The 57,671-nt window shown below is 44.4% G+C and carries 41 protein-coding genes and 1 pseudogene (2 of these 42 cut by a window edge); 29 read left to right on the top strand and 13 right to left on the bottom strand.

The genetic code is table 11. From position 1 onward, the window contains the following. The 4 genes from deoD to OCW38_RS20680 form a co-directional block, all read left to right on the top strand. Positions 1–383: the 3' portion of a purine-nucleoside phosphorylase gene (deoD, locus tag OCW38_RS20665; protein WP_010431568.1), read on the top strand. It extends 328 nt beyond the left edge of the window; the window shows 383 of its 711 coding nt (coding positions 329–711); its start codon lies off the left edge, out of view; it ends in the stop codon at positions 381–383. Between the two features lie 117 nt (positions 384–500). Then, a complete protein-coding gene (locus tag OCW38_RS20670) occupies positions 501–1,970 on the top strand; it encodes a hypothetical protein (RefSeq protein ID WP_010431571.1) in 1,470 nt (489 codons plus the stop codon). Positions 1,971–2,156: 186 nt separating this feature from the next. After that, positions 2,157–3,626, top strand: coding sequence for a hypothetical protein (locus tag OCW38_RS20675; RefSeq protein ID WP_016767394.1), 1,470 nt, complete (start codon positions 2,157–2,159; stop codon positions 3,624–3,626). Further along, complete coding sequence (locus tag OCW38_RS20680) at positions 3,626–5,206, top strand: GGDEF domain-containing protein (RefSeq protein WP_010431576.1); 1,581 nt, start codon at positions 3,626–3,628, stop codon at positions 5,204–5,206. Before OCW38_RS20675 ends, OCW38_RS20680 begins: the two co-directional genes overlap by 1 nt. A gap of 11 nt (positions 5,207–5,217) precedes the next feature. Here the strand turns inward: OCW38_RS20680 and OCW38_RS20685 are convergent, their stop codons facing one another. Continuing rightward, positions 5,218–6,126, bottom strand: coding sequence for a DMT family transporter (locus OCW38_RS20685; protein WP_010431578.1), 909 nt, complete (start codon positions 6,124–6,126; stop codon positions 5,218–5,220). Between the two features lie 313 nt (positions 6,127–6,439). Here OCW38_RS20685 and OCW38_RS20690 point away from each other — a divergent pair, with 313 nt between their 5' ends. From OCW38_RS20690 to OCW38_RS20715, 6 genes are all read left to right on the top strand, one after another. After that, complete coding sequence (locus OCW38_RS20690; protein ID WP_010431581.1) at positions 6,440–6,835, top strand: DUF3302 domain-containing protein; 396 nt, start codon at positions 6,440–6,442, stop codon at positions 6,833–6,835. Further along, positions 6,835–7,965 carry an HlyD family secretion protein gene (locus tag OCW38_RS20695; RefSeq protein ID WP_016767392.1) on the top strand — a complete coding sequence of 377 codons (1,131 nt, stop codon included), beginning with the start codon at positions 6,835–6,837 and terminating at the stop codon, positions 7,963–7,965. Before OCW38_RS20690 ends, OCW38_RS20695 begins: the two co-directional genes overlap by 1 nt. 302 nt (positions 7,966–8,267) lie before the next feature. Further along, positions 8,268–8,816: an ECF-type riboflavin transporter substrate-binding protein gene (locus tag OCW38_RS20700; protein WP_010431596.1), complete on the top strand. Its 549-nt coding sequence runs from the start codon at positions 8,268–8,270 to the stop codon at positions 8,814–8,816. A 6-nt stretch (positions 8,817–8,822) separates the two neighbouring features. Next, entirely contained in the window at positions 8,823–10,517 is a 1,695-nt protein-coding gene (locus OCW38_RS20705; protein ID WP_010431598.1) for an ABC transporter ATP-binding protein, read from the top strand. Beyond that, entirely contained in the window at positions 10,514–11,353 is an 840-nt protein-coding gene (locus OCW38_RS20710; protein ID WP_016793217.1) for an energy-coupling factor transporter transmembrane component T family protein, read from the top strand. Before OCW38_RS20705 ends, OCW38_RS20710 begins: the two co-directional genes overlap by 4 nt. Before the next feature lie 217 nt (positions 11,354–11,570). Then, entirely contained in the window at positions 11,571–12,047 is a 477-nt protein-coding gene (locus OCW38_RS20715) for a TetR/AcrR family transcriptional regulator (RefSeq protein WP_010431603.1), read from the top strand. 57 nt (positions 12,048–12,104) lie between these two features. Here OCW38_RS20715 and glgB read toward each other — a convergent pair whose 3' ends face one another. The 3 genes from glgB to OCW38_RS20730 all read right to left on the bottom strand — a co-directional run bounded on the left by glgB (position 12,105) and on the right by OCW38_RS20730 (position 19,269). Next, positions 12,105–14,285, bottom strand: a complete 2,181-nt coding sequence (gene glgB / locus OCW38_RS20720; protein WP_016784322.1) for a 1,4-alpha-glucan branching protein GlgB — start codon at positions 14,283–14,285, stop codon at positions 12,105–12,107. A 175-nt stretch (positions 14,286–14,460) separates the two neighbouring features. After that, the gene (gene malQ, locus OCW38_RS20725; RefSeq protein ID WP_016767391.1) at positions 14,461–16,641 is read right to left on the bottom strand and encodes a 4-alpha-glucanotransferase; all 2,181 of its coding nucleotides are present in this window, start codon (positions 16,639–16,641) and stop codon (positions 14,461–14,463) included. A gap of 174 nt (positions 16,642–16,815) precedes the next feature. Then, entirely contained in the window at positions 16,816–19,269 is a 2,454-nt protein-coding gene (locus OCW38_RS20730; RefSeq protein WP_010431613.1) for a glycogen/starch/alpha-glucan phosphorylase, read from the bottom strand. Between the two features lie 569 nt (positions 19,270–19,838). Between OCW38_RS20730 and malT the strand changes: the two genes are divergently transcribed. The 7 genes and pseudogenes from malT (at position 19,839) to sstT (ending at position 27,648) form a co-directional block, all read left to right on the top strand. Next, positions 19,839–22,547: an HTH-type transcriptional regulator MalT gene (malT, locus tag OCW38_RS20735; protein ID WP_010431616.1), complete on the top strand. Its 2,709-nt coding sequence runs from the start codon at positions 19,839–19,841 to the stop codon at positions 22,545–22,547. Between the two features lie 574 nt (positions 22,548–23,121). Next, positions 23,122–24,042, top strand: a complete 921-nt coding sequence (locus tag OCW38_RS20740; RefSeq protein WP_010431618.1) for a DUF368 domain-containing protein — start codon at positions 23,122–23,124, stop codon at positions 24,040–24,042. A 204-nt stretch (positions 24,043–24,246) separates the two neighbouring features. Continuing rightward, the gene (locus OCW38_RS20745) at positions 24,247–24,687 is read left to right on the top strand and encodes a hypothetical protein (RefSeq protein ID WP_065612766.1); all 441 of its coding nucleotides are present in this window, start codon (positions 24,247–24,249) and stop codon (positions 24,685–24,687) included. Then, complete coding sequence (locus OCW38_RS20750) at positions 24,684–25,280, top strand: SCO family protein (RefSeq protein WP_010431623.1); 597 nt, start codon at positions 24,684–24,686, stop codon at positions 25,278–25,280. Before OCW38_RS20745 ends, OCW38_RS20750 begins: the two co-directional genes overlap by 4 nt. Before the next feature lie 87 nt (positions 25,281–25,367). Next, complete coding sequence (locus tag OCW38_RS20755) at positions 25,368–25,826, top strand: copper chaperone PCu(A)C (protein ID WP_010431625.1); 459 nt, start codon at positions 25,368–25,370, stop codon at positions 25,824–25,826. 101 nt (positions 25,827–25,927) lie between these two features. After that, positions 25,928–26,052: pseudogene (locus OCW38_RS23015) on the top strand (ribosome small subunit-dependent GTPase A); the annotation flags it as partial. 381 nt (positions 26,053–26,433) lie between these two features. Continuing rightward, positions 26,434–27,648, top strand: coding sequence for a serine/threonine transporter SstT (sstT, locus tag OCW38_RS20760; protein WP_010431627.1), 1,215 nt, complete (start codon positions 26,434–26,436; stop codon positions 27,646–27,648). Positions 27,649–27,853: 205 nt separating this feature from the next. Here sstT and OCW38_RS20765 read toward each other — a convergent pair whose 3' ends face one another. The 3 genes from OCW38_RS20765 to OCW38_RS20775 form a co-directional block, all read right to left on the bottom strand. Beyond that, complete coding sequence (locus OCW38_RS20765; protein WP_016784328.1) at positions 27,854–29,104, bottom strand: tetratricopeptide repeat protein; 1,251 nt, start codon at positions 29,102–29,104, stop codon at positions 27,854–27,856. Positions 29,105–29,423: 319 nt separating this feature from the next. Then, positions 29,424–30,026 (bottom strand): response regulator transcription factor, encoded by a 603-nt coding sequence (locus tag OCW38_RS20770; protein ID WP_016784329.1) that lies wholly within the window; start codon positions 30,024–30,026, stop codon positions 29,424–29,426. A gap of 11 nt (positions 30,027–30,037) precedes the next feature. Continuing rightward, complete coding sequence (locus tag OCW38_RS20775; protein ID WP_016787346.1) at positions 30,038–31,909, bottom strand: sensor histidine kinase; 1,872 nt, start codon at positions 31,907–31,909, stop codon at positions 30,038–30,040. Positions 31,910–32,130: 221 nt separating this feature from the next. Between OCW38_RS20775 and dsrO the strand changes: the two genes are divergently transcribed. From dsrO to OCW38_RS20800, 5 genes are all read left to right on the top strand, one after another. Then, positions 32,131–32,967: a sulfate reduction electron transfer complex DsrMKJOP subunit DsrO gene (gene dsrO / locus OCW38_RS20780; RefSeq protein WP_016767385.1), complete on the top strand. Its 837-nt coding sequence runs from the start codon at positions 32,131–32,133 to the stop codon at positions 32,965–32,967. Further along, positions 32,964–34,112, top strand: a complete 1,149-nt coding sequence (nrfD, locus tag OCW38_RS20785) for an NrfD/PsrC family molybdoenzyme membrane anchor subunit (protein ID WP_016795950.1) — start codon at positions 32,964–32,966, stop codon at positions 34,110–34,112. Before dsrO ends, nrfD begins: the two co-directional genes overlap by 4 nt. A 14-nt stretch (positions 34,113–34,126) precedes the next feature. Next, positions 34,127–37,219: a tetrathionate reductase subunit A gene (locus tag OCW38_RS20790; RefSeq protein WP_102370902.1), complete on the top strand. Its 3,093-nt coding sequence runs from the start codon at positions 34,127–34,129 to the stop codon at positions 37,217–37,219. Between the two features lie 413 nt (positions 37,220–37,632). Next, on the top strand, positions 37,633–38,274 hold the full coding sequence (locus OCW38_RS20795; protein WP_010431654.1) for a c-type cytochrome: 642 nt from the start codon (positions 37,633–37,635) through the stop codon (positions 38,272–38,274). 9 nt (positions 38,275–38,283) lie between these two features. Then, the gene (locus OCW38_RS20800) at positions 38,284–39,345 is read left to right on the top strand and encodes a c-type cytochrome (protein WP_102370904.1); all 1,062 of its coding nucleotides are present in this window, start codon (positions 38,284–38,286) and stop codon (positions 39,343–39,345) included. A 178-nt stretch (positions 39,346–39,523) separates the two neighbouring features. On the opposite strand, the gene OCW38_RS20805 is transcribed toward OCW38_RS20800, so the two are convergent. Both OCW38_RS20805 and OCW38_RS20810 read right to left on the bottom strand, forming a co-directional pair. Further along, entirely contained in the window at positions 39,524–40,453 is a 930-nt protein-coding gene (locus tag OCW38_RS20805; RefSeq protein WP_065612763.1) for a LysR family transcriptional regulator, read from the bottom strand. 26 nt (positions 40,454–40,479) lie between these two features. Next, complete coding sequence (locus OCW38_RS20810) at positions 40,480–40,920, bottom strand: Lrp/AsnC family transcriptional regulator (protein WP_010431662.1); 441 nt, start codon at positions 40,918–40,920, stop codon at positions 40,480–40,482. A 141-nt stretch (positions 40,921–41,061) separates the two neighbouring features. Between OCW38_RS20810 and OCW38_RS20815 the strand changes: the two genes are divergently transcribed. Further along, positions 41,062–41,646 (top strand): LysE family translocator, encoded by a 585-nt coding sequence (locus OCW38_RS20815; RefSeq protein ID WP_010431665.1) that lies wholly within the window; start codon positions 41,062–41,064, stop codon positions 41,644–41,646. 56 nt (positions 41,647–41,702) lie between these two features. Here OCW38_RS20815 and OCW38_RS20820 read toward each other — a convergent pair whose 3' ends face one another. Next, on the bottom strand, positions 41,703–42,092 hold the full coding sequence (locus tag OCW38_RS20820; protein WP_010431668.1) for a DUF1294 domain-containing protein: 390 nt from the start codon (positions 42,090–42,092) through the stop codon (positions 41,703–41,705). Between the two features lie 180 nt (positions 42,093–42,272). On the opposite strand from OCW38_RS20820, the gene OCW38_RS20825 reads away from it, so the two are divergent. Both OCW38_RS20825 and pulA read left to right on the top strand, forming a co-directional pair. After that, positions 42,273–44,045 (top strand): alpha-amylase family protein, encoded by a 1,773-nt coding sequence (locus OCW38_RS20825; RefSeq protein ID WP_016767379.1) that lies wholly within the window; start codon positions 42,273–42,275, stop codon positions 44,043–44,045. 403 nt (positions 44,046–44,448) lie between these two features. After that, on the top strand, positions 44,449–48,096 hold the full coding sequence (gene pulA, locus OCW38_RS20830) for a pullulanase-type alpha-1,6-glucosidase (RefSeq protein WP_261896529.1): 3,648 nt from the start codon (positions 44,449–44,451) through the stop codon (positions 48,094–48,096). Positions 48,097–48,686: 590 nt separating this feature from the next. Here the strand turns inward: pulA and OCW38_RS20835 are convergent. Then, a complete protein-coding gene (locus OCW38_RS20835; protein WP_010431676.1) occupies positions 48,687–49,514 on the bottom strand; it encodes a MalM family protein in 828 nt (275 codons plus the stop codon). A 162-nt stretch (positions 49,515–49,676) separates the two neighbouring features. Then, positions 49,677–50,885, bottom strand: coding sequence for a maltoporin LamB (gene lamB / locus OCW38_RS20840; protein WP_010431678.1), 1,209 nt, complete (start codon positions 50,883–50,885; stop codon positions 49,677–49,679). Positions 50,886–51,319: 434 nt separating this feature from the next. Here lamB and glgX point away from each other — a divergent pair, with 434 nt between their 5' ends. The 3 genes from glgX (at position 51,320) to OCW38_RS20855 (ending at position 56,152) form a co-directional block, all read left to right on the top strand. Next, a complete protein-coding gene (gene glgX, locus OCW38_RS20845; protein WP_016786361.1) occupies positions 51,320–53,314 on the top strand; it encodes a glycogen debranching protein GlgX in 1,995 nt (664 codons plus the stop codon). 230 nt (positions 53,315–53,544) lie between these two features. Beyond that, complete coding sequence (locus OCW38_RS20850; RefSeq protein WP_010431693.1) at positions 53,545–55,287, top strand: sensor domain-containing diguanylate cyclase; 1,743 nt, start codon at positions 53,545–53,547, stop codon at positions 55,285–55,287. 142 nt (positions 55,288–55,429) lie between these two features. Next, positions 55,430–56,152 carry a tRNA (adenine(22)-N(1))-methyltransferase gene (locus tag OCW38_RS20855; RefSeq protein WP_010431701.1) on the top strand — a complete coding sequence of 241 codons (723 nt, stop codon included), beginning with the start codon at positions 55,430–55,432 and terminating at the stop codon, positions 56,150–56,152. A 110-nt stretch (positions 56,153–56,262) separates the two neighbouring features. Here the strand turns inward: OCW38_RS20855 and OCW38_RS20860 are convergent, their stop codons facing one another. Further along, on the bottom strand, positions 56,263–57,207 hold the full coding sequence (locus tag OCW38_RS20860) for an acyltransferase (RefSeq protein WP_010431709.1): 945 nt from the start codon (positions 57,205–57,207) through the stop codon (positions 56,263–56,265). A gap of 332 nt (positions 57,208–57,539) precedes the next feature. Between OCW38_RS20860 and OCW38_RS20865 the strand changes: the two genes are divergently transcribed. Next, positions 57,540–57,671, top strand: partial view of a ferredoxin--NADP reductase gene (locus OCW38_RS20865; protein WP_010431711.1) — the 5' end (the start) only. It continues 678 nt past the right edge of the window; only the first 132 of its 810 coding nucleotides appear in the window; the start codon lies at positions 57,540–57,542; its stop codon lies off the right edge, out of view.

The following is a 57,671-nucleotide window of genomic DNA, read 5'->3' on the forward strand; positions in this document are numbered from 1 at the left end:
CTTCAACTGACTCAAAAGTAAACCGTATTCGTTTCAACAACCACGACTTCGCTGCTATCGCTGATTTCGGTCTGCTAGAAGAAGCAGTAAAACAAGCGCGTTCACAAGAAGTTCCAGTTAAAGTTGGTAACGTATTCTCTGCTGACCTTTTCTACACTCCAGAAGCTGACCTTTTCGAAAAAATGGAAAAACTAGGCATCCTTGGTGTTGATATGGAAGCGGCTGGTATCTACGGTGTTGCTGCAGACTTAGGAGCTAAAGCCCTAACAATTCTTACAGTATCTGATCACATCATCCGTGGTGAGAAACTAAGTTCAGAAGATCGTCAAAAATCATTCAACGACATGATGACCGTTGCTCTTGAAACAGCAATCAACATCTAATTAAAAGAAAATAGCTATCTCTTTTACACTAGCTAGTTTTTGACAATACATAGATTGAAACGCAATACCTCGCAGCCAAGTTCGCTTGGCTGCCTAAATAACCCCGAGGGGGCGATCGTGTCCAACGACAAGCTGCCAAAAGATGCGGATGGATTACAACTCAACTTTTGTAAAACATTGGCGTGTGACAACTTTGGCTTGAGCGATGCAAAACGATATGTTTTGCAACATGCGAATCCTAAGCGTCCAGCGATGGTTTGTCGTGAGTGTGGAGCTTTCCCCCCCTTACTTAACAATCGTGAAGTGTTAAGCGAACTTCATCGCCTAAGACAACTTCACAGCGATGGCCTTCCTGCTTGTCGTAATGATGATTGCGAGAACTTTGGCCTATCGGTTCATACCCATAAACATCTTTACCATGCCTTTGGCTATAGTGGTGACAGGCAACGCTATCGATGCAAAGACTGCCAATCAACCTTCGTTGATAAGTGGTCTGGATCCAATAAAAAACTTCAGTTTCAAGAGAACCTCATGGGCTTATTGTTCATGGGTTATTCCGTACGTGAGATCTGCAGAAAATTAGAGATCAACCCAAAGACTTTCTATGATCATGTTGACCATATCGCGAGTCGTTGTCGTCGTAAGTTGGCAATGATCGATGCACGATGGGTTAATCATGCAAAAAATTACCAATTTGCTTCGCATTATCAGCGACTACAGCCGCAAAGTAATAATGGTGTCCTTTGGATAGCAACGGGCGAGGCACATTCTGGTTATATCCTTTGTCAGCACGTCAATTACTCTCAGAACGAAGAACCGTCTGGGAATGTCGATCATAACCCTTACGACGACGTTGCACGCTTTGTATCAAAGGAGCATTCGTCAGAAGCGAATCTAGAGCTTCCCCAGCCATCAGATAAGCTAAAAGAGCGTATTGAACAAAAGTACCAAGTGATTCTTGCCAGAGGTAACGTTGAAGACCCAATGGGGAACCTCACCGCATTCAGCTACCCTTCTAAAGGCGCGCTAGTTCGACCACCCTATACCTCTTATGCTCATTTCTTGCATGTGCTTGATATGTGTGACGAAAACAAACACGTCGCTATTTATATGCCACAAGATCCATTACTAAGATCTGCCGCTCTCAGCGTTTGTTTGCCGCGCATTCAGAGTCAAAATATTGACCTGATGTATGTTGAAGAAGATTCAGGCTGGCAAGACGATCAAAGTTTTGAAAAAATCGATATCGTCCATATGAGTTGGTGGCGTGATCGCTGGGCTATCGCAAATCAAGGTGACAACCAGAAAGGCATATGCTACCTAACAGGTAATAATCCAGAGCCAAAACAGTGGTTTAACACTGCTTCAATTCAGCAAACTAAGTTTTATCAGCAGCGGTTTCAACTGCTATTTGATAGCTTTATCAATGAACCTAGACGTAAGCTTCGTCCTGGGGGCATCCTTCCATTGCTCGATATATTCAGAGCTTGGCACAATCTGTGCTACCAAGATAAGCAGGGCCTTACAGCCGCACAGCGCTTAGGTGTCGCGGAGCAGCCATTAACCCTAAAGCAACTACTTTCATAGCAGCGAAGCATATAGATATTTATTCGGGAACTCATTGATTTTAAAGCAACAACATGAGGTAACACCCATAATTGGAAAAGATAGATGTTTCTTTGACGCTCTAGGAAAGATAATTGGTGCTTATCCTAAATCACACTCTTATAATGATTGTGTTATCAATATGCTCGATAATTATGGATCTAAGCCTTGGACAAAAATCAGTACCTTCTTGAAACAGAATTAGAACAACTCAAAACTCGCGTCGATTCTGAACCGTTAGTGATCCTTGAGATTACTCAACAATGTCTCGTCAGGTCAGAACAAGTTTTGTTTGAAGAGGGGGCGATCCAGTCATTAATGTTGATGGCCAGATGTTGCTGGAACCTAATGGACTACCAAAAAGGTTTAAAATACATCAAGGAAGCCTACAAGCGACAAAGCCGATTAGACACCGATCTTTTTCTCCCTGAAATTCTCCACCTGCACGCACTCCAATTCTGGGGGCAAGCCAAGTATTACTCTGCCCAACAATTCTGGATCAACGCCTTAGAACAATCTGCGCTAGTTGATGAGGTAGAGATACAAATCGAATGCCTCATTGGTCTTGGCAACATTTGGCGAATGACCCACGAATACAAGCTAGCGCGCTCTACACACCAACTTGCCGTAAAAGTTGCAAACAACAGTCGTATCGGTTGGTTAGAAGGCAAAGCAAGAATATTGCTCGCGTGGGATTACTACTTACTCAATAACTATGTTGAAATGCTGTCGGTACTCGATGGTGCGGAAGAAGCCTTAAAAGATCATAAAGATAATACCTGGCATGCCGAGGTGTGGGATTTCAGAGGTCTTGCGCTTCTTGGTTTAGAGCGTTTAGATGATGCAGAAAAGGCAACAGCCAAAGCGCACAGCCTAGCTGTTGAGCATAACCTCGTATGGATGAAAGCGCATTCCTATATCAGTCGAGCTCGATTAGAGCTTCTGAGAAAAAGGCCCGAACATGCCGCTGAATTGCTTAAACTCGCTGAACAATCTGCAAACGAATTCGATAACGGTGAACTACTCAGTCAAATTTGTTATCAACAATCGTTAGTCGCTGAAGAAAACCAAGATTTTAACGCAGCTTTAATCGCCTTTAAAAAATACCGCCAATATTCTATCGGTATGCTTCGAGAGCAAACCAACCGCGTTGGCCTAGATAAAGCACGCAATTCAAAGCGCCAACTTGAACAGCGAGCAAGAAAATTGATTAACCGTATCCGTGGCCAACATGAATACGACCCTGAAAAGCACCTCTCTCATGTCGTTTCCGAAACCTTTTGGTGGGAACAACTGGTGCTCTTTAAAACAGAGCTCAAACGTTCAAACCACAGCATTATTATGTTTCAGCACATCGATACCGATTACTTAGATGTCTGCACCGAGATTGCTCATACCTTGTGTAATCAGAATGACTTCATTTCAAGACTGAGTTCAGAGCGAGTCGCTCTTATGCTTTCTGAAAAAGGGGAAGCTGCAGAGAAAACTTTCCAAACTCTCAGCACCATGCTTGAAATTTATCCGTGGCATAGAAAAGGACTAAAAGGTTCGAAGCCAACCGTCAGCCTCAATGACATATTGACGTTCCCGTTCACTCTTGAACAACTAGAAGAAGACGATGCCGAGGTGCTAAATTGATGGAAACTCTATTAAGCAAGATCACCGATGCCGGTTTAGATCCTTCATCGGTCTCAGGTGAAGAAGCGATCATCTTCTGGAACCATATTCGCCAACACGTTTCGACAACCAAAACGGAGCAAGCGCACTGTTATATCATCAGTTCTGAATATCGCGCTGAATTACAACAAAATCAAACCAGTATCGAAGAATTAAGGCATGCACTAAACCTTCTGCACTTGCCTGTTGATATCGAAGACATTCTTACGGTAAAAACCAGCTTAAGTGACCGCTTGGTTGAAATTGGCGATTATACCTCAGCATTGAATGAATTCGTGAGCTCATCGTCAATCGCCGTTGAACACGGTTACATTGATGAATACGTCATGGCTATTTTGGGTATGGGCAACCTCTGTGATGCCTACGGAGATCACAGTAGAGCCCTTCGCTACTACCAGAAAATCAACAGTATTGACCATGCCATAAGTAGTCGCTCACTTCGACTCAAGTTTAAGCTTCATATGGTGGCAAGTTTGCTGTTGCTTAATCGTATTACTGCGGCCAGTGATTTGCTTAACGAGTGTGATGAACTCAGTATTCTCGTCAGCGACAAACAACTCACAGCTCAAATACTGCTTTACCAAGCAAAAGTGCTTCGCGCTAAGAAGAAACATCACGACGCACTGCGTTGTCTGACTAAGATTCAGTATCCAGTCAATAATACTCAAGCAAATTGGCTTGCTACGATGACTCGCTTAGAGACGGCATATTGTTTAAGTGCTATTGGTAAACAAGAATACGCAAGCATGATCTTATCGAGCACAGACAAACGTGTGAATGAATACTCATCCCCCGTTCTCGCAAAGCGCTTCTACGACTCCTTGAGTGATGTGTGTATGAACCAAGGCCGCTTTCAAGAAGCATTGAACTATGAGAAAAAGGGCTACCGCATTGAAACGGATCTCATGAAACAGATCCCTATCAGCGAACTGGGCTCGAGCCAACTACGTCGTCTTTCGCGATTTGAACTACAACTGAAGCTAATTCTCTCTGAACAAGAAAATCGTGAGTTGAAAGAAACCACCGAACAGCACAAAAACGCAGTGGCTCAACTACAACAAGATGTTTTCACCGACCCACTGACAGGTTTACACAACCGTCGTTGGCTAGACGTAAAACTCAAAGACTTGCTCCTACACGAGACACCTTTCGCATTGATGGTTGTCGATATTGACCACTTTAAATCAATCAATGACGAACTCAGTCACTTAGTGGGTGATAAAGCGATTGTTAGCGTTTCTCAAGAGCTGCGTTCTTACTTTAAATTTAGAGGAGCTTCATGTGTTAGGTTTGGTGGAGAAGAATTCTTAGTTATCCTTGAAAACACTAACCTTGATAAAGCGGAAATGCACTCTGAGAATTATCGAGAACGTATTTTCCAATTCGGCTGGCATGAGATCTTAGGAGAGCGCGGTCTAACCGTAAGTATTGGTATCACAATACACCGCGAGGGAGAGAATACTCAACGTACCTTCTACCGAGCAGACAAAGCCTTGTACCGAGCTAAAGCTAACGGTCGTAATCAAACTTGTACCGAATAATTTAAGCCAAACTACTGATAGAAAAAAAGAGAGATTCCACCTAACGCAGCAAGTGTCCCGATGACACTTTGCTTCGAGATCTTTTCCCCTTTGAGCACATAGATCACCAAAATAAAGACAGGGCTGGTCGCTATTAATGTTTGTGCAATTGCTGGGTTGGCATTTTTCAACGCAACCTGCTGAAGCCACAGCGCCAAAAATGTTCCGACAAATATTGCCCCTAAAAGCCACAGCTTGTCGAATTTGGTCATCTCCCATAAATCTTTTTTCATAGACGAGTAAGGCTTACTCTCAACAAAAGGGATAATCAGCATCACGACAAACACACCTATCGTGAGGCGAATCAGCGCTCCTAACAATGGGGGAATATCACCAGCCACCAAAGCATAATGGGAAATCACTACTCCAGAAGCCTGACAAACACTCGCCACAAGCCCAAATCCAATACCACTCCATTGTGCTTTGTTTTTAGAATCGGCCTCCCCATTCACAGACTGAGACGGCTGAAAAACGACAAATGTCACGGCTAAAGTCGTGATAACAACACCGAGCCAACTTTGCAACGTCAATGCAGCACCTAAAAACATTAATGCCAATACACCAGAAAGAGGTGGAGCCAAAGATTCAAGCAACAAGGTTTTATTCGCGCCAATTCTTTTTAATGCCGCAAAATACGCGCTATCTCCAATCGCGATGCCAATGACACCAGAAATGGCCAGTATCCAAAAGTGATTCGCACTCATTTCAAACTCTGGCATTGGAATAAGGGGCATCACAAGTAACATCATGCCAGAAGCCACGACGCCTTTAACAATATTCAACTGCATCGCAGAGAAGCGATGACCGAACTGTCCGTAAATCCATGTCGCACACGCCCACACAATAGCCGCACCTATCGCGGCAAGTTCACCTATATACATCCGTATTTATCCTCAGTGATATGTATGCCATTTCAACCTAGCCTGCATGATTTCTGTTACGATGATTCGGCTAATTACGGTTTGTCATTCTGAAAATTTCATATTAACACCCACTTTTTGGCGTTAATCGAACCTAAAATTAGCCACCGACTCACCTTGCCTCTAACTGGATTTTATAAAAACCAATAACTATTATGCTCACATTAGAAGCGAACACACATTATTTTCAACTCGATAAATCATTTTTATAACAATTACTTGGATGATAGCGTAGTATATTTATAACTAATATCTAACATTACAAGGATCTGTTATGTTTTTAGACTACTTTGCGCTCGGCCTACTTATTTTCGTAGCATTAGTAATCTTTTACGGCATCATCGTTATTCACGATATTCCCTACGAAATAGCAAAAGAACGCAATCACCCTCATCAAGATGCTATTCACGTCTCAGGCTGGGTTAGCCTATTCACCTTACATGCTATTTGGCCCTTCCTTTGGATCTGGGCAACGCTATGGCGTAAAGATCGTGGCTGGGGCTTCGCTAAATTAGAAGAAGAACAACACGACATTCATCATCGTGTTGATATTTTGATCGACCAGGTTAGCACGCTTCAGGAAGAAATTGCTCAACTCAAACAGGCAAATTCCGTAGAAGTGAATACAGACAAAGTTCAAAACAACGATCAAGATCAGGAGGTTAAGTAATGGATTTACTGCTGATAATGACCTACGCGGCACTTTGTATCACTATTTTCAAAGTGTTTAATATCCCGCTAAACAAATGGACTGTACCTACCGCCGTTCTTGGTGGTGTTATCATCATAGGTACATTGATCCTATTGATGAACTACAACCACCCTTTTACTCAAATTGGTAACCAAGTTTACTCAACAACGCCGGTTGTTTCTGGTGTAAGAGGTAAAGTTATAGAAGTGCCTGTAGAGGCAAATAAACCTCTTAAGCAAGGGGATATTCTTTTCAAGATCGACCCTATTCCATTTGAAGCTGAAGTCGCACGATTAGAGGCGAAAGTAAAAGAGGCGAGCCAAGGCGCTCTCGGTATGGAATCGGAAGTAACCGAAGCCGAAGCCGCAAGAATCAAAGCCATCGCAGAGCGAGATAAAGCCCAACGTGAATTCTCTCGTTATAAACGTGGTTATGACAGTGGCGCCTTTACTGAGCAACAATTAGACACTCGCAGACAAGCTTACAAAGCATCGGAAGCCGCCGTGAAAGTGGCAGATGCAAATCTAGAACAAGCAAAAATCGCCTTGGACTCTGAAATTGGTGGCGAGAATACCGCGGTTTTGAGTTTATTGGCCGAATTGCGTAAAGCTCAGTTCGATCTAGAGCAAACCGTGGTACGAGCACCGACCGATGGTTACGTAACTCAACTTGCTCTGCGCCCTGGTGTAATGGCTGTGCCACTTCCACTAGCACCCGTTATGACTTTTGTTCACACCGAAGAACAGTTCTATACTGCAGCATTCAGACAAAACTCCTTACAACGCCTACAACCTGGTTACGAAGCAGAATTTTTGTTTAGAGCGCTACCAGGGGAAGTATTCAAAGGGCGCATTGATGAGGTGATTCCAGCTATCGGTGAGAGCCAATTCCAAGCTAGAGGCGCGCTTCTAGGTACTGATGCATTGCGTACCAGTGGTCGTGTGTTTGTTAAATTAAGCATCACCGATGATCTATCGGAATACCATTTACCTATGGGTACCGCGGTTGAAGTTGCCGTTTATTCTGACAGTTTCACTCATGTATCTATTATGCGTAAAGTGCTTATTCGTATGAAAAGTTGGCAAAATTATCTATACCTTGACCACTAAACTGTAGTGGAACAAAGAGAAAACTACTTAACACATTGTTAATATGAATGAAAAAGCCAGATCTGTTCTGGCTTTTTTGTTGCTTGATTAACCATAAAGTTGTGCTTTTTACGCCACATTAGCCTACTAAGGTGGAATTTTAGACATCTAGACACTTATCTTCCCTTATGGAAGGGTTCTACTGTATAATGCGCGCCTTATTTTTTATATTTGCCCAAAAAATGTTCTCATTGAGACGCATATTACTAATGGCGAATATTCGTTCTTTATCATGCTTTATCTTTCTGTATTCGAGGTTATCTATGAACTTTTCAGCTAAAACAGTCGTCGTTATTGCCATTGGCGCGGCGCTGTACGGCATTGGTGGTTTACCTATGTTTGGTGTCCCAGTGTTTGCGAACACGACATTGAAACCAGCAATGGCCGTCCTTGCACTGTTTTCGGTTCTATTTGGCCCTATTGTTGGCTTCTTGGTTGGTTTTATTGGCCACTGGGTTACCGACTTATTTGCAGGTTGGGGCGTATGGCTAACTTGGGTATTAGGCTCAGGTATCGTAGGTATGGTTATCGGTCTTTTCCCAATAATAACCAAAAATCGCCTTCAGCAAGGCGAGCTTCCAATGAAAGATTTTGTATTGTTCGTGATACTTGCCCTTGCAGGTAACGTTGTAGGCTATGGCTGCTCTGCGTTCCTAGACACCATCCTATACGCTGAACCGTTTACTAAAGTCTTCACTCAACTGTCTATCATCGCAGCGGGTAACACAGTTCTGATCGCTGTTGTGGGCTTCCTGATCCTAAAATCAGTCGCTAAACGCAACAAACAAAGCCGCAACCTGACTGAGGCATAAGCGATAATGACTATAGCATTTTCGAACTTCTCTTTTAGATATGAGTCGCTGGACAAACCGACGCTAAAAAATATCAATCTAAGGATAGAGAAAGGAGAGAAAATCGTCATTATTGGGCCAAGTGGTAGTGGTAAATCTACCCTAGGTCAGTGTCTCAATGGCTTGATACCTCATGCAATCAAAGGTGAGGTAACCGGCTCTTTAGAGATAAACGGCAAGAATATCTCTGAGTTTTCGATGCACGATTATACCGAGCAAGTCGGCACGGTATTACAAGATACTGACAGCCAGTTTGTAGGTTTGAGTATCGGTGAAGACATCGCTTTCGCACTCGAAAACCAGTTGATGTCGAACATTGACATGTACCCGTTAGTTAAGTCGACTGCAAAAATGGTCGATCTAGCGGACATGCTTGAACGTTCACCTCATGACCTTTCAGGTGGTCAAAAACAGCGAGTGTCCTTAGCGGGCATCTTAGTTGATGACGTTGATATATTGCTGTTCGATGAACCTCTAGCAAGCCTTGACCCGAAAACAGGTAAGGCAACGATTGAGATCATTGATCAGCTGCATAAAGAAACCAACAAGACCATCGTGATTATCGAGCACCGCCTTGAGGATGTCCTGCATCGCGATATCGATCGCGTGATCTTAATGGAACGTGGTGAAATCGTCGCTGACACGACACCCGATGAAATCTTAGCTTCTGAATTACTTGATACACACGGTATTCGTGAACCGCTTTACTTGTCGGCGCTTAAGGCGGCGAAAGCCCCACTAACCTGCGAAGATAAGCTGTCAAACCTCAAAGCTTTAGACTACAAAAGGTTCCGCCCTGCTGTTCAAGCTTGGTTTGCTGAGCGCCCTGCCCCAGTAGCAGATAAGCAATATCCACCTTTACTTGAAGTTCATGGTCTGACTTATTCTTACGACGGCGAGAAAAACGCACTCGAAGATGTGAGCTTCAAGATTGGCAAAGGTGAGTTTGTTTCGATTCTAGGCAAAAACGGTTCGGGTAAATCTACCATAACCAAACTCATCATGGGTGTGATCGATGCCGATTCAGGCTCTTCCTATCTAAATGGTGAAGACCTATCTGAACTTTCTATCTTTGAAAGAAGCCAGAAAGTCGGTGTCGTGATGCAGAACCCAAATCATATGATCTCGCATCATATGATTTTTGATGAGATTGCTTTTGGTCTTCGTAACCGCAACATTGCAGAAGAACTGATCACAGAAAAAGTAGAGCATGTTCTTGAGTTGTGTGGGCTGAGTAAGTTCCGCCATTGGCCGATCGAAGCACTAAGCTACGGCCAGAAAAAACGTGTAACCATCGCTTCTATCTTAGTGTTGGAACCTGAACTTCTCATCTTGGATGAACCAACAGCTGGCCAAGATTACCGAAACTACACGTCAATGTTAGCGTTCATCCAAAAACTCAACCGCGACCTAGGTATCACCGTTGTGATCATTTCACACGACATGCACCTCGTTTTAGAATACACCACGCGTTCAATTGTGATTGCAGACAGCAGACTCATCGCTAATGCGGCGATGACAGAAGTATTTAGCCAACCATCACTTCTAGAACGCGCAAATCTTTGTACCACCAGCATTTATGAACTCGCGACCATGATGAAAATCGACGATACTAATGCGTTCATGCAATACTTCATCGACTACGAGAGAAGTGCTCAATGAACGCATCAAAAGTAAAATTCGGCATCAATTACATTGATACAAAATCACCGCTTCACGCACTCAACGGCATCACCAAATTTGCACTCTTCTTGGCTTGGGTAACCGTGGTGTTAACTACGTTTGACCTAAGATTGATTACGCTGCTTATTGTGACTGGTTTATACCTGTTGAAGCTTACCAATGTCCCTGTACGCGTGTATAAGCCTTTGTTATTGGGTACGGCGAGTGTATTAAGCCTAAATGCTTTATTCATGTACCTCCTTGCGCCACAGCAAGGTACTGAGCTTATCGGTAGCGAGAACATATTGTTAACGCTACCTGGCAACTACTCGTTAAGCCAAGAGACCCTGTTTTACTTAGTCACGGTAACGCTTAAATACATGAGCATGTTCCCGGTTGCGTTGATATTCGTATTTACTACGCATCCAACTGAATTTGCTGCCAGCCTCAACCGTATCGGTGTTCCTTACAAAATAGCTTATGCGGTGAGCTTAACGCTACGTTACTTGCCAGAAGTTAAGAAAGATTTCGTCAATATCATGCACGCCCAACAGGCTCGTGGTGTAGAGCTTTCGAAGAAAGCGCCCCTAATTACTCGAATCAAAAATGTAGCTAAGGTCCTAGGCCCGCTTATTTTCTCTAGCTTGGACCGCGCAGACGAGATATCTAATGCAATGACGTTGCGAGGTTTTGGTCGACACAAAGCGCGTACTTGGTATAGCTATGCACCTTTGAAACGTGTCGATTTTGTTTGTTTAGCCGTTATCGCATTAGTCGTAATACTCGCCATCACAAAGCGAGTACTTGAAGAGCAGCTGTTCTGGTACCCTTTCTAGCCTTGCAAAGTCATAAGATAACACTGTTAAAAAATCAAAGGCCACTTAGTTAAGTGGCCTTTTTTCACACTAAACAGTAGTTTATGTATAAATTATCGATTAATTATATCTTTTTATGCGTAATTTTTTGTTTTTTAAGGTCTATTACGGAATATTTTGTTAACATCCTCAATCCGTAATTTCTATACAGAATGTCACACCTAATGTGGGATTTATAATGGCTCGAATAACTCAATTACAGAAACTAGAAAATCAAAAAAACTACGATGAAATCGTATTGAACCTTTTTCTGGCTGAAGGACATGAAGCTCTAACTTATGCAAGGATTGCTCAGGAAATTGGCATTAGTTTAACAACGCTTCAGGGCTATTATCCATCGACACGTGCTATCCGAACAGTGCTTCACAAGCACATGTTATCGATTGTTATAGAAAACCTAGACTTCGCTTCGGAAGAGGTCTTTCTTCAATCATGGCAAAATGCTTTAGACAATGAACAATTCCGATACGTTATCAAACTGATGTTTTTTCATGCCTCACAGGTCAAAAGTCCCGAAGCATTCAATGTCAGTTCAGATGGTCTGTTTCGCGAAAAAATGCTGAATAGCTTCGGGACCGACTCTGCTCGCATCCTTGAAACGGTAATAGGACGTTCAATGTTCTACCTAACTAACCTTGGAACACCATCAAATTAGTTTCGAAGCAATAAAAATGGGAGCTTAAAGCTCCCATTTTTTTATTTTAACAATCGGTTAATTCAGTTTATAAAAAACCGTCGATAACGGTGGTAGGCGTAGCTCAATCGATGTGTCTAGCCCTTCGCTTTCTACTGATTCAATCTCAGCGACTTTCTTCACTTCAAAACCGCTACCTGCGTAATCAACCGAGTCTGTATTCAACAATAGTGAATACTTCCCTTTTGCTGGAACACCTAATCGGAAATGCTCGTGAGGGACTGGTGTAAAGTTAGAAACTACCAATACACGCTCACCTGACTCACTGATACGCTCATGCGCAAGAATGCTCGCTTCTGCAGAATCTTGTAGACGCCATTCAAAGCCTTTCGGGTCAAAATCAAGGTCATGCATTGCAGCTTCAGAGCGGTATAGGTTATTCAGGTCTCTGGTTAAGCGCTGAACACCTTGATGACGATCGTAATCCAGCAAGAACCATTGCAGTTGATCATCGTGGTTCCATTCAGCCGTCTGACCAAATTCAGCACCCATGAAATTCAACTTCTTACCTGGCTGTGCATACATGTAACCCATATAAGCACGTAAGTTGGCTGTTTGTTGCCATTCATCACCAGGCATCTTGTTGTGGATAGACCCCTTACCGTAAACCACCTCATCGTGTGACAAAGATAATACATAATTTTCACTGTGTGCGTAGACCAGCGGGAAAGTAATCGTATCGTGGTGATATTTACGGTTAATCGGGTCCTCTTGGATGTAAGATAAACTGTCGTGCATCCAGCCCATATTCCACTTAAAGCCGAAGCCTAAGCCGCCCATAAAGGTCGGTGCCGAAACACCAGGGAAAGCAGTCGATTCTTCAGCAATCGTCATCGCATTCGGGAAGTGTTTATAAACTTCTTCGTTCATCCACTTAAGGGTAGCAATGGCGTCATAGTTTTCGTTGCCGCCATCTGCGTTCGGAATCCATTGGTCATGGCTACGCGAATAATCGAGATACAGCATCGAAGCAACCGCATCAACACGGATGCCATCGATATGGAATTGTTCGAACCAGTACAAAGCGTTTGCTACCAAGAAACGACGAACATGCTCTTTGCCTAAATCATAAATGTACGAGTTCCAGTCTTGATGCCAACCACGACGTGGATCTGGATCGTGGAACAATGGCGTACCATCGAAGTTTGCTAGGCCGTGATCATCACTTGGGAAGTGAGCAGGAACCCAATCTAGTACCACACCTAAGCCAGCTTGGTGACATTGGTCGACAAAGTATTTGAAATCATCAGGAGATCCAAAACGACTAGTCGGTGCAAATAGACCAACAGGTTGATAACCCCAAGAACCGTAGAATGGGTGCTCTGAAACTGGCATTAGCTCAACGTGTGTGTAGCCAAGATCCGTCAAGTATGGAATTAGCTCTGCCGCAAGCTCGCGATAATTTAAGAACTCTCCTTCGGCGTTACGCTTCCAAGAACCTGCATGCAGTTCATAGAACGAAAGTGCTTCTTTGCGCTTTTGCGTAACAGGGCGATTCTGCCATTGACTATCTTGCCACTCGTAACGAGCGTGGTCGTAAGTCACTGATGAGAACGATGGGTATTGCTCTGAGTAGAAGCCCCATGGGTCAGCTTTATGTGGTAAGCCTTCACCATTTGGCCCTTTTAATTCAAACTTGTATTGAGCGCCTTCTTCCAGTTCAGGAATGAATAGGCCCCACATACCGTAATCTAGGCGTTGCATTGGGTGGCGACGACCATCCCAAGCGTTGAAGTTACCCACCAAACTTGCCGCCGTTGCATGCGGTGCATACACCAAGAAACGCGTACCTGAAATCGTCTGTTCATCACGCTCTAGCGTAATAAACTGAGCCCCCATGTGATGATACATATCTTTAGGTGTATGAAGATCTTCATAACTCGCGTACAGATCGTGGTACTGGTATGGATCATCGATGATCTGCTCTACCCCAGCCCAATCAACCGCAAGTTTATAGTGAGTGAAACGTAGGTCTCTTTTTTGCTTAAGGATGAAGCCACTTTCACCCTCTCGCGCTAACTCAATACGAGGTTCCTTTCCAACGATCAACTCTACTTTATCTGCCCCTGGAATCCATACTCTTAATGCACCTTGATCTGAAGGTAAGTACGGCCCTAAAAACGCAAACGGGTCAGTGAAACAAGCCTGTGATAGTTGGGTATATATTTGTTTTTGCTTTGAAATCGAACTTAGTTCCAAAACGTTTCTCCCTAACCAAACATCCAAAAAATATAATACAAAAATGCCCGCTATTAGTGCGGGCAATATAACGACAATTTATTCTACCAGATGAGCATTCATTATTGAGTGACCGAGGTTGTAGTTTCGTACGCCGTAAGCAAAAAACCACTTATTTTCAAGTCACTCAACGTCATTACTTACCTGCTTTTTCTCGAACGTCTGTCAGCTTAGAAGCGATACGATTGACGCCTTCATGAGCGAAAATTTCGTCCAAGTTCATGGATAGTTTACGACGCCAGTTCGGGTATTCATCTACAGTGCCAGGGATGTTTACTGGCTTGTCCATCTCTAACCAATCTTCCAACTGAACACTCAATAATGTTGAACCACCAGCTGCAACGTGTAGTTGAAGTGCTTCAGCAAGATAAGAGTCCATCGGTACTTGGCTTGCATCACGACCAACACCTTCAGGTAAGAAGCCATGCCATGCCACTGAATCTAAGATACCTTGTTTGCACTCCAGACGGTCATCGAACAAGGTTTCTAGCTGTTCTGCATCTGGGTATAAACCAATCTCTTGACCCATTTTCAAGTCATCACAGTGCCAGAAGCCGCGAAGCGTTGGCATATCGTGAGTACACAATGCTGCCATCGATTGTGGTGCGTAGTGTTTCGGTGAAATGAAACCACCATCGTCTTCCGATGTTTCGAAGAAGAACACTTTGTAAGAATGTACGCCCGCATCCGCTAGGATATCAACGATTTCGTCTGGCACGGTGCCTAAATCTTCACCGATAACGCTGCATTGGTAACGGTGAGATTCAAGCGCCAGAATCGAAAGCATATCTTGCACTGGGTAGTAGATGTACGCGCCTTGGGTTGCGTTCTCACCTTTTGGAATCCACCATAAACGCAGCAGACCTAAAACGTGATCAATACGAAGTGCACCACAATGTTTCATGTTGGCACGAAGCAATTTAATGTACGCGTCGTAGCTGGTTTCTTGAAGTACTTCAGGGTTCAGCGGTGGTAAACCCCAGTTTTGACCTAAAGGACCAAGAACATCCGGTGGAGCACCGATACTCGCATCCATCACTAGGTTGCCTTCATCTGCCCACGTTTCGCTACCTGAATCCGCAACGCCTACCGCTAAGTCACGGTACAGGCCAACAGCCATCCCCTTCTCTTCTGCAAGAGACTGGGCATCGTTGATTTGGCAATCCGCTAACCATTGCAGGTACATGTACAGATGAACGTTTTCTAGGTTCTCTTTGATGTATTTCTGTGTTGCTGGGCTTTCGAATGTGCGGTATTTCTCAGGGAATACAGGCCAGCCCCACATACCTGAATCTTCAGCATGTAACTCACCATGCAGAGCATCAAACGCCGCTTGATGCATCAGGCTTTCACCGCCTTCTTCAACAAACGCTAAGAACGCTTGTGCACGATCGCTGTTTTTATCTAAATGACGAGTCTTAAATTCTGCGAATAACAGAGGCAAGATGCTCATCTTAAGCTCGGACACTTCAGTGTAATTCACCCAGTGTGCTTCACGAGCTTTCTGTAGGCGCTGTTGGAATTCAGCACTGCCTACCGTTTGTTGTGCTTCAGCACTTAACGCGAATTCAGGTACTGAGCTCACATCAATGTATAATATGTTCAACCAACGACGTGAGGACGGGCTGTATGGGCTCGCGCCTTCTGGGTTCGCTGGGAATAATGAGTGGATTGGGTTTAGACCAACAAAATCACCACCGCGAGACGCGATATCGGCAACAAGTTGTTTTAGATCGCCAAAATCACCAATGCCCCAGTTGTGCTGAGTTCTGAGAGTGTAGAGTTGAACGCTTGGTCCCCAAAGCTTTTTGCCTTGCTCGATTAGTGATTGCTTGAAACACGCTTTTGGCGTAATGATTAATGTCATCTCGTAAGGCTTCTTACGGCGCTTACGGCTCACAATTAGCTTGTGGTAACCCCATGCCAAATCACTTGGCAATGCAAACACTAAAGGGCCACCCTCTGCACGCTCATCACGAACGACTTGAGATTGAAGATAGCCTTCAAGTACCTCTCCTTGCTCGGTTTCTAAGCGCCAGCTGAACTCACTTTCACGAGCACTTACACCTAGATTAAGCGCCACTTCTACTGGCTCACCGTCACGCAAGACAAGAACTGGGTCTAGTACATCTTTTTTGTGTTTTCTTTCTGCTGATTTTAGCAGTGCATCATCGCTGCTTGTATCGTAGCCCAATGAAGCCAATAGAGACGTAATCGTCTCGTCTGATACTTGTGCTTCATCGCCCCACGCACTAACGTAACTGTCGGCAATATTTGCCATTTCTGCGACTTGTTTTAATACGGTCTGTTCTTTCATCGCTCTCTCCGAAAACGTTCTAACGCTTTCAATTTTGTAGGGTTGTTATTTAATCTGTTGTTCATCAATCAGCTTGTGAACGATTCAGTTTATAAGCCGTTAATTTGAAACTACTGGCTTGTGCACAAGTCAATTGAGCCAAGGCAGAAACTGCCTTGGCTGCTTTTGGGTTTATTAACGGTTAACCGCTTCAAGTTTCCAAATATTATTCACGTAGTCGCGGATTGAGCGGTCTGATGTGAACTTACCAACCAATGCTGTGTTAAGAATTGCTTTCTTAGCCCAACCGGCTTGGTCTTTGTACTGCTTGCCCATGTCTTCATGTGCTTTCACATAAGATGCGAAGTCAGCAAGACATAGGTATGGGTCACCACCGTCTAGCAGGCTATCAAACGTTGCACGCAGGAGGCCTGGTTGACCTGGAGAGAACTCATCGCCTGTCAGTAGGTCTAGAGAAGCTTTCAGTAGTGGGTCAGCATTGTAGTAGTCGTAAGGGTTATAACCTTGAGCTTGCAACGCCACAACACCATCAACGTCTAGGCCGAAGATGTAGATATTTTCATCGCCAACTTCTTCACGAATCTCAACGTTTGCACCATCCATCGTACCGATAGTTAGAGCACCGTTTAGAGCCATCTTCATGTTGCCCGTACCTGATGCTTCTTTACCAGCTAATGAAATTTGCTGAGAAACGTCTGCTGCTGGAATGATGATTTCAGCCATGCTCACTCGGTAGTCAGGGATGAATACCACTTTCAACTTGTTGCCGATACGAGGATCGTTGTTAATCTTCTCTGCAATCTTGTTAACCGCAAAGATGATTTCTTTGGCTAGGTGATAACCTGGAGCTGCTTTCGCTGCGAAGAAACATACACGTGGCTCACACTCGAAACCAGGTTCGTTTAGAATACGGTGGTACAGAGATAGAATGTGTAGCAAGTCTAGGTGCTGACGCTTGTATTCGTGTAGACGCTTGATTTGCACGTCGAAGATAGCGTTAGTATCTAGCTCGATACCCATGTTTTCTTGAACCCAATCAGCAAGACGCTGTTTGTTTTCTTTCTTAACAGCCATGAATTCTTTTTGGAATTTCGCGTCTGTTGCAAACTTAGCGATGCCTTCTAGCTGCTCAAGTTTTGCAGGCCACTCAGTACCGATCTTACCTGTGATTAACGTAGATAGACCTGGGTTACAGAACTTCAACCAACGACGTGGCGTGATGCCGTTCGTTACGTTAGTCAATTTGCCAGGGAAGATTTCGTTGAACTCAGGGAACAAGTCTTTCTTAACCAGTTGTGAGTGAAGTGCAGCTACACCGTTTACTTTGTAAGAACCAATCACACATAGGTTTGCCATGCGAACCATACGGTGGAAACCTTCTTGAATGATAGAAAGCTTCGCTTGTTTCTCACCATCACCAGGCCACATCTTGCGAACTTCTTGCATGAAGCGGTGGTTAATTTCAAAAATAATTTCCATGTGACGTGGAAGAAGACGATTGATCAAAGATTCAGACCAAGTCTCTAGTGCTTCTGGAAGCAGTGTGTGGTTCGTGTACGCGAACGTGTGAGCACTGATTTCCCAAGCTTGGTCCCAAGTTAAACCTTTCTCATCGATCAGGATGCGCATCAATTCAGGGATAGCGATAGTTGGGTGCGTATCGTTCAGTTGAATCGTTTCTTGTTTAGGAAGGTCTTCTAGAGAGAAACCTGCTGCTTCGTGACGACGTAGAATATCGCGAACAGACGCTGCTGAGTGGAAGTACTGCTGCATTAGACGCAGAGTCTTACCTTTCTCGTGGTTGTCATTCGGGTAAAGTACTTTAGTGATGTTACCTGCATCGATTAGCGAGTGTTGCGCTTCGAAGTAGTCACCGTTGTTAAAGCTTGCTAGTGAGAATGGTGCAATTGCCTGACATTCCCAAAGACGCAGCGGGTAAACCGTGTTTGACTCGTAACCTACGATAGGTAGATCCCAAGGCATTGCTTTTACTTCCATACCCGGAACCCAAGTACGAACTTCTTTACCGTCGATGTATTCAACTTCTACATGACCGTAAAAACCAATGTGTTGTGCTAGTTCTGGACGAGCCACTTCCCATGGGTAACCTTCAACACCACGCCATGCGTCAGGTGCTTCTTGTTGACGACCGTCTTGGAAAGACTGTTTGAATAGACCATATTCGTAGTGAAGACCGTAGCCTACTGTTGGGTATTCTTGAGCGGCACAAGAATCCATGAAACAAGCAGCTAGACGACCAAGGCCACCATTACCTAGTGATGGATCGCGTTCTTCTTCTAGAAGATCCGTTAGGTTTTGACCTAGCTCTTCCATTGCATGAGTGATCTGTTCGTACAGACCCATGCTGATCAGGTTATTACCGGTTAAACGACCAATCAAAAACTCTAGTGAAAGGTAGTTAACGCTCTTCGCGTTCTTAATTTTTTCGTCATTTTCAGTTTCTAACAGATCAAATGTTGTGAGTTCTGCTAGCGCACGCCCCATTGCTAGGTACCATGCGCGGCTATCTGCGTTTTCAATCGTTGTTGCGTAGGTTGCAGATAAATGCTTCTTAACGCTTTCTTGGAACGACACTTTATCGAAAGTTTTTTGCTGAGTTGGTTTCATTTCAGAAATCTCGCTTTTAATAGTTCTAATTCATCTGTGACATATCGTGCATGGTCACCATTAACTAAACATCCTCCCGCCCGTACGACTAACTAGGAGTAGATGAGAGGGCGTAGGGGGCGTACCGACATGGGGTTAGTGATCTGACTCTCATGTTCTGACTTAGAACAAAAACTTGGAGTGACTGAGATCACAAGGTCCCGTTCGATAACTTAACTTCAATTGATGTGACTTTTATTTAACCCATTTGAAGTTATTGCCAAATCTGATATTTAGATCACGAAAAAATTTCTCTCGTCTCATCTTTTACATAAAATCTTGTACAGGGGAGGACAAGGTCACATTAAAAAAACGCCCCACTAAGTGAGATATGTCACAAATAAAGGGCGTAGAACATCAAAAACCTGCAGGAGTGCAAGGTTTCTGAGGAGGATCATAGTCGGTATCGTTTGGCATCACGTACTATGACTGAAGACTTAAGTAATCAGGCGAATGTCATTGGACATGTACTCAACGATAGATTGAGATAATCCATAGCATAAGCCACGGAATAGGTGAAAAACTTAAACATGTGGATCCCTTCGAAACTGACTCGTCCCGGCCGCCTACATAACGCAATCTTGCGACCGAGAGTTCTCGATCTGCTACAACATGCAGATTGCTATAAGCTAGTATTGTTTCGCTCTCCAGCGGGATACGGCAAAACCACCATGGCTGCGCAGTGGCTGGTAGATAAACCCAATGTAGGTTGGTACAGCATCGATGATAGTGACAACGATGCATTCCGGTTCATCAACTACCTCCTACAATCACTCAATAAAGCGACTCAAAATGCCTGTCCTAACGCCCAAAAATTGGCAGAAAAACGACAGTTTTCATCACTGCATTCTTTATTAAGTGAAGTGTTTGCTGAGATGTCTGAATTCCATCACGAATGTTTCCTGGTGCTGGATGACTATCACTTGGTTAATAATGATGACATTCATGAAGCGATGCGCTTTTTCCTCAAACACATGCCCGACAATTTAACGCTTGTGGTAACCAGTCGTGGTACACCACCACTTGGCACAGCAAACCTGCGCGTTCGTGACTTAATGATCGAATTAGGTAATGACTCGCTGGCGTTTGATACCGAAGAAACCACACGCTTTTTCAATCAACGTGTTGCCGATGGCATTGATGACACAACGGCAGACAGTATTTGTAGCTATGTAGAAGGTTGGCCTTCTGCACTGCAACTTATCGCGCTTCAAGCACAACACCAAAAACGCACACTTGCCCAATCAGCCGAGTCGTTCTCTCACTTTAACCATGCCCACCTTTGGGACTATTTGGTTGAAGAAGTGTTCGATCTATTAGACAAAGAAACTCGACACTTCTTAATGCAATGTTCTGTGCTTGATCACTTCAATGACGAATTAGTCTGCGCACTGACACAACGTGAAGACGCACTCGGAATGATTGAATCACTCAACCGTTTTGGCTTATTCATCTACCCGCTTGAGGGCGAAAAAAACTGGTACCGCTTCCATAATCTGTTTGGTGAATTTCTAGCACACGAACGTCAGGCGCGAATTCCTCAGCAAGAAGCTGAATTGCATCGAAGTGCCGCTAAAGCGTGGATCAAACAGAAAACGCCTCACCAAGCACTACGACATGCACAACGTGCTGAAGACCCGGACCTGATCATTCAAATTCTTACAGAGCACGGCTGGCCGATGTTCAACCAAGGTGAGTTGTCTTCGTTAGAAATGGCGATCAAGCAACTGACCACCGATCAGCTTTACAGCGAGCCTAAGCTATCAATGCTGCGCGCGTGGCTTGCACAAAGCCAGCACCGCTATGATCAAGTGGGTACTTTGTTGGAAGAGGCTGAAACTCAATATCAAGATCGAAACATCGAGCTCGATACTCAACAACAAGGCCAATACAATGCCTTGCGCGCCCAAGTCGCCATCAACAGTAATGAACCTGAAAAAGCATTAGAACTTGCTGAACTTTCGTTGAGTCAGTTAAACACAACAGTTTATCGTAGCCGCATTGTAGCAACCTCGGTTGTTGGTGAAGTGAATCACGTAATGGGCAACCTCAGTCGTGCGTTACCAATGATGCAACAAACAGAGAAACTCGCGCGCCAATATCAGGTTTACCATCAAGCCTTGTGGGCCATTCTGCAACAGAGTGAAATTTTGATTGCTCAAGGCTACGTTCAAGCGGCGTTCGAACTGCAAGACAGTGCGTTCAAATTGATCGAAGAGCATCAATTACAATACGTACCTCTACATGAGTTTCTATTGCGTGTACGTGCCCAGATATTCTGGTGTTGGAACCGATTAGATGAAGCAGAAGAGTGTTGCTACAAAGGTTTAGATATTCTTGGTCACCATTCACCAAGTAAGCACCTGCACAGCTATTCAATGCTGGCTCGTATTTCACTGAGCCGTGGAGAGATTGATAAAGCATCAAAGTTTATCGACCAAATTCAACACCTATTACGCCAATCCACCTACCATGTAGACTGGACGGCGAACGCTTCTCTTTCTCTGATCCTATTTTGGCAAGTAAAAGGCGATAAAGAAGCCATTCGTGATTGGTTAAATGTGGCGGTTCGACCTGAATCAGCGAGTAACCACTTCTGTCAGCTTCAATGGAGAAACATTGTTCGCGCTCATATCATCCTTGAGCAATACGAAGACGCAGAAGAAGCATTGGCATTCTTGAAGAGTGAAGCTCAACGCTCTCACCTTGTGACGGATACCAACCGAAACTTAATCGTGGAAGCGGTACTGCGCACCCAAATTAACGACGAAGACAGTGCTCGCGTACTTCTTGAAGAAGCCTTACACATGACTAACCAAACCGGTATGGTTGGTAACTTCTTAGTAGACGGTGGCACAATTGGTCATATCTTAGATAAGTTGAGCAACAAGCCGGGCTTAGGTGATTTAGAACGTCATCGTGCGCAGCAGATTATGAAAGATATCTCGACGACTCAGCGTAGCCGATCGGTTCACTTCGATGAAGACTTTGTTGAGAATTTGGTTAATCACCCTAATATCCCGGAGCTTGTGCGTACTAGCCCACTCACTCAACGTGAATGGCAGGTGCTTGGCCTGATCTATTCTGGATTCAGTAATGAACAGATCGCTCAAGAGCTCGATGTAGCAGGGACCACCATCAAAACACACATTCGAAATCTTTATCAAAAGCTCAATATTGCCAACCGTAAAGAAGCAATCAGTACTGCCGAGAACTTGCTGCAGTTAATGGGGTATTAAAGCGGATTCGAGATTCGAGATTCGAGATTCGAGATTCGAGATAAAGCATAAGCTAGTCACCCATAGTGGCTGGCTTTTTTTTCTTTGCATGAAGGAAATAGCAGGAAGAAATCACAGATAACCAAACGACAGATAAAAAAATAGCCAACCGCAATAATCGCGATTGGCTCTATATATTTGTGAACAAATCAATAGGTTCACTAACAACGTCAGTTGGCTAGGTGACCCTCGGCTTAAGAAGGGTCAAGTACTACAATGCAGTTAGCGTGCCAACTTTAAAAAGACGTTTTATAAGCCCTGCATCGCATAAAAACTGCTAATTCATCATGCGAATTGCAAAGTGCACTTGCATAATGCAACTAAGATGCAATATTGATAAGAGATCAGTTTCATCATTAAGCACTAGTGATAAAACACTAAGTGGTTGTATTCTAAATATTAGGCACATGTTCACTTCAACTTATTGCCTTACAATTTAAAAGGGGATAAAAGCCCTTTCATTGATGGCATATTCATACTTTTTTTACACTAAAGTTTGTATACTGCACAAAATCATCCTCAACTCTATGAAGCAATGAATTACTTAAGTACTTTTTTCAAAGGCATGGCAATGGGCGCAGCCGACGTTGTTCCTGGTGTGTCTGGCGGAACCATCGCATTCATCACAGGTATCTACGATACCTTGCTAGAAAGCATTCGAAGAATTAACCCTAGCGTGCTTGGCTTATGGAAACGTGAAGGCTTCAAGGCTGCGTTTAGCCATATCAATGGGTTTTTCCTAATTTCACTGTTCGCGGGCGTGTTCACCAGCATTGCAACATTCGCGAAACTCATCTCTTGGTTATTGGTTACACATCCAATCCCTTTATGGTCTTTCTTCTTTGGCCTTATCTTGGTATCTGTTTTCCATATTCTTAAACAAGTAGAGAAACGCGATGTAATTCGCTTCGTATTTTTACTGCTCGGTATTGCCTTCGCTTATAGTATTACCGTGCTTAAGCCACTGCAGATGGAACCTACTAGTATCAATGTTCTCATTGCGGGTGCGATTGCGATCTGTGCGATGATCCTACCAGGTATCTCAGGTAGCTTTATCCTGCTATTGATTGGGATGTATGGCCCAGTACTTGGCGCGGTCAAAGAGTTTCAAATTGATGTGCTTGCCCTATTTTTAGGTGGCTGTGTGATCGGTCTACTGACTTTCTCACACATTCTCTCTTGGTTATTGCGCTCATTCCGCGATTTCACGTTAGTATTCTTAACTGGCTTGATGATTGGTACGCTACCAAAGATCTGGCCTTGGAAAGAGACCATCAGCTGGCGTACAAACTCCAAAGGTGAGCAAGTTCCTTTGATTCAGGAAAATCTATCGCCTTTCGATTTCGAAGCGGTCACTTCTCAACCATCTCAACTGGTTATGGCGATTGTGATGATGCTTGTTGCCATTGCATTGGTTCTCGGGTTGGAAAAGTTTGCAGAGTGCAATGCTGACTAATCATTCAGCGAACCTTTGTTTAGCATGACAAACCGATGAGTGTAAGAAATACTAAACTCAACGACCCTCTTATATAGACAAAAGCGAAGCCTGTGGCTTCGCTTTTTTACTTCTACCATACGCACAAAATTGCTTTTTGATACAAGCACGTATTGACGGGTATGATAACATCGCCGCTCTTATAAAATTAAATGAGAACACGACATGCACCCGGCATTAAAGGTGGCAGCTATTGGAGTCGCTCTCGTGGCAGGCTTTTATGGACCACAAGCGATCCAGCAATTTAAAACAACCATGGAACACACCTCAGCTGACGTTAACTTAGACGACTATTGCATGCTTTCAACAGCGTCGTGTAAGCAACAGGAGATTTCTATGTCTCTTGATAGCGAGACCGCCCAACCACTGGTTCCTACTAAAATGAAAGTAGTTTGGGAAGGAGCGGCATCTGAAACATTAATGTTGTCACTCACGGGCTTAGAAATGGACATGGGTTCAGCACGTTTTCAGTTAAAAAATATTGGTAATAATATCTACGAAGGGGATGTGATTTTACCTGTGTGCACCATGGATAAAATGACTTGGCTTGGCGAACTCACCGATGGTGTTGAAACCGTAAACCCTGCAATAAGGATGGCAAGATGAGTAAGAATTGGTCGTTAGCATTAGTGGTAGCGTTTGTACTTGGTTTTGGTGTCAAAAGCTATCTTGATGGGCAAAACGAAGCTCAAGAACAACACGCAGCAAAGCAAGAGTTTTCAATGACCACGCTTTTCGGTAAAGATAACCAGCCAACGGAAATCTTTGACCAAACCGATGACAGAATTCGCATCGTTTACTTCGGTTTCACTCGTTGCCCAGATGTCTGCCCGACTTCTTTAGCGATGCTAGCCGGTGCACTTAACCAAGTCTCTGACGAAGCAAAAGCCAAAATTCGGCCGATGTTTGTTTCACTTGATCCTGAACGTGATGCTGCAGAAGCATCGTACGAATACGCACAATACTTCCACCCAATGATGGAAGGGCTAAGTGGTCCATTGGATGTGACAACAACGCTTGCACACAATTACGGTGTTATTTTTAGAAAAACAAAGCTGGAAGGTTCAGAGTTGGAATACACCCTAGACCACAGCTCATATTTTTATTTTTTAAAGCCCGATGGCACACTGATTACCAAAGTGCCGCATACGTTAACGCCAGCGCCAATTGTTGAGGCCATCAACAAATTGACGCAATAAAACGTAAAAACAAAGAACTTAATGAATAAAGTTCGATCAAAAAAGTCAGGTCCCAGACCAAAGAACATAAAAAATAAGGACAACAACATGAAGTTAAAAGCACTCGCTCTAGCAGGCTTATTGCTCACTCCTCTTGCTCACGCTAATAGCGATATTATGGTTCATGATGCGTACGCTCGTGCAACACCGCCTTCAGCAGTGAACAGCGCGGTATTCACGACTCTGATGAACCACAGCGATAAAGATCGCGCTATTGTTTCTGCAGCAACACCAGCAGCAGGAAAGGTAGAGCTTCATGATGTTATCGTTGATGGCGACGTAATGAAGATGCGCCAAGTTCAAGAGATCACAATCCCTGCGAATGGGGAAGCGATACTGAAACCAGGTAGCCTACACATCATGTTGTTCGACCTAAAAAGCAGCTTAAAAGAAGGTGATCAAATCGAGATGACATTAACCTTCGCCAACGGTGAAACACAAACCTTCGATGCACCAGTGAAGAAAGTGATGAGCGGCATGAAAAAGATGAACCACGACCATCATTAATCGCATTCACAATTGATGGAATAATTTAAGCCACGATGACTTTTTGCCATCGTGGCTTTTTTAAACTGAGCTCGCTTTTTGATCTCGCCAAAAATCAATAGTTGTTGAAGGAACAAGCTAGAAATGGCGCTTCGTTAGCCGAACAACGCGCTAATAGAAATCCGCTTTCTAAGATATATAAACTGTACAATCAGAGAGCCGCAACCTTAAGAAAGCCTCCGATTAAGCCTTTTAGGTTAACGACTATAAGACGACTTAGCCCTACCCTGTTAATCAGGTGGGGCTTTTTTATTTCAATTTGGTATCTGTATAACTATTTCTGAATACAATGATTTTGCCAATAACAGTTTACATACCCCAACAACCAGAATATTGCCCCTTACAAACATAAACATGTAGACTTATAGACCAACATTAACACTTTTATTTAACATTTAGCTCCAAAAACGCCACTGGACGCAAACAATCACCCTAAAAGTAAACTATTCCTAGACACTCTCTTAGATCTCGCTAATATTACCGCCCATTCCACTAGTGTATAGTTGGATTTGGTACAACTTTATAAAAAGATACATCACTATAATAATTTAACAATTGCAGGTATTTTATGCAAAACAACAACATACTCGCCCGCATCGCTCGTGGGAATCTAGTCCTACAGATCCTTGCTGGTATTGTTTTCGGTGTCGTTCTCGCCATGGTTTCTCCTTCAGCAGCTCAAGACGCAGGCCTACTCGGTAGTCTGTTTGTTGGTGCTCTGAAAGCTGTTGCCCCAATTTTAGTATTCATTCTTGTTGCAGCTTCTATCGCAAACCAAAAGAAAGGTCAGCATACTCATATGCGTCCAATCATTGTGCTTTACCTGATTGGTACTTTCTCTGCAGCCTTAACGGCAGTCGTTCTAAGCTTCATGTTCCCAACCACTTTGACACTGGTTGCTGGCGCTGAAGGTGCGAACCCTCCACAAGGTATTGCTGAAGTTCTTCATACTCTTCTATTCAAGCTTGTAGATAACCCAGTAAGCGCGCTAATGAACGCAAACTACATTGGTATTCTAGCTTGGGCAATCGGCCTTGGTCTTGCTCTGCACCACGCATCTGCAACAACTAAAGCGGTTTTCGAAGACCTAAGCCACAGTGTTTCGCACATTGTTCGCTTCATTATCCGTCTTGCACCATTCGGTATCTTTGGCCTTGTTTCGACTACTTTCGCAACAACGGGTTTCGATGCTCTAGCAAGCTACGGTCAATTGCTAGCTGTTCTACTAAGCTCAATGCTGATTATTGCGCTTGTGGTTAACCCACTACTTGTATTTATCAAGACAAAGCAGAACCCATACCCACTTGTACTTCAATGTATCCGTGAATCAGGCGTAACAGCATTCTTCACTCGTTCAAGTGCTGCAAACATTCCAGTTAACATGAACCTTTGTAAGAAGCTAAACCTAGATGAAGATACTTACTCTGTATCTATCCCTCTAGGCGCAACGATCAACATGGCAGGTGCTGCAATCACTATCACTGTGTTAACACTTGCAGCTGTGCACACTATGGGTATCGAGATTGATATCTTCACAGCAATCCTACTAAGCCTAGTTGCTGCGATTTCAGCGTGTGGTGCATCGGGTGTTGCTGGCGGTTCACTACTGCTTATCCCGCTAGCATGTGGCCTATTCGGTATTTCGAACGATGTAGCGATGCAGGTTGTAGCGGTTGGTTTCATTATTGGTGTGATTCAAGATTCTGCTGAAACAGCACTTAACAGCTCAACAGACGTTGTGTTCACTGCTGCTGTATGTAAAGCAGAGCAAAACAAAGCGTAATAAGCTCTAAGCTCTAAGCTCTAAGCTCTAAGCTCTAAGCTCTAAAGTAAATAGCACATAAACAAAAAGGGAAGCAGATGCTTCCCTTTTTTTGTTGTTCTTATCTTCCAGATTATCGTTAAAGCTTTAGCTAGTTGACCATTTTTATCACTCAATCTACACCTATCTTGTCGATGACTTCTTGAACAGATGCACTAGAGCTTGCTTAGTGGTTATTCTTCCAACTAGGCTCGACTGCAGACTGACTAAAGTCCAAAGAACCACTGTTAACGCTTGATGGCTTATCTGATGATGGCTGATTCACGTTAAGTTCTTGTTCTGTCATCGCACCATTATGGTTGGCTGTCGCCTGTTGTCCGTAATCCATATTAGAAACATGCTCACTCGAAGCCTCTGTCTTTGGGTGACCACTCTCTACACCTAACTCATCAATATCTTCATCTGAAGCTTCTTTTACTTTCTTAGGGATAGGCACATTACGCTTGTAGAGCTTATTGAGCGCTTTGACGATTGAATGCTTAGTTATCGCCTCTTGCGTTAGCTTGGTCATTATCGGCTTAGTCAGAGCCTGTAGACCCACGACCGCATCCACACCAAGATCGCCCCCAACTTTGTCTCGTAATTGTTTCGCATCTGAGTAGCCAAAGTGTGCTGATAAAAACAGCCAGATATAAGCAATTGCACTGCCATGTTCACCATGGTCTATCCAAGCTTCGCCGGCTCTAAACATGGCTTCTGCGCTGTTTTTTTCAGCTGCGGTTTCAAACCAGTACACAGCCTCACCATGATTAGGTTCTATACCAACGCCGTTCAAATAACATGTACCCAGTTTGATCTTGCCATCTAAACTGTTTTTTTCTGCTGCCTTGCGATACCACTCAACGGCACTTTCTGCTGAATAGTCTGAATTTTCTTTATCCAAACACCAGTCGCCCATAAACAGCATTGCTTCGGTATTTCCACCTGCAGCTGACTCTTCGATGTAAGTGTAACCTTTAGGGATATTCTTATCCGTACCGCGACCAAACACGAGCGCTTTACCCATCTCAAATTTCGCAACCAAATCATTATCCAGTGCGGATATCGCAAGCTGCCAAAAATTGGCTTTTTCTCTTAAAATCAGGTCTTCTTTGCGCTTCATACTGAGTCGCACAACGCCATACATACCGTTGATATTATCTAAATGAGCCGCTTTGTCATACCAATACAAAGCTTCTTTAATATTGTTACGTTCAGCCTCTTTCGCTAAATACAGAATCGATGGCGTATGGCCTGTTTCAGCCTTAAAGTGGCGTTCTTTTTGTTCTTGTATTCGAGCCTTTTCAATCGCCTTTCGGTAAGCAACTGCTCGCGCTTTTCGTTCTTGCTCTAACCGTTGCTTTCTTAGCGATAAAGAAATCAGCCAAACGGCCACAAGTATTAACGAAAGAGCCGTCGCACCAATTGCGATTCCCATTGTACTCATAAAATATATTAACCTAACTCGGCTGATACAAATCTCTATATCGAGGTATCATCAACCATAGTGAATGTTTCGAATTATAGGGAAAAGCGTCGTTATTGACACGTTCCGCCCCAAAATGAACTTAGTTCAGTATCTCAGGAATACATAGCGATAAAAAGCCTGCAGAGACCTATCGTTATGCGCTCCCCAAATGGTGTGATCTTGCTTCAATATAGAGTGATATTGAAGAACCGAGTATCAGAAAAATCTGTAAAACGGTAGCAAGCTTGGTGTATTTCTCTTCGTAGCTTCACATACTGTCGTCACATCGTTAGTTCAGCTTTCCATAAACGTAAGCAAGCTCGGCAACTGTTTTCGCAGAGAATTTCTTCATCAAACTCGCTCGATGTACTTCCACCGTTCTCACTGCAATACAAAGTTCATCGGCAATTTTCTGGTTGCGCTTGCCATCAATGATCTGCTTGAGGATGTCTACTTCGCGCTCGGTTAACGAAGCATAAGCTTGGCGGTACACATTCATATGTAAGTGCTTTTCAGAAGCCTCCAAACCTTGTTTGATTGCCTCAGCTAACTCATTGCCTTTCACTGGCTTTTGGAAGAAATTCACCGCGCCGGCTTGTAAAGCTTCTACCGCCATTGGCACGTCGCCATGCCCTGTCAAATAGATCACCGACAGTGGGCTCTGCGCTTTCATCATTAATTCGTGAACTTGTTGTCCTCTCATTTCAGGCATTCGACTGTCTAACACCACGCACCCCGGCGCACTCAAATCCACTGAATCCAGAAAATTCAGACCATCTTCATAAGCTAACACCGTAAAATCATGCTCTTCCAATAGGAACACCAATGAGTCTCTCATCGATTCATCGTCATCAACCACATAAACCGGCAACATTTGATGAAGTTCAGACATAACAAGATTCCTTATGAATCATTTGAAAGAGAAAAAGGTAACGTCACTGAGACGTGACAGCCATGAGGAGTCAATGATTTGATGGCCATTTGGCCGCTGTGGTCTTCAATCACGTCTTGGCAAATCGCAAGCCCTAAACCCAAGCCGTTTTCTTTGCTACTCACAAAGGCTTGAGTGACTTGTTGTTCGGTGAAATCTAAACCCGTGCCGTTATCGATAACCGACAGCATCATTTTATCCGGTTGATACTCGGTAATCACTTTAATTGTTGGTGGCTCGCTGTTTTTGTTATCAATATCAGACGTAGCGCTTTGTTCACGATGCATCTGTGCATTACATGCGTCGGTCGCATTGTTGATCAGGTTTACAATCACTTGTTGTAGCCCCACCGAATCAACATACAGCTCAATAGGCTTACCTACGGCATGACGTTCAACGGTTATCTTGTGTTTCTGTAATCGAAATTGCAGCAATTCGATGGTGTCGGTGAGTAACTGTTCGATGTCAGTCTGGGACTTCTCAGACGAGCGTTTCTTTATCATGTTTCTTAGACGTTGAATGATCGCATCAGCCCTATCCACTTGCGACTGAATCTTCTCGAACACAGGTTCAATATCGGTCAATGGTTTGTTCTTCGAAATCCGTAACAAACCGCCTTCGCTGTAGTTACGAATGGCCGCCAAAGGTTGGTTGATCTCATGTGCGAGGCTGCTCCCCAACTCGCCCACGACTGCAATGCGTTGAGAGTGCTCGAGTTGCTCACTCTTACTTTTTAGCTTGTGCAACATGGCTTCCAACTGCTTTTTACTTCGACTGAATTTGTACTCCAACCAGAAGTGGTAAGCATTCAGTAACACCACAAGAATGAAGAACGCCCATGCCCATTGCTGATTGTACTTAAGCCAGATTAACGCCTCTTTCCACCAAGGTTGTTGTAGTGGGTGCATATCGAGTTGTTGATAAAGCTTGTCTATCGAAAGCAGACTTGTCGGTGATGTCCAACCCGATGCATTCGCTGCAATCGCGGGCGCACTGCTTTTGGGCATCGCAAATAGTACCTGACTCATCTGTTTGGCCAGAGTCGAAGAAGCCCGCTCTGTTTTGGCAAACGACCAGTTGGGGTACAACGGCGTAGACACTTGGCATCGGAATCCTTCTGGAGCTTGATTCTCGATAATTCGATATTGTCCCGCCACCAGCAAACCTTCACTGATCATGTTCTCAACTAAACAGCTTGGTACGACAGCCGCTTCAATGTGCCCTTCACGCAGTTGATACAAACTGGCGTCAATCGGAAAACCTAAAAATTGGGTGTTAGAGAAAAAATGGTTGGGATTAAGCCCTTGTTGCATCACTTGGTAACGCATTGTTAAATAGCCACCGAATGCATTTTCAGATACCGCCGCAATCGGCTTACCGCTCAATTGTTCTAGCGAGATATAAGGTGACATTCTTCTCACCACCAAGGCCGAACCAATACTTTGCGTATTGCTGGCTCCCGACTGTTCAAAGTTATGACTGGTCATGGTGGCCATCCAAGAGAGCGCATACTGGCGTCCTAAGCGAACCGCCTGACCGGGGTTGGTGATAACAAAGTCGACCTCAACACCTTTTACCGCGTCGGCCATCTCTTCCAAGTTGAAAGGCTTGAGAACAAAGTGTTTTCCGGGAATGCGCTCCGACAACCAATCCATTGTCGGCTGCCAACGCTGTTGAGCGGAAAGCTTGCCTCGAATAGCCAATACACCGACCTCAATAACCTGTTCCGACTCAACAGTGCCTGTCGTTGTAATCTCTTGCTCCGTTTGAGCGGCTAAACACATTCCTGCGGTTAAGCTCAACCAACAAAGGCTAACGATTGATATTAGGTTTCGGACTGTCACTAAAATCTCTTTCTCCACACTGACGGCATATCCACACTCAAATAACGCATTGATGACACGTTAAATAGAGCCTTGATACAAAGCATAACAGCTAGATTAGTAAAACCACATTTGTTCTAGATCAATTTTGATCTGGGTATGTGGAAATCCACAATACCCCGTGTACGGTCAAAAACTGACAATGAGCTCAACAGAAAGAATACCCATTTATAGGTACCACTATGGACTCATTGAAAAGACGGTTTCTCAGCCAATTCGGTAAAGTTTCCGCCGGTGCTGCGCTCATTCCCATTGCCGGAATCAACACCGCAGTCGCGAGCACAGCCATTCGCAATAACAACCAACCTGACCGCAAAGGCGAAATAGGTAAACGCTACGCGATGGCGATTGATTTACGTAAATGTGTTGGTTGTCAGGCATGTACTGTTGGCTGTAGCGTTGAAAACCAAGCGCCGATTGGCCAGTTCAGAACCACTGTAAAACAGTATGAAGTCTCCCTTGATGATGGTTCGACAGCTCAACAAAACGTGAAATCTTTCATGTTGCCTCGCCTTTGTAATCACTGTGACAACGCTCCCTGCATCAAGGTTTGTCCTGTTCAAGCGACCTTCCAACGTGAAGACGGCATTGTAATGGTCGACAACGAACGTTGTGTAGCTTGTGCTTACTGTGTTCAAGCTTGTCCTTACGACGCTCGATTCATCAATAACGACACCCTTACCGCAGACAAATGTACCTTCTGTGCGCACCGCCTTGAAGACGGCTTGCTGCCCGCTTGTGTCGAAACCTGTGTTGGTGGGGCGCGTGTCATTGGTGACCTCAAAGACCCAAACAGCGAGATCAACCGCCTGCTTAATGAAAATCGAGACGACATCAAGGTGCTCAAGCCAGAGCAGAATACCAACCCCCATGTTTTCTATATCGGCATGAACGAGCGTTTCGTTAGCCACATTGAAGGCCAACCTGCGATTTATGATCCAGCCGCCATCGATAACTCATCCTTTAGCAAACAAGACTCGGCAATCGCAGCACTAGGAAAACAAGGAGAGACAGCATGAATATCACTGAGGTGTTAGTTCCCGCTCAAGAGATCGCTTGGCTACCGTGGGCGGTTCAATATTTCTTCTACATTGGTTCAGCTTACGCGGCAGCTATTCTGTTTTTGATTGCACTGATCTTCAAAAACTCGACCAGTCATCAATTTCGTTCTGCCCTTGTGCTTGTGATGGCCATCGGCGCAATTGTTGGCCCACTGGCACTAACCGGTGACTTACACCAACCTGGCCGTGCGTGGCACTTCTACGCTCACATCACACCTTGGTCATGGATGTCATTAGGCTCTCTGTTTCTTCCTCTGTTCTCTGGTCTGGCTGTCGCGACAGCTTGGGTTTACCTGCGTGATGACATCGCACAGCTTAAAGAGAGTGAAAACCCGCTTCTAAAGCGTTTGTCTTGGCTAACACTAGGGCAATGGCAGGTTTCAGCAAAACTGATGATTGCACTCGCTGCTGCGACCGCTATTTCTGGCTTAAGCATCGCGCTTTACACAGGCGCCGAGATTGCAATTTTGGCGAGCCGCCCGCTTTGGCATCAACCGGCTTCACCGCTGCTTTGGTTCACGACCGCATTCTTTGCTGCAACGGGTTTAACGCTGTTGATTTGGGCTCTGCTGCCTTCAAACAAGCCAAGCTTAAAACCGACAGACCTCGCTCTAGTACAAAGAACCATTACCTTAACAGGTGGCCTTGCCATCATTCTTACCTCGATTTGGGCATCTAACCATGGTCACTTCAACCTGTATGAGAACGACGCTTGGGGCATCAATTTAGGCATCATGACTACCAGCATTTTGCTATGCATGATCTTAGTTTTGCCACTGCAACGTCTATCTCAAAGCAAGCTAGGAATTGTCTGCATAGCGCTAGCGACCATCGTTTCAGCATGGGCGGTGCGTTGGGTCACCATGATGGAAGTTCAAACCATTCCACGTTTTGATGTAGGCCCATTCCCTTATGAACTGCCTATGGGTAGCGCTGGGTTACTTGGCATTATTGGTATGTGTGGCCTTTGGTTAGCGCTTGCGCTGTTCGCTTCTGAAATCGTGTCTACTGGATCGACAAGAACAACTGGCTCTTCACAAAAGACAAAATCTAAGTCAAACCAAAACACACCGTCACCACTTAACCGCTCACATAGCTTGTAGTCTGAGGAATCATCATGGATAACAAACGTCGTCAATTTTTGAAAACAGGCCTTGCTGCCGGTGGTGTTGGAGCTTTTGCTGCAGGTTATGCGACAACCACAAAACACATGGTTCACGGTGCTATTGATGGCACCGCAGGTAAGAAAACCAATCACATCCATCACGGTAATTCGTTAGAGACAGAATACCGTGTCGATGAACAAGGTAAAATCACACCGAATCCAAACCAACGCGTTGCACCATCAATGTGTTTTGGCTGCTGGACATTGTGTGGCTTGCGTGTACGTATCGATAATCGCAATGACGAGATCTTGCGTATCTCAGGCAATCCGTACCATCCGCTATCAAGCGACCAACAGATCCCATTCAAAACACCGGTAAAAGACGCCTACATTGGCTTGTCTGGTGAGTCAGGCATCAATAACCGCTCGACAGCCTGCGCCCGTGGTAATGGCATGTTAGAGATTCAAAATAGCCCTTACCGAATCACTCAACCGCTCAAACGTGTCGGTAAACGTGGTGAAGGCAAGTGGGAACCGATCAGCTACGAACAACTCATCTCTGAGATCACCGAGGGTGGTGACTTATTCGGTGAAGGTGAAGTTGAGGGCTTGCGATCGATTCGCGACATCGAAACACCACTTGATCCGAACAACCCTGAATACGGTCCTAAAGCCAACCAGTTACTAGTGACTAATGCCGGTAATGAAGGTCGTGATGACATCTTGAAGCGCTTTGCGTTTAACAGCTACGGAACACGCAACTTTGGTCACCACGGCTCTTACTGTGGTTACGCATTCCGCGCAGGTTCTGGCGCGATCATGAATGATTTAGACAAGTTCTCGCACTTAAAACCCGACTTCAACAACGCAGAGTTCATTCTTTTCATCGGTATGTCTCCAGCTCAAGCGGGTAACCCGTTCAAGCGTCAAGCAAGACAACTGGCTGAAGCTCGTACTAATGGAAAACTGAGCTACACCATTGTGACTCCAAGCCTTCCAGCAGGATCATCAAGCCTTGCGGCGGGCGATCGTAACAACTGGCTACCGATCAAACCTGGCACTGATTCAGCATTAGTCCTGGGCATGATCCAATGGATCATCGAAAACCAGCGCTACAATCACGATTTCTTGTCTCGCCCAAGCGCAAAAGCGATGCAAAAAGCAGGCACCACGCATTGGTGTAATGCTTCACACCTTGTGATCAGTGACGAAACACACCCACAAAATGGACGTATGCTTCGCGCATCGGATGTGGGTTTGCTAGAAACAGGCGAACCAATGTCTGATGATGATGGATTTATCGCACTAGATGTGACAACGTCACTGATGTCATCGCATATTCAGGTGAATGAAGCGACTCTGTTCGTCGATCAAGACGTCGAAATCGATGGTCAAACCGTTCGTGTTAAGTCTTCTCTACAAAGATTGAAGGAAGAAGCCTTCAAATACGACCTTGCTTATTACAGTGAGCAGTGTGAAATCCCGCAAAACCAAATTATTGCGCTGGCGAAACGCTTTACCAGCTACGGAACAAAAGCAGTCGTCGATACCCACGGTGGCAACATGCACACCAATGGCTTCTACAACTCGTTCTCTATTCTGATGCTGAACGCGCTGATCGGTAACATCAATGCTAAAGGCGGGGCGATGGCGAAAGCGGGTGGCTACCCAACTTCTGTTGCAGGCCCACGTTACGATTTTACTAAGTTCAAAGGTAAGACTAAGCCTCAAGGTGTGTTCTTATCTCGCAGCAAATTCCCGTACCACAAGACCAGCGAATACAAACGTCGTGTTGCCGCAGGTGAATCACCTTACCCAACACGCGCGCCGTGGTACCCAATCTCAGCGCCGCTTTTAACCGAGCATTTATCAGCTGCCATTGATGGCTACCCCTACCGCGCAAAAGCGTGGATTAACCACATGGCGAATCCACTTTATGGCGTTCCAGGCTTAGATAACTTACTAGGCGAAAAGCTTAAAGATCCTAAACAGCTTGGCTTGATCGTGTCTATCGATGCCTTCATCAATGAGACCACAGCGTTATCGGATTACCTCGTGCCAGACACAGTGACCTACGAAAGTTGGGGCATGGCAACTCCATGGCATGGCGTTGCGACCAAAGCGATCACCGCTCGTTGGCCGATAGTTGAGCCTAAAACCTCACGCACTCAAGACGGACGCGCCATCAACTTAGAGAACTTCTTTATTGATCTGGCAAAAACGCTTGATCTCGGTGGCTTCGGTGAAAATGCAATCAAAGACAGCCAAGGCAACTGGCACGGTATCCACAGTGCGGAAGACTTCTACCTGCGCTCTGCGGCTAACTTAGCATTTGCCAAAGGCGGCGTGCCGAATGTGGATGCAGAAGACATTGTTTGGTCTGGCCTTGAGCGCCTTGTACCTGTGATGAACAAAACGCTTAAGCCTGAAGAGATGCTAAAAGTGGCGTATATCTTTGCGCGTGGCGGTCGTTTTGAAGACGCAACCAATGCCTACACCAATGAAACCATGAAGTACAAATGGACCAAACCATTGGCTATTTGGAATGAAAAGCTTGGTACCTCTCGCAACACCATCAGTGGCGAGCAGTACATGGGTTGCCCGACATGGTATCCACAAAAGCTGGCAGATGGCACGCCATTAGCAGAGCAGTTCCCAGCAAAAGAGTGGCCATTTACTCTGACCAACTTTAAATCCAATATTCACAGTGCGGTATCTAACCTATCACCACGCTTAGAGTCGATCAAAGGCGTGAACCCGGTTTACATTCACCCACAAGACGCCTCTTCTGTAGGCATCAAAACCGGTGACGTATTTGCTATTGAAACACCGAGCTCAACCACACATGCGTTGGCGATGGTGATTGATGGCATCAAACCGGGCACATTAGGCTTTGAACATGGCTTTGGCCATAAAGAGCTCGGTGAACGTGCACACTGGATTGGAGACACACAACAACCAGTAAAAATGAAGTCAAACGATGGCGTTAACATCAATGATATTGGTTTAATTGATCCGACGAGAGAAGGCAAAGGTGTGATGCTGGATTGGGTTGTAGGCGCAGCAGCAAGACAAGCACTTCCGGCTAAGATCTACAAAGTCTAATCAGTGATCCAATACCTATCCCTATTCATTCCTGAATAGCAACGCAGCAGAGCAACTTCGTCATTTGAGGTTGCTCTTCTTTTCTAACCTATTCAACGCCAAACCATCAACCCTTCACATCACTTCCCTACATGTTTCTTACCTAGCCCCTTCAAGCGTCTATGCTTATACAATCGGTACCATAAAAGAGCCTTAACAAGCAGTTACACCGAGGCGAACATGGCAGTTCCCTTGCACTTCGTTAACGGCAGTTGGATTCGCCTATCGAAATTCACACCAATACCATTATGGTGATTAAGGTTATTAATGTGAGACTTACCTCAAGTTCCAAGTGAATTAATGTGGAAATCCACAATAGCGCGAACATCCAATTATGTCGAAAATGCGTGCATTACAACCAATAGCGACGCCTCATGATTAAGCTGAACATAAAAACTCAAACTCTAACGCTTTGCATCGCTGCTCTGGGAAGCCTTTCTTTATCCGGTTTTGCACAAGCAGCGCCTAATCCAATGCCAGAAGCCGCAGAAACCTGTAGCGGTTGCCACCAAGCCGACGGGAAAGGCATGCCTAACATCGCCCCTATGCTTGCAGGGCTCAATGCCGACTACCTCGAACATCAACTGGTCTTATTCTCAAGTGGCGAGCGTCAAAGCGCGATCATGAAAGGGATGGCGGATGGTGTATCTGATCCTGCGATTCGTCGTGAAGTTGCCGAGTACTTCGCTTCGCTTCCTTCTTATGAATTCAGCGATTTAGAACAGCGCGGCTCACAAGCTGATATTGATAACCCTTATCGTAAACTGGTATTCCAAGGCGATTGGGACCGCAACATTCCAGCTTGTGCAACCTGTCATGGGCCAAGTGGTATGGGCGTAGACAAATTCCCACGCTTAGCCAGTCAACACGCCGACTACATTCAAACTCAGCTCAACGCTTGGAAAAACGGCACTCGCAAGGGTGATGATTTGAACATGATGGGCAATATCGCGGACAAGTTGACCGACGATGAGATCAAAAACCTGTCTTACTACTTCGCATCTTTCCGATACTAAAGGGCTCGCATGAAAACATTACTCTTAATTACCGCAACCCTTGCTTCTGGAATCGCTTACGCCGAAGGTGAGTTACCCGATCGCCAAACCGAACTGCCAGCTGTTGAGAAACCACAAGATAACAAGTATCTGGTGCCACGAGACTTGGTCGATATTCCTGCAGGGGAGTTTGGCGACAAAGTTAAACTGGGTTATTCACTGTTTGTCGATTCACAACAGATGCGCGGTACGTTCGTCGGCAATGAACAAAACTGTGTCAACTGCCACATGCAAGCGGGCATGAAGGCGAATGCAGCACCTCTATGGGGAGCGTATATGGCCTACCCTGCTTACCGTAAGAAAAACGACAAGGTAAACAGCTACGCAGAACGTATCCAAGGCTGTTTCACTTATTCAATGAATGGCCTGCCACCAGCAGTAGACTCAAAAGAGATGGTCGCGCTCACGGCTTATTCATACTGGCTAGCGATGGGCGGCATCTTAGACAAGAACGGCATGCAAGACACGCCGGTTCCTGAGATCAGCGATGCCGATTTACAAGTCGGAGGAAAAGCAGATAGCTTCCCTCTTCCTGAAGAACTGCTAAGCAAATACCCAATCGATGACCGCAGCAAGTTGGCAGGTCGTGGCTACCCTAAGATTGATAACCCTGAACAAGAACCGTCGATAGCGCGTGGTGAAAAGGTTTACCAAACCAGCTGCCAAACCTGTCATGGTCAAAATGGCGAAGGCATTAAAGGGGCGGATGGCCGATCATACCTACCACCTCTTTGGGGCGAGAATTCGTTCAACTGGGGCGCAGGTATGCACCGAGTGAACACCGCCGCGTACTTCATCTACGAAAACATGCCGCTTGGAAAAAGCCAACAGCTCTCAATTCAGGATGCATGGGATGTGGCAGCGTTTGTAAACAGCCATGAACGCCCACAAGACCCACGATACAAGGGTGATGTTGCAGGCAATGCTAAGCGTTACCACAACCACCAAGGTTACTACGGTAAAGAAGTCGACGGTCATGTTCTGGGTTCAAAAGCGTACCCAAGTGGCAAGGAAGCGATTCACGAGCACTAATCTCGAATCAAGTGACACTCTTTTCGAGAGCAAGAGACAGTTTTTCGATAACAAGAACCGCTCACGCCTGCTATGGCTAAGCTTTACATTGTAAATCAGTTGTAGTTGGAAGAATAAAAAGGAGCCAGATCGTGTGACGACCTGGCTCCTTTTTTAGTTTGTACTATTAGATAAACAACTAACCTTGCTGCATCTTCTCCCAAATGGTCGGAGAGCCAATATAGTCTTGAACCGTAGTAATGAACTCTTTGACCAGTTTGGTCTGCTTACGGTGCGGATAGACAGCGTAGATAGCGGTATCGATTGTAGAAATCGGGTAATCCGGAAGCAACGTAACCAAGCCAAGTTCTTTCATTGAGGCATACAGGTTTGATTGGTCAAGGAAGCCATAGCCTAAGCCATCTTTTACACAAGACACCATGGTGCGAACATCGCTCACCTTATAGTTGCCACGAATCGTTAGGCTCTGGAAAGTATTTCCTCCCGGCTCTTCACTGATACGCAGATGATCAACCGTCATATCGCCATTGGTATAAATCACAGCGGGTAACGCGAGTAGATCTTGTGGCGTCTTCGGTTCACCGTGCTCTTTCACAAAGTCGTTAGACGCGACCAACATAAAATTACTGTCGGCAATCTTCTTGGCAATCAAGTTGGATTCAACGAGCTTACTGAAGCGAAATGCGATATCAAACTGTCCTGCGATAATGTTGGCAATTTTGTCGTCCAGTGACAGTACGATCTGAACATCCGGGTACTTTCTCATGAACTGAGTGATGATAGGTTGCAGGTATTGCTGACCAAAATAGATCGGTGACGTAATTCGCAGCACGCCTTTGGGTTCAGACTGGTACGAATCTGCAATACCTTGGATCTGATTGATGGTGTCTTTCAACACATAAGTTTGTGCGAGAATATCTTCCCCTGCTGACGTCAGCGAGAACGAGCGCGTGGAACGGTTGAGCAGCTGAACACCTAGGTCTTGCTCAAGCTTTTTTATTTGTTTTGAGAGTGATGAGTTGTCCATATCATGCAAGGTTGCCGCTTTGGTAAACGACCCTTGTTGAACCACATCTAAGAACAATAACAACTGATTAGTACTGGGCACTGCGCCTCTCCTGAAATAAAACTCGACTAGCGTTCATCTTTGGGGGTATCCATCACAACCATGGTCGTAATGGATTGAACCTGAGCGCATTCCCCAAGCACATCGGCATGAAACTTCTTATAGCCCGGCAAATCTTTGGTTTCTACTCTCAGCAAATATTCGTTAGCGCCGGTAATGTTGTGGCATTCCACCACTTCTTTTTCCATGCTGACATGCTGTTCAAATTCTAGCTGAGCCGATTTGCTGTGGCTCGATAAACCAATCGAAACATAAGCAATAAAGCCGACACCCATCAGGCCATTATCCAGAACCGCGCGGTAACCTTGAATGATACCTTTACGTTCGAGATCTTGTACTCGCCTTAGGGTCGCTGAAGCTGACAGGCCAATTCGTTCTGAAAGCTCGATGTTGGAGATTCTGCCGTCCAATTTAAGCTCTTGCAATATCCTTTCGTCAAATCTATCCATAGGTACTTATTATTGTGCATTTAGTGATAATAGAGGAAATAAAAGCACATAATTGCCTCACTTTCCACCTACTATGTTTCTCAACACGTGAAAGTCATGACCGGTCAGTCACTTCGTTCATTTTATTGCTGGAGAACCATTATGCCTTTAGAACAACTTAGCGCACTTGCCTTGTTTGCGTTTGTCTCGACGTTCACGCCGGGTCCAAATAACATCATGCTCATGACATCAGGTGCCAATGTTGGCTTTGCCCGTACTATTCCGCACATGCTTGGGATAGCTCTGGGATTTGCAGCCATGTTGTTGTTGGTTGGCTTCGGCTTAATGGGCATTTTCAACGCTTACCCTGTCTCTCACCAGATACTGAAATACCTAAGCCTGACTTACCTTGTGTACCTAGCAATTAAGATTGCATTGAGCGGCAAAGCAAAAAGCACCGAGGCTTATAAGCCCATGACCTTCATTGGCGCGGCAAGTTTTCAGTGGGTAAACCCGAAAGGTTGGTCAATGGCACTGACTGCGATTTCAGTGTACAGCAGTGGCAGTTCATGGTGGGAGCTTGCGATCATCGCGGCGATCTTTACGCTAGCCAACTTACCATCGGTGACCTTCTGGACGGCAGCAGGCAAACAGCTACAGCACTGGCTAACAACGCCGGTACGCATCAAAAGCTTTAATTACGGCATGGCGGGCTTACTGTTAGCCTCGACGATTCCGATGCTCTAATCAAATAACGTCCTATATTGTGATGGTTAGTACACGAGTACTAGCCATCATTGCCGTTAAAGATACCCAATAATCTCACTTAACCAACGACCAAATAACGCCTGCCCGCTCGGTGTTAACGTCCACACAAACGCTGCTACATTCATTGACACAGTCAGCCAATAAATCGCTCTGAACGGTTGTTTTTGCGTTTTATGACGCAGCTTATCTTGAGCGATTAACGCCCCTAGCCAACCACCAGCAACAGACAAAATGTGCAGGGTTTTCTCAGGCACACGCCAATTACCATTGATCGCTGCTCTCTTGTCCTTTGCGTATACAAAAAACGTCACCACACCGATAACTAAATACCACGCCAACAGCGCTTTCGAACTTTCTACAAACAACACAGACACCACCACCAACACCATATAGGTGATAGCGATTTGAATAGATGAAGACAACATCAACTCCTTTTGGGTAACAGCTCATATACTGTAGCAATTACGCCCTATAGATTTTGATAAGGATGAGCCGTTATTTACCACGATTGGTATAAATAAAACAGCAATTAGGTCAGCCTCCCAATTAAGAGAAAAGCCCTTCCATCCCTACATAACATGATGGAAGTTAAAGGAATTTTAAATATGTACAACCAAAAGTACGCCATCTACCAAGTTTTTACGCGTTTATTCGGCAATAAAAACACCCAGCATGTTCCATGGGGCACAATCGAGCAAAATGGCGTCGGCAAGTTCAATGACTTTACCGACAAAGCGCTATCGGAAATCCGCAAACTCGGCATTACGCATATTTGGTATACCGGAGTGCCACATCACGCCGTCATCAATGATTACAAACACATCGGGATTTCAGACAATCACCCGAGCGTAGTAAAGGGACGCGCAGGCTCACCTTATGCAGTCAAAGACTATTACTCAGTGAACCCAGACCTCGCTGAGAACCCTGAACGCCGTGTAGAAGAATTTGAGTCACTAATCAAAAGGAGCCACAACAACGGTTTAAAAGTGATCCTCGATATCGTACCGAATCACGTTGCGCGTCATTATCAAGGCTTAAATAACCCAGAGGGAGTCAGTGACTTTGGCGCTCAAGATGACACAACACTCGAATATCACCGAAATAACAACTTTTATTACATTCCCAACAGCTCCTTTGAACTGCCAGATATAGCTCCTGCCTTTACCCCGCTTGGTGGTGAACAGCACCCTAACCTACGCTCTCCGTTTATCGAAACGCCCGCCAAATGGACAGGTAACGGCTCTCGCTTAGACAAGCCCAATTTCGATGATTGGTATGAAACGGTGAAAATCAATTACGGCGTGCGCCCTGACGGCTCAAAAGATTTCCCTGAACTGCCAAGTGACTATGCTCAGAGAAATTACATGGATCATTTCCGCTTCTGGGAATCTGTTGATGTACCTAGCTCTTGGGTTAAATTCCGAGACATCGCCTTGTTCTGGTTAGAAAAAGGCGTTGATGGGTTTCGCTACGATATGGCAGAGATGGTGCCCGTCGAGTTCTGGAGTTACCTCAACTCATCGATAAAGATGGAAAACCAAGATGCCTTTTTAATGGCAGAGGTTTATCAGCCGGACTTGTACCGCGACTATATTCACCTAGGAAAAATGGACTACCTGTACGATAAAGTTGACCTTTATGACGGTCTAAAAGACATCATGCAAGGCAAGGCTTCAACGGCAATCATCCCCGATATCCAACATCAGATGATGGATATTGAACATCACATGCTGCATTTCTTGGATAACCATGATGAGCAACGCATCGCTTCCCCAGAGTTTGTTGGCAATCCACATATCGCAAAGCCTGCAATGCTCGTCAGCGCATTATTAAGCAGTTCACCGACCATGATCTATTTTGGACAAGAAGTTGGCGAACCGGGAGCGGAAGATGCAGGCTTTGGACAACCCTCACGTACCTCTATATTCGATTACATCAGAGTCCCACAACATCAAAAATGGATGAATCACGGTGCATTCGATGGCGGATTATTAAACGACAACGAAAAGCAACTACGTCACTTCTATCAGAAGGTCATGAACTTTTCCCTTGAGCACTCTTCAATAACTGGTGATTATCAAGACTTACACCAGAGTAACAACTTGAATGATTCCGTTTACGCATTCCTGCGCTATGACAACCAAGAGCTCACCATTGTTGCCGCAAACTTCAGCCAGGACGCCACTGAGAGTATTCACTTGAAGATTCCAAACGATGTTGTCCTAAAGCTCAAAATAACTGATGGTAATTACTTGCTAGATGAACATATTGAAGGCGTTCAACGGCAAAAATTCACCATTGAAAAGGGCATTGGTACTTTTAATATCGAATTAAAGCCGCTCGCATCTTTGGTTTGGGTATTATCGTTAGATGAATAACCTATCTATCAATATTAGTTTCCAAGCAACTATTACCTTTCTCGTTGATAATTAACTTAATTTCCGAGTTAAATTAACAGACTCTCAATTCGATACCTTCCTCACATTAATAAGGATGAGCTCTCATCCTTATTATCTACTCCTAGCATCTACGCCTTAGGTTATTAATATCGAATATATGAGCTATTGATCCAATTAATTTTACTTAAACTAAATACAAAGCGTGATACTGACACTAGGTTTCGTATTTTTACATATTAAAAATAACTTTACATATAGCCATCACAAATAGTTGGCCATCATTCGGACTAGGATATTCATCTTCATAAAAAGTGAAATATGGATATTAAACGTGAACAATATAAATATTAATAAAAACGCGACTCTACAAAGTACCTTTAACATGACCAAAAAGAGGAGCTTCAAACGCTCTACTTTGGCTAAAGCGATTTTACCTCTCTTCACGGCAACTTTGATCGCAGGTTGTGGCAGTGATAATGATAGCGACAACGGTACAGAGGCTGGCAACAGTGGCTTGTACAAAGCGGGCGAAAACGAGGTTGTTATTTATTACAAACGTGATGTTGCAGCCGCGAGTACTTCTGGCTCAACCTACGACGGCTGGGGCCTTCATCTGTGGAACGGCGAAGGCTGTACCAGCACTGACCTCGTTGCCATGGGTCTCAGTGAAACTGGAACCGATTGGAACAGCCCTTACGAATACGAGGGTATCAGCGATACCTATGGTGCTTACTACGTGTTGAGAGTGAATCCGGACGCATCTGACCCGCACAAGTGTATGAACTTCATCCTACATAATGGCGATGAGAAAGCATTTGGTAGCGCCAATTCTAAAGTCGAGCTAGATAAACTTGGTGAATCCCAAGGCGTATTCGGTTTCCATGGCAGCAGTGAATTGTATTATGACCCGATTTCAGATCGCCCCGTCAATATCGATGGCCAAAAAGCGCATTGGTTGGACGCAGAGACCATCGCCTGGGAAGCCGCTGGTAACGCCGATTCTGTGAAACTGTTCTACGCACTCGATAACAGCATCACGATGAACGACGACAAAGAGATCGTGGGCGGCACTGCAATTGAACTAAGCAAAGATGGGGAATTGTCTTCTGAATTGAAAGAGCGTTTCCGCCACCTTGCAAGCTTACCTGCCCTTGCTATCGACGTTGACGACAACACATTACGCACCATCTTAAAATCTCAGATAATTTTTGTTGCCTATAATGCCAATGGCGATGTTATCTCTTCAACTGAGGTTCAAAAGCCAGGTGTGCTTGATGCGGTATTTGCTAGCGAAGATGCTGGTAATGCAATGGGTGAAGAACTAGGCGCGATTGTTGAAGGCAGTGCGGCTACCTTCAAACTTTGGGCACCAACAGCGCAAGATGTAGAACTCGTCCTATACAGCGAAGATCTGCAAAATTCACAAGTGTTCCCAATGACGGAGAGCACTGAGACAGGTATTTGGGCGACTGATGCTGTGTCTAATGCAGTCAACAGTTACTACCGTTACCAAGTGAAGGTCTACCATCCAACCACAGGTAACATTGAAACTCGCCTAGTAACCGACCCTTACTCACTCAGTTTGTCAAAAAACTCTGCATACTCTCAAGTTATCGACCTTAATGATGCGGCATTAATGCCTGAAGGCTGGGTTGGATATAAACGTCCTACTGTAAAGAAAGACGAAGACCACGTGCTTTACGAATCACACCTTCGAGACTTTAGCTTCAGCGACACTCTAGGTAAAAAAGAATGGAACGGCAAATACCTAGCGCTCACAGAAGCAGATCGTGAATCGGTTAAACACCTTCAAGAATTGAAAGATGCGGGCTTAACGACACTACATATCTTACCCGCATTCGATATCGCTACCGTCGATGAAGATGAAGCGAGCCGTGTCGATATTACGGACACCGTTGGTAAGCTATGTGATGTAAAACCTGCTGCCGCCTTGTGTGGAAACGAAGACGAAAATAAGGTCATCGAGGATGTACTCGATGGTTATGACCCTTCTACAGGCGATGCCCAAGCGCTAATGAACGACCTGCGCATGCTCGACAGTTTCAACTGGGGCTACGACCCATTCCATTATACGGTTCCAGAGGGGAGTTATGCGACAGATCCAAATGGTTCTAAGCGTATCCTAGAGTTCCGTCAAATGGTGAAAGCCACGCACGACATGGATCTCAAGCTGATCATGGACGTGGTATACAACCATACCAACGCGTCTGGTGTGAACGATAAATCAGTACTGGATAAGATTGTCCCTGGGTACTATCACCGTCTTAACGTAAACACTGGTGGCGTCGAAAACTCGACTTGTTGTGACAACACTGCGACCGAAAACCTAATGATGGGTAAGTTAATGGTCGATTCACTTAAGGTGTGGGCTGACGACTATAAAGTGGATGGTTTCCGTTTTGACTTAATGGGCCACCAGCCAAAAGACGTGATGGTAGAAGCATTGGAAGAAGTGCGTAAGATCGATCCGAATACCTTGTTCTATGGAGAAGGCTGGGACTTTGGCGAAGTAGCAAACAATGCACGCTTCGACCAAGCAAACCAAATCAACATGGCAGGCACAGAAATCGGTACCTTCTCGGATCGTTTACGTGATGCAGTACGAGGCGGCAGCCCATTTGATGGTGGCGTCGATTCAGAAGGCAACCACCCGCTTCGCTTTAACCAAGGCTTTGGTAACGCAGCGATTGCCAACGAAGAAACCAAAGTTGATCAAGATTCGATCAATGGTCGCTTGCATAACCAAGACCTTGTTCGCTTAGGTATGGCAGGTAACCTCGCAGAATACGTGTTGATTGATTACAAAGGCGACACCAAACTGGGTAAAAACGTTGACTACAACGGCGCGCCTGCTGGCTACACCAAAATGCCTTCAGAAAACATTTCTTACGTTTCAAAACACGATAACCAAACGCTTTGGGATAACAACGCTTACAAGATCGCGGCAGGTACTAGCTCAGCAGAGCGTGCTCGAATGCAGTCTGTATCGCTTTCTACCGTGATGTTAGGCCAAGGCATACCATTCATCCATATGGGTTCTGAACTACTTCGCTCTAAGTCTATGCAGCGTGATTCTTACGATTCAGGTGACTGGTACAACCGCGTCATGTTTGATGGTACTGACAATAACTGGAATGTTGGTTTACCACGTGAAGATAAAGATGGTGCTAACTGGGATTTGATCAAAACCATCATTGGTGACAGCACGGCTGAACCGGACGCAGACGACATTGCGCTGACTAAGCAGCAATTCCTAGAACTACTCAAAATCCGTAGCTCAAGTGAACTGTTCCGCTTAGACACAGCAGACGAAGTCATGAAGCGAGTCGACTTCCGTAACGTTGGCGAAGATCAAGTCGAAGGCCTGGTCGTGATGTCTATCGATGATGGCGTGTCTACGGGCGAAGATCTTGACCCAGCCAATGATGCGATTGTGGCAGTTGTAAACTCAACCAATGAATCTCAATCGTTCAAAATCACAGGTGCGAAAGGCTTTACACTTCACGGCGTTCAACAAAACTCCGCTGATAACACAGTGAAAGGCGCAAGCTTTGCCGCTGAAACCTTCACGGTACCTGCATTAACCACCGCTGTATTTGTACAAGTACAAGGTGACGCACAAGGTGTCGGCCTGCCAGTTGATAACTCTGATAAAGATGTGTCTAGCATTCCTCCATACGGTCAAACAACGGTTTACGTTCGTGGTGACATGAATGGATGGGGTGCAGCTGATAATTGGGCGATGAGCTTTGTTGCTAATGGGATTTACTCTGTAACAGGTACTTTGGAAGCGGGGGACTATGGCTTCAAGTTTGCCGATGCTGACTGGAAAACACCTAACTTCGGTTGTGATTCAGTTGAACTTGCTGATGGTTCAATCGACCTTGGTACTGATGGTAACTGCCAATTAAGCGTAGTAGAAGCTGGCGACTACACATTCACTCTAAATGCGATTCATGAGTTGGATGACAGCGTTGAAAAAGCGGTCGTTTCAGTAACCAAGAACTAAGTCTTAAAGCATAGAATTCTAATAACAAATAATAAAACCAGCGAAAGCTAGCCTTTTGGGAGACGTCAGTCTCCCTTTTTTTGTGCTAAATAAACTCCAATCCAAATGAACCACACGATTCTTACTATCCTTACATCGATCGATGCTCTTTGATGAAACGATGCACAAACTGTCTTGGGTCTTGGGTCTTGGGTCTTGGGTCTTGGCAGGCCCAATAGCGACTATGCCTAAAACCACAAGCATGATTGGAGATCCTAATGACTTATCGGTACTAAGATAAGTAAAGACCTGGTTATTAACTTATGAGGTTCAAAAATAATATAACGAGAGTCAATAGATAGTGTTATTCGATAGAGCATCGATAATTTAGCGTAAATAGCTTTAGCGTAAATAATTATGGCTACTATTGCTTTCAGCTATTTGGCAATGGGTAACAATGGCTGTTTTAGCCACTCTATCTAGCTTGGTTATTTCGGTCACCTCTCTCACCAAATTTATTTTCCACTCAAATTATATTTATCTAAAGCAATAAAAAAGGACCCAAACGGGTCCCTTATTATCATGTCATTCAGTATTTACAAACTGTTGAATTACTTTTTATTGACAGCTTTTACAAATACTTCTTGCGCGCCTTCAATACCTAATGCTTTTGCTTCATCTAATAAGCTAAGAGCTTTAGGAATATTGTCTTCAGTTACAGCTGTTTGAATCGCATTGTGATAGTAGGTTTGCGTTTCAGGTTGAATAGTATCGATTTTAGCAACAGCAGGTTTAGCATTAGATTCACTGTTTGATGAACCAATTGAGAAGAAGCTCGCTTTATCGATTGTAACTTCTATCTTACCAACGTTAGCATTTGGAATCGGGATATCTTTCACTTCAGGTAAATAATTACCACGGCCTTCCGCGTCCAAACGAGCAGGGTGGATCACATCAGTAAAGCCACCAAGATCGTTTTGATCTGTGTAGATAACTAAATAAACTGATTTTGCTGTTGTCGGTGGGTAAAAATCGTTCTCAGTAACGAGACGGTTCCCCAAGTGCAATCTTGGTTTCGCGTATTCGAAGCTATCTTTACCATAACGCTCTAGCTCACGACCATTTTCGTCATAGATGACCGCATTTGGAACAAAGGCAGTATCACCGATAATGCTCGTGATATTAATTGAATACTCACCGCGGTCTGCAGGCAATTCAATCGCTACTACAGGGCTGTTTATGCCTTGATAGTTTAATACTTGGCTATTTGGTGTCACGTCAAAAATTGCCGAGCTTGGTAGCTTCATAGGAGCAAATTGAAGACCAGTAATCGAGTTAACTTGTTCAGCTTGTGCAACTTGCACTTGTTCGACTACTTGTGCTGATTGGCAACCGGCCAATGCTACACAGCCACTCAACATCAGAGCTTTGAAATACATAACCCTTCCTTTTTTATTTTTTTAAGAAATTTACTAACTTTAATTACCACAAAGAGAACTATTCACCTAGGGAACGATCAACTTAATCGTACATTCCTTAAAAAAATAGCCGACGCAAGCCGGCTATGAATTAGGACAGTTTAGGATTTTAAGCTAAGTGGCTTACCACCAAGCTTCAACTTGGATACCAACAACGAAATCGTTGTCTGCGCCTTGGCCGGTAACAACACCGTTTTCATCTTTAACTTCACCGAATGAATCGTTTTCTAGATCCATCAGGTAGCTACCGTATACGCGAATTTCAGGACGAGCCCAGAAGCTGTCGCCCATTGCCCATGCTTGAGCAACAGTAAATTTAGCGCCGCCAAAGTCAACGTTGTCTACTTCACCAGCGTTATAGCCAGCTTCGAAGATAGTGCGCATTGTGTCGTTCCACTTATACATTGGACGAGCCACGATAGAGTATTGGCTTGAATCATGCTTATCAGTACCTAGGTCTGAACCTGCTAGGTATGCAAGTTGGTGACCCATTTCCCAAGATTCGCCTAGGTTCATTACACCCCAGTTAAGAATACGGTAACCAAAACCATCGTCTTGAGCACCAGAGCGATCATAGTACGCACCTGAACCCCAGAAATTAGCCATTTGAACGCCGTAACCAGCAGTACCTAGCTGAACAACTGTTTGGTTGAAACCATTGCTCATGTTTTGGTGGATAATACCTGTAGCAAGTAGACCATCATCACCATCGTATTTGCCATTCTTGTTTTCAGTACCGAAGTTGTAAACAACTCCAAGCTCTAAACTAGCATCTTCCCATAGCCCGATATTTGCTAGGCGAGCATCAGCCATGTAACCAGCACCATTATCATCTTCGCCATCTTGAATAATCGCTAAAGAAAGTTTTTGGTTACCAACTGAAATATTTTCAATACCGCCACCAGTACCTGATGTATTTAGGAAGTAGAAGTCAGTAATATGGATATCTTTACGTTGGTAGTATGTTTTACCAGCCCAAAGAGTCGCTTCTTCATCGAAAGATAGAACGCCTTTTGCTTTAACAGCGAACTGAGCGACGTTAAAGTCACCGTCTTCCCAGCCATTTGCGCCATCAGCACCAGAAGCGATCATTGATTCTAAACGCCAGGTTTGCTCACCAGTTTTTAGTTCTTCAGCTAAGCCAAACTCAGAATAGTTGTCGTTTTCATTACCTAGACGGCCAATACCATTCTTCATGAATGAAACGTCACCACCATCATTTCCGCTAATACCAGTACCAGCACGCATGTAGCCATTAAAATCTACAGCGAACGCAGAGCCAGCAGCTAACGTAGTTGCCACTGCAGCAGCAATCAAACTTACTTTTTTCATTCTTAACTCCATTAAGGACGATTTATTTTAGGTTTTTATATTTTTGCTCTCTTGCGGCAACCAAAGGCAGTAATGGTAGTCGTAAGATAGAGAGGTTTAGGGTTTCCCCTGATTCGTTTCAACGGGGTCAATATTAAGAGGGGATGACAAGTTTGACTTCCTCCGCCCCTAAGTTAATTAAGGGGGACTAGAGGGGAGTAGAAAATATACAGAATGGTGTTTTAAAGAGGTAGATCACTTAATATAGGAGGAGTAGACAGCACACAGATCTAATTATTCAACATAAGTGAGATCTAGCTCAAATATATAATTTGAACTTCATCGATGAATTATTTTTTTTACCGTAATTAATCTGTGAAGTTGCTTGACCTTATTGTGACAAAGCTTTTTACTTATAGTTCACTGATGTCGATAAACGAACAAGAAATCAAGCAATGACTAGAACGCTCGCTCGCCCTTATCCGCTAGGCGCAACGCTAGGTAACACTGGCTGTAACTTTTCTATTTTTTCTCCTGACTGTAAATCTCTATCTCTCGCGCTCTTTGATGAGAACGATGAATTCACCACTTACACGTTGGAAGATGAATACGCCGATATCAGATATGTGTTTATCGAAGGCATTAAAGCTGGACAAAAATACGGCTTCATTGCTGAAACTGACGATGGCCCAATCTTACTTTCAGACCCATACGCCAAATCAATCAGCGAACCGCTCGATTACGTCACTCCATATACCAATGAAAAAAGCTTTTCGATGGCGAAATGTGTTGTTGTCGATGATACCTTTGATTGGCAAGACGTCGAAAAGCCACGTATTAGCCGCGAAGAAACTGTTCTTTTTGAAACTCATGTAAAAGGCCTATCTAAACTTCATCCAGCGGTGGAGACTAACGCGAAAGGTCGTTATTTAGGGTTGATTAGCCCTGAAATGCTTGCGTTCTACAAACAGCAAAATATCAACTCTCTACAGCTTTTGCCCATTGCCGCATGCATGCATGAACCACACCTATTAGACATGGGTAAAGTGAACTATTGGGGTTACAACCCATACTTGTTTATGGTGCCTGACCCTCGCTACGCAGAGAAAGATGCCGTAAACGAGTTAAAGACTGCGATTCGCGAACTGCACCGCAATGGCATCGAAGTCATTCTAGACGTGGTGTACAACCACACAGCAGAGGGTGGGGAAGGCGGAACCACCTTCAACCTAAAAGCACTCGATAGCCGCTACTACATTAAACATGGCTGCCATTATGCGAATTTCACGGGTTGTGGAAACACAGTAGATCTCACCCACCAGCCCGCACTCAACTTAGTGATGGATACGCTTCGTTACTGGGTGAGTGAATTCAAAGTCGACGGCTTCCGTTTTGATTTGGCCGCGACGCTGGGACGTGAAGGCGATAATTACAACCCTGAAGCTGCTTTTTTCAAAGCCGTTGCTCAAGATCCTGTGCTCAAAGAGACCAAGTTGATTGCAGAACCGTGGGATATTGGCCCTAACGGTTATCAAGTAGGTAACTTTCCACTAGGCTGGAATGAATGTAACGACAAACTGCGTGATATCACACGTAGCTTCTGGCGCGGTGATCAAGGCTATCTAAAAGAGTTTGCGACGCGCTTAATGGGATCTCGCGATATCTACAGCGCAGCACACTGGCCATATAGACTAACCGTAAACTACATCACGTATCACGACGGCTTCACAATGCAAGATCTTGTCTCTTACAAACACAAGCACAATGAAGATAACGGCGAGAACAACCGAGATGGACACGGTGATAACCGCTCTGATAACTACGGTGTTGAAGGGGAAACCGAAAACCTATTGGTTGTTGCCACACGCGAAAAACAGAAACGTAACTTCATGGCGAGTCTGTTGTTTGCCTTTGGCATTCCACATATTCTGACAGCTGATGTGTTATCTCACACTCAAAAAGGCAACAACAACGCTTACTGTCAAGATAGTGTAACTAGCTGGATTAACTGGGAAGATTCTGAGCGAAAAACTTATTTCAAGACTTGGTTAGCTGAAATGATCTCTGCACGTCAACAATATATGGTGCCTTTTATTAAGGCGTTCAGTGGAGAAAAACGCAACTCGAACCGCATCTTCTGGAGCCGTGTCGATGGCACACTCATGGAGCATGATGATTGGAACCGTTTAAGCTCTGTTGCGCTGCACTTAGGTATTGGCAAAGACGGTGACGAATTGATTTATTTGATAAACCAAACCAACGCACCCGCTCGATTCTCGTTACCGACTGATCGCGACCAAAACTGGGTCACCATTTGTGATACCAACTTACGGAATGTAAAACCAGGTCATGCAGAAGGTGAAATGCTGCTATCGCCGACTTCGATGGCAATTTTGCACTACTCGCCAGATAACACTGATTTGATTGAAGTAAAAGCTAAGCTAGCTTAATAAAACGCCAAAAACCATAAAAGCCAGTTATATTTATAGCTGGTTTTTTTATTAGCTGAATATCACATAAATCATTCTTTTATATGGAATCATTTGCATTGATGTGATGGATGAAACTGTTTAGTATTGCCGTACTATAAAAATGAATCTATAACGTCTTGGATATCATGGCTTTACCTAAAACACTTATTCGGCTTTTCAAACCATACATACTCTTACTAACCGGAGGAATGCTTTATTTAGCTATCGCTCAACTAGAGAAAGTAGAAACTACAGCAACTAACCAATCATCATCAAATATTCGTATCGCTAGTTCCACTATTCGCTCAAATATCGAAGCCGTTTTCGGCAAGCTTTACTTTCTTGAGACCAGTTTAGGCTTACCTAAGGCATCCAGCTTTGATGACAAAAAATTTCGCGAAATCAGTGATAATATCCTAAAAAGAACACCCAATTTCTCAGATATCGTTCGATACAAACCGCAATCTCAAAATTATATTTCCACTCGAGGTCTTCCACTTTCGAGCGAACAAATCGCCGTAATACAATGGCATTCAATAGACAACGTCGTTGAGGATTTCTACATTTCTTCCGTTTATCAAAAGCCTGATGGGCGTTGGGTATTTGCGGTAAAACACACGGTAGAAAGATTGAACGAGGAAATATGGATTGAATTTGACTTGTTGCACACCACGCAGGGTTTAAGAAGCCTTAAAACACTCAGCAATGGCTATGTTTTCGTTGTCGATCGAACAACTGAAAGACTGGTATTCCACCCAGATCCGAAACGTATTGGTTCTAAATCAATCAGCTATCATGCCGGTATCAGCAAGCAACTCTCACAAGGTGAAACTGGCGGGTTACACGAATACTACTACCAAGATAATTTTAAGATATCGGTTTTCGACGCTGACAACAGCTTAAATTGGGTTTTCATCGCGGGTACTGATCGCCACGACATATTAACCAGTTCACACCAATTTACGTTAACGGGCGTGGTGCTAGGCTCACTGCTTCTACTGTGGATTGGGGCAAACTATCTGGCTTACCGCTTAAATGTGTTGTTATCACGACTTAATAAAGTCGATGACCTCGCCAGCTTTAAGCGAGAGTTAAAATCGATACTGGATAGTTTTACGTACCATAAAGGCGTTCAGTTTTGCCTTTATCAGCCGGAAAATCATTCGTTTAGTACCATTGATTATCATGGGAACAAATCAACAGTACACTATGGTCAATCCCTTGCAGAGCGCTTTCCAGAAGACACCATGGTTTACCGAAACGGAAAGTACGCAGATCCATTGGCATGTAAACTCAAGATCCATCAACGTCATTACTGTATTCCTTTACACTCTCGCAAACAGTTGATTGCGATTCTCTATGTGAATGCGAGTTTGCCGATCAGCCAAAGTATTCTGCGTATGATCAGAGATTACACTGAAGTCTCTTTATCTAACTTGTTACTCAACCACCAATTGAGCCGCAAGGATCTGATGACGCAGCTAGATAACAAAAGTAGTTTCAATGTCGCATTAAAAAACTACGCAAGTGAGCCAGAGACCTATGTTGCTTTACTTGATATCGATAATTTTGACCACGTAAACCGCGCCTACGGTGAAGCGATTGGCGACAATATGATAAAGCTCACTGCAGAAACTCTACGTTCCTACTTCCCTAAACCAAGGAGCTTGTGCCTTGCTCGAGTTGGTGGGAAAGAGTTCGCCATCTTATTCAAAGCAAATGATGCTAAAGATGCCAAATTCCAATTGGATCAATGTCGAATTAGGATCTCAGAGAAAACTATCGCTACACCAGACATCACGCTTTCGTTAGGTGTTAGTGTAGGGTTTTCACGAATAGAAGGCGAAAGAGATTCAGCGTTAGCTTTAGCGGAACAGGCGAAACTTATCGCCCAACAACTCGGAAAGAACAGAGTAGAAGGCCATATAAGAGCAGTCGCAAAAGAATCTTAAAGAGCCTTGAAGTCACTCATTGTTTCAAGCATCGACTTCTTAAGCACCTAGGATTTATTTTCTAGGTGCTTTTGTTTTTATAGAAAGTCATTACAATGCGCCTTCGCCACGACAATACCCTATTCCTAACGACACGAACCTTATGAAGCTAAGTAACCGACTGCAAACACTCCATTCTCTTGTCAGCGATGATTACCAACACATTTGGGATTGTTGCTGTGATCATGGATTCTTGGGTGTTCAATTGTTGTCAGACAACAAAGCGCCTCTGATTCACTTTGTCGATATTGTTCCCTCTCTTATGCACGATCTTGAAGGCAAATTAACGCGTTACTTTCCTCAAGATAACAACGTTGAACAACACAAGCGGAGTCAGTGGAAAGTCTATTGTTTAGATGTCGCAGCCATTCCTCTGAATAAGCACACTGGCAAACACCTCGTTATTATTGCTGGTGTGGGTGGCGATCTGACTCAGAAGCTCGTCGACGACATTCATCACCAGCATCCAGACAAAGATATCGATTTTTTGCTTTGCCCAGTGCATCAGCAATTCGAACTAAGAAGCCATTTAAAAGCGCTCAAGTTCGGCCTTGTTGACGAAGTGTTGATTGAAGAGAACCGCCGTTACTACGAGATTTTATTGGTCAGTAACAACCAAGGCGAAAGCGAAAACATTCGACCACTTAGTGAGATATCAAACGTTGGTGACAAGATCTGGGCGCCAAGTTGTGAGCATCAGTTACAGATATCTCAGCAATACAAAGCCAAAACATTACAGCATTATTTACGCATTCATCAAGGCCAAGATCAGCAAGGTAAGCCTAGCGAAGTGAAGCACATCATTGATGCTTACCAAGCGATTTGACTGTAGTAAGTACTAACTCTATCGCTTACCTCTGATACAACCAATTCAATAAAAAAGCCGATAGTTCAATGAACTATCGGCTTTTTTGATGCTATTGGTTTAGTTTAAGCTTACTGCTCTTGTTTCTTATGAACCGCATCGGGCTCATCAAACGTTTCAACCTCACAGGGCGTATCAACCCCATAAACCGTATCAAGATAGTCGTCCTTCTCTTTCCACGTGTTATTCAACCAACTGTGGAAACGGCGTTTAAAGGCTTTATCTTCAAAGTAGTTACCGTTTACGTTCTCATCCATTGGGTGTAATTTAATACGCACGACCACCTTTTTCATCTTACCTTTCAGCATGTCTTCAAATGGAGAAGTCTGATTCTCTGGATAAGCCAAAGTAACATCGACAATACCATCTAAGATCGGACCCATTGCAGACAAAGCAAACGCCACACCACCAGTTTTCGGCTTTAGTAGGTGTCGATAAGGTGTCTTCACTGTCGATAATTTCTCATGGTTGGCACGGGTTCCTTCAACAAAATTCACCAATGTCGTCGGCGCCAACTTGAACTTAGTACACGCCTTGTTAATTGCGTCAAAATCATCATTGCGACGTTCAGGGTTACGAATCAGAAACTCACGTGAATGGCGTCTCATAAAAGGCATATCTAGACCCCAACATGCCAGTCCGACAAAAGGAACGTATAACAATTCATGCTTGAGGAAGAACTTAGTCATCGGCATCTTATCTTTCAAGATAGAAGACAAAATCACAATATCCGCCCAGCTCAGGTGATTAGACATCATCAAGTACCACTGCTTGGTTGAAATGTCCTCCCCCCCTTCGACTTGCCATTCGATATCATTATTAACATTCAACATCCAAAGATTGAGCGAAGCCCAACACCAAAATGTGAAGTTAGCGAGACGAGTACATGACTTCTGCACAACAGGGATTGGAAGAATTAGTTTAATGAGGCCAAAGAAGCTTACGGTAAACGCAGTCATTGCAGTATTGATGGTCACGAACAACACGTTCAAGGCCATACGAAGATTATCAAGCATAAAACACGGCTATATTGAGATCGAAAGCCGCCATTATACGCATCTACAAATTATTCTCTTTAGTTATTGGTGGAATATCCTAAGGGTCGAACCACTCAACAGATCTCGGACATGGCTCACTTAACTCTCAGAACGCTAATAGAAACAAAAAAACACAATAGAGTCTTTTGGACACCAAAATAATCTAGTCTTTCTGACTCAATCAAACCTATATCCCACTAAAGAATTAGTACTGATAAGCATTCTCATTATTGGCATGGTACATGCAACTCCAAAAAGTAAGATAGTTGAGTATCCTTAATGAGATAGCTTCTCTACGTAAAGGTGATGATATGACAGATATTCCTCATGGTTTGGTAACCGGAAAAGTCCTACACAAGATAGAGTGGACCGATCAATTGTTCTCACTCCAAGTCAGTGCACCAGTTTCATCCTACCAAGCTGGTCAATTCACAAAGTTGGGG

It is taken from the genome of Vibrio cyclitrophicus (assembly GCF_024347435.1).
In the GTDB taxonomy this organism is placed as follows: domain Bacteria; phylum Pseudomonadota; class Gammaproteobacteria; order Enterobacterales; family Vibrionaceae; genus Vibrio; species Vibrio cyclitrophicus.

Coding starts and splice junctions, on each gene's coding strand:
- OCW38_RS20680 (WP_010431576.1), top strand. CDS start 3,626: ATGGAAACTCTATTAAGCAAGATCACCGATGCCGGTTTAGATCCTTCA.
- OCW38_RS20685 (WP_010431578.1), bottom strand. CDS start 6,126: ATGTATATAGGTGAACTTGCCGCGATAGGTGCGGCTATTGTGTGGGCG.
- OCW38_RS20690 (WP_010431581.1), top strand. CDS start 6,440: ATGTTTTTAGACTACTTTGCGCTCGGCCTACTTATTTTCGTAGCATTA.
- OCW38_RS20695 (WP_016767392.1), top strand. CDS start 6,835: ATGGATTTACTGCTGATAATGACCTACGCGGCACTTTGTATCACTATT.
- OCW38_RS20700 (WP_010431596.1), top strand. CDS start 8,268: ATGAACTTTTCAGCTAAAACAGTCGTCGTTATTGCCATTGGCGCGGCG.
- OCW38_RS20705 (WP_010431598.1), top strand. CDS start 8,823: ATGACTATAGCATTTTCGAACTTCTCTTTTAGATATGAGTCGCTGGAC.
- OCW38_RS20710 (WP_016793217.1), top strand. CDS start 10,514: ATGAACGCATCAAAAGTAAAATTCGGCATCAATTACATTGATACAAAA.
- OCW38_RS20715 (WP_010431603.1), top strand. CDS start 11,571: ATGGCTCGAATAACTCAATTACAGAAACTAGAAAATCAAAAAAACTAC.
- malQ (WP_016767391.1), bottom strand. CDS start 16,641: ATGAAAGAACAGACCGTATTAAAACAAGTCGCAGAAATGGCAAATATT.
- OCW38_RS20730 (WP_010431613.1), bottom strand. CDS start 19,269: ATGAAACCAACTCAGCAAAAAACTTTCGATAAAGTGTCGTTCCAAGAA.
- malT (WP_010431616.1), top strand. CDS start 19,839: ATGTGGATCCCTTCGAAACTGACTCGTCCCGGCCGCCTACATAACGCA.
- OCW38_RS20740 (WP_010431618.1), top strand. CDS start 23,122: ATGAATTACTTAAGTACTTTTTTCAAAGGCATGGCAATGGGCGCAGCC.
- OCW38_RS20745 (WP_065612766.1), top strand. CDS start 24,247: ATGCACCCGGCATTAAAGGTGGCAGCTATTGGAGTCGCTCTCGTGGCA.
- OCW38_RS20750 (WP_010431623.1), top strand. CDS start 24,684: ATGAGTAAGAATTGGTCGTTAGCATTAGTGGTAGCGTTTGTACTTGGT.
- OCW38_RS20755 (WP_010431625.1), top strand. CDS start 25,368: ATGAAGTTAAAAGCACTCGCTCTAGCAGGCTTATTGCTCACTCCTCTT.
- sstT (WP_010431627.1), top strand. CDS start 26,434: ATGCAAAACAACAACATACTCGCCCGCATCGCTCGTGGGAATCTAGTC.
- OCW38_RS20765 (WP_016784328.1), bottom strand. CDS start 29,104: ATGGGAATCGCAATTGGTGCGACGGCTCTTTCGTTAATACTTGTGGCC.
- OCW38_RS20770 (WP_016784329.1), bottom strand. CDS start 30,026: ATGTCTGAACTTCATCAAATGTTGCCGGTTTATGTGGTTGATGACGAT.
- dsrO (WP_016767385.1), top strand. CDS start 32,131: ATGGACTCATTGAAAAGACGGTTTCTCAGCCAATTCGGTAAAGTTTCC.
- nrfD (WP_016795950.1), top strand. CDS start 32,964: ATGAATATCACTGAGGTGTTAGTTCCCGCTCAAGAGATCGCTTGGCTA.
- OCW38_RS20790 (WP_102370902.1), top strand. CDS start 34,127: ATGGATAACAAACGTCGTCAATTTTTGAAAACAGGCCTTGCTGCCGGT.
- OCW38_RS20795 (WP_010431654.1), top strand. CDS start 37,633: ATGATTAAGCTGAACATAAAAACTCAAACTCTAACGCTTTGCATCGCT.
- OCW38_RS20800 (WP_102370904.1), top strand. CDS start 38,284: ATGAAAACATTACTCTTAATTACCGCAACCCTTGCTTCTGGAATCGCT.
- OCW38_RS20810 (WP_010431662.1), bottom strand. CDS start 40,920: ATGGATAGATTTGACGAAAGGATATTGCAAGAGCTTAAATTGGACGGC.
- OCW38_RS20815 (WP_010431665.1), top strand. CDS start 41,062: ATGCCTTTAGAACAACTTAGCGCACTTGCCTTGTTTGCGTTTGTCTCG.
- OCW38_RS20820 (WP_010431668.1), bottom strand. CDS start 42,092: ATGTTGTCTTCATCTATTCAAATCGCTATCACCTATATGGTGTTGGTG.
- OCW38_RS20825 (WP_016767379.1), top strand. CDS start 42,273: ATGTACAACCAAAAGTACGCCATCTACCAAGTTTTTACGCGTTTATTC.
- pulA (WP_261896529.1), top strand. CDS start 44,449: ATGACCAAAAAGAGGAGCTTCAAACGCTCTACTTTGGCTAAAGCGATT.
- OCW38_RS20835 (WP_010431676.1), bottom strand. CDS start 49,514: ATGTATTTCAAAGCTCTGATGTTGAGTGGCTGTGTAGCATTGGCCGGT.
- lamB (WP_010431678.1), bottom strand. CDS start 50,885: ATGAAAAAAGTAAGTTTGATTGCTGCTGCAGTGGCAACTACGTTAGCT.
- glgX (WP_016786361.1), top strand. CDS start 51,320: ATGACTAGAACGCTCGCTCGCCCTTATCCGCTAGGCGCAACGCTAGGT.
- OCW38_RS20850 (WP_010431693.1), top strand. CDS start 53,545: ATGCTTTATTTAGCTATCGCTCAACTAGAGAAAGTAGAAACTACAGCA.
- OCW38_RS20855 (WP_010431701.1), top strand. CDS start 55,430: ATGAAGCTAAGTAACCGACTGCAAACACTCCATTCTCTTGTCAGCGAT.
- OCW38_RS20860 (WP_010431709.1), bottom strand. CDS start 57,207: ATGCTTGATAATCTTCGTATGGCCTTGAACGTGTTGTTCGTGACCATC.